Annotated in this window: 55 protein-coding genes (2 of these 55 running past the window's edge); 7 read left to right on the forward strand and 48 right to left on the reverse strand. The window is 36.0% G+C overall.

Annotated elements, in window-relative coordinates; all coding sequences use genetic code 11:
- The 9 genes from CKK03_RS16660 to CKK03_RS16700 all read right to left on the reverse strand — a co-directional run.
- Positions 1 to 229 carry the 5' portion of a DMT family transporter gene (locus tag CKK03_RS16660; protein ID WP_099363658.1) on the reverse strand. 665 nt of this gene lie to the left of the window's left edge, so 229 of the gene's 894 nt are visible here — the first part of the coding sequence; it begins with the start codon at positions 227 to 229; its stop codon lies off the left edge, out of view.
- A gap of 68 nt (positions 230 to 297) precedes the next feature.
- Positions 298 to 2,037, reverse strand: a complete 1,740-nt coding sequence (locus CKK03_RS16665; protein WP_099363659.1) for a hydantoinase B/oxoprolinase family protein — start codon at positions 2,035 to 2,037, stop codon at positions 298 to 300.
- A gap of 10 nt (positions 2,038 to 2,047) precedes the next feature.
- Positions 2,048 to 4,207 (reverse strand): hydantoinase/oxoprolinase family protein, encoded by a 2,160-nt coding sequence (locus CKK03_RS16670; RefSeq protein WP_099363660.1) that lies wholly within the window; start codon positions 4,205 to 4,207, stop codon positions 2,048 to 2,050.
- Between the two features lie 52 nt (positions 4,208 to 4,259).
- Positions 4,260 to 5,543: a TRAP transporter large permease gene (locus tag CKK03_RS16675; protein ID WP_099363661.1), complete on the reverse strand. Its 1,284-nt coding sequence runs from the start codon at positions 5,541 to 5,543 to the stop codon at positions 4,260 to 4,262.
- 17 nt (positions 5,544 to 5,560) lie between these two features.
- The gene (locus CKK03_RS16680; RefSeq protein ID WP_099363662.1) at positions 5,561 to 6,049 is read right to left on the reverse strand and encodes a TRAP transporter small permease; all 489 of its coding nucleotides are present in this window, start codon (positions 6,047 to 6,049) and stop codon (positions 5,561 to 5,563) included.
- A gap of 26 nt (positions 6,050 to 6,075) precedes the next feature.
- Positions 6,076 to 7,128 carry a TRAP transporter substrate-binding protein gene (locus CKK03_RS16685; RefSeq protein WP_099363663.1) on the reverse strand — a complete coding sequence of 351 codons (1,053 nt, stop codon included), beginning with the start codon at positions 7,126 to 7,128 and terminating at the stop codon, positions 6,076 to 6,078.
- Positions 7,129 to 7,832: 704 nt separating this feature from the next.
- Complete coding sequence (locus CKK03_RS16690; RefSeq protein ID WP_180271284.1) at positions 7,833 to 8,681, reverse strand: gamma-glutamylcyclotransferase family protein; 849 nt, start codon at positions 8,679 to 8,681, stop codon at positions 7,833 to 7,835.
- Between the two features lie 80 nt (positions 8,682 to 8,761).
- Positions 8,762 to 9,676, reverse strand: coding sequence for a helix-turn-helix domain-containing protein (locus tag CKK03_RS16695; protein WP_099363665.1), 915 nt, complete (start codon positions 9,674 to 9,676; stop codon positions 8,762 to 8,764).
- 49 nt (positions 9,677 to 9,725) lie between these two features.
- Complete coding sequence (locus tag CKK03_RS16700) at positions 9,726 to 10,742, reverse strand: HNH endonuclease (protein ID WP_099363666.1); 1,017 nt, start codon at positions 10,740 to 10,742, stop codon at positions 9,726 to 9,728.
- Positions 10,743 to 11,073: 331 nt separating this feature from the next.
- Between CKK03_RS16700 and CKK03_RS16705 the strand changes: the two genes are divergently transcribed.
- Positions 11,074 to 11,733 (forward strand): hypothetical protein, encoded by a 660-nt coding sequence (locus CKK03_RS16705; RefSeq protein ID WP_099363667.1) that lies wholly within the window; start codon positions 11,074 to 11,076, stop codon positions 11,731 to 11,733.
- A 106-nt stretch (positions 11,734 to 11,839) separates the two neighbouring features.
- On the opposite strand, the gene CKK03_RS16710 is transcribed toward CKK03_RS16705, so the two are convergent.
- From CKK03_RS16710 to CKK03_RS24260, 12 genes are all read right to left on the reverse strand, one after another.
- The gene (locus CKK03_RS16710) at positions 11,840 to 13,141 is read right to left on the reverse strand and encodes a uracil/xanthine transporter (protein WP_099363668.1); all 1,302 of its coding nucleotides are present in this window, start codon (positions 13,139 to 13,141) and stop codon (positions 11,840 to 11,842) included.
- A 366-nt stretch (positions 13,142 to 13,507) separates the two neighbouring features.
- Positions 13,508 to 13,855, reverse strand: coding sequence for a DUF2178 domain-containing protein (locus tag CKK03_RS16715; protein ID WP_425432875.1), 348 nt, complete (start codon positions 13,853 to 13,855; stop codon positions 13,508 to 13,510).
- Entirely contained in the window at positions 13,848 to 14,084 is a 237-nt protein-coding gene (locus CKK03_RS16720) for a helix-turn-helix transcriptional regulator (protein WP_099363755.1), read from the reverse strand. Before CKK03_RS16720 ends, CKK03_RS16715 begins: the two co-directional genes overlap by 8 nt.
- A 252-nt stretch (positions 14,085 to 14,336) precedes the next feature.
- Positions 14,337 to 14,714 carry an iron chaperone gene (locus CKK03_RS16725; protein WP_099363670.1) on the reverse strand — a complete coding sequence of 126 codons (378 nt, stop codon included), beginning with the start codon at positions 14,712 to 14,714 and terminating at the stop codon, positions 14,337 to 14,339.
- Positions 14,715 to 14,903: 189 nt separating this feature from the next.
- A complete protein-coding gene (locus CKK03_RS16730) occupies positions 14,904 to 18,236 on the reverse strand; it encodes a glycosyl hydrolase family 28 protein (protein WP_099363671.1) in 3,333 nt (1,110 codons plus the stop codon).
- A 506-nt stretch (positions 18,237 to 18,742) separates the two neighbouring features.
- On the reverse strand, positions 18,743 to 20,005 hold the full coding sequence (locus CKK03_RS16735; protein ID WP_099363672.1) for a hypothetical protein: 1,263 nt from the start codon (positions 20,003 to 20,005) through the stop codon (positions 18,743 to 18,745).
- Positions 20,006 to 21,124 (reverse strand): hypothetical protein, encoded by a 1,119-nt coding sequence (locus CKK03_RS16740; RefSeq protein ID WP_099363673.1) that lies wholly within the window; start codon positions 21,122 to 21,124, stop codon positions 20,006 to 20,008. It lies immediately after the preceding gene.
- A gap of 137 nt (positions 21,125 to 21,261) precedes the next feature.
- The gene (locus CKK03_RS16745) at positions 21,262 to 21,708 is read right to left on the reverse strand and encodes a hypothetical protein (RefSeq protein ID WP_099363674.1); all 447 of its coding nucleotides are present in this window, start codon (positions 21,706 to 21,708) and stop codon (positions 21,262 to 21,264) included.
- A gap of 462 nt (positions 21,709 to 22,170) precedes the next feature.
- Positions 22,171 to 23,151, reverse strand: coding sequence for a PDDEXK family nuclease (locus tag CKK03_RS16750; RefSeq protein ID WP_099363675.1), 981 nt, complete (start codon positions 23,149 to 23,151; stop codon positions 22,171 to 22,173).
- Between the two features lie 115 nt (positions 23,152 to 23,266).
- Positions 23,267 to 24,115 carry a gamma-glutamylcyclotransferase family protein gene (locus CKK03_RS16755; protein ID WP_099363676.1) on the reverse strand — a complete coding sequence of 283 codons (849 nt, stop codon included), beginning with the start codon at positions 24,113 to 24,115 and terminating at the stop codon, positions 23,267 to 23,269.
- Positions 24,116 to 24,194: 79 nt separating this feature from the next.
- Positions 24,195 to 25,109: a winged helix-turn-helix domain-containing protein gene (locus CKK03_RS16760; RefSeq protein WP_099363677.1), complete on the reverse strand. Its 915-nt coding sequence runs from the start codon at positions 25,107 to 25,109 to the stop codon at positions 24,195 to 24,197.
- A gap of 113 nt (positions 25,110 to 25,222) precedes the next feature.
- Positions 25,223 to 25,405 (reverse strand): GNAT family N-acetyltransferase, encoded by a 183-nt coding sequence (locus CKK03_RS24260; RefSeq protein WP_099363678.1) that lies wholly within the window; start codon positions 25,403 to 25,405, stop codon positions 25,223 to 25,225.
- A gap of 103 nt (positions 25,406 to 25,508) precedes the next feature.
- Here CKK03_RS24260 and CKK03_RS16770 point away from each other — a divergent pair, with 103 nt between their 5' ends.
- On the forward strand, positions 25,509 to 25,910 hold the full coding sequence (locus tag CKK03_RS16770) for a cobalt transporter (protein WP_180271285.1): 402 nt from the start codon (positions 25,509 to 25,511) through the stop codon (positions 25,908 to 25,910).
- Positions 25,911 to 26,023: 113 nt separating this feature from the next.
- Here the strand turns inward: CKK03_RS16770 and CKK03_RS16775 are convergent, their stop codons facing one another.
- Both CKK03_RS16775 and CKK03_RS16780 read right to left on the reverse strand, forming a co-directional pair.
- Positions 26,024 to 27,508, reverse strand: coding sequence for an amidase family protein (locus CKK03_RS16775; RefSeq protein ID WP_099363679.1), 1,485 nt, complete (start codon positions 27,506 to 27,508; stop codon positions 26,024 to 26,026).
- Between the two features lie 253 nt (positions 27,509 to 27,761).
- Positions 27,762 to 28,562, reverse strand: coding sequence for a cupin domain-containing protein (locus CKK03_RS16780; RefSeq protein ID WP_099363680.1), 801 nt, complete (start codon positions 28,560 to 28,562; stop codon positions 27,762 to 27,764).
- 165 nt (positions 28,563 to 28,727) lie between these two features.
- On the opposite strand from CKK03_RS16780, the gene CKK03_RS24000 reads away from it, so the two are divergent.
- Positions 28,728 to 29,123, forward strand: a complete 396-nt coding sequence (locus CKK03_RS24000; RefSeq protein WP_245864169.1) for a hypothetical protein — start codon at positions 28,728 to 28,730, stop codon at positions 29,121 to 29,123.
- A 69-nt stretch (positions 29,124 to 29,192) separates the two neighbouring features.
- Here CKK03_RS24000 and nadR read toward each other — a convergent pair whose 3' ends face one another.
- From nadR to CKK03_RS16815, 6 genes are all read right to left on the reverse strand, one after another.
- Entirely contained in the window at positions 29,193 to 30,224 is a 1,032-nt protein-coding gene (gene nadR, locus CKK03_RS16790) for a multifunctional transcriptional regulator/nicotinamide-nucleotide adenylyltransferase/ribosylnicotinamide kinase NadR (RefSeq protein WP_099363681.1), read from the reverse strand.
- Positions 30,221 to 30,919: a nicotinamide riboside transporter PnuC gene (gene pnuC, locus CKK03_RS16795; RefSeq protein WP_099363682.1), complete on the reverse strand. Its 699-nt coding sequence runs from the start codon at positions 30,917 to 30,919 to the stop codon at positions 30,221 to 30,223. The genes nadR and pnuC overlap by 4 nt, the downstream gene beginning before the upstream one ends.
- A gap of 61 nt (positions 30,920 to 30,980) precedes the next feature.
- A complete protein-coding gene (locus CKK03_RS16800) occupies positions 30,981 to 31,763 on the reverse strand; it encodes an NUDIX domain-containing protein (RefSeq protein WP_099363683.1) in 783 nt (260 codons plus the stop codon).
- Between the two features lie 269 nt (positions 31,764 to 32,032).
- Positions 32,033 to 32,848 (reverse strand): nucleotidyltransferase domain-containing protein, encoded by an 816-nt coding sequence (locus tag CKK03_RS16805; RefSeq protein WP_099363684.1) that lies wholly within the window; start codon positions 32,846 to 32,848, stop codon positions 32,033 to 32,035.
- A 431-nt stretch (positions 32,849 to 33,279) separates the two neighbouring features.
- Positions 33,280 to 34,050, reverse strand: a complete 771-nt coding sequence (locus CKK03_RS16810) for a PH domain-containing protein (protein ID WP_099363685.1) — start codon at positions 34,048 to 34,050, stop codon at positions 33,280 to 33,282.
- 360 nt (positions 34,051 to 34,410) lie between these two features.
- Positions 34,411 to 34,593 (reverse strand): hypothetical protein, encoded by a 183-nt coding sequence (locus CKK03_RS16815; RefSeq protein WP_099363686.1) that lies wholly within the window; start codon positions 34,591 to 34,593, stop codon positions 34,411 to 34,413.
- Positions 34,594 to 34,899: 306 nt separating this feature from the next.
- Here CKK03_RS16815 and CKK03_RS16820 point away from each other — a divergent pair, with 306 nt between their 5' ends.
- Positions 34,900 to 35,901, forward strand: a complete 1,002-nt coding sequence (locus CKK03_RS16820) for a DUF3231 family protein (protein ID WP_099363687.1) — start codon at positions 34,900 to 34,902, stop codon at positions 35,899 to 35,901.
- Here CKK03_RS16820 and CKK03_RS16825 read toward each other — a convergent pair whose 3' ends face one another.
- From CKK03_RS16825 to CKK03_RS16905, 18 genes are all read right to left on the reverse strand, one after another.
- Positions 35,902 to 36,108, reverse strand: a complete 207-nt coding sequence (locus CKK03_RS16825) for a hypothetical protein (protein ID WP_099363688.1) — start codon at positions 36,106 to 36,108, stop codon at positions 35,902 to 35,904. It abuts the gene before it with no gap.
- Positions 36,109 to 36,265: 157 nt separating this feature from the next.
- Positions 36,266 to 36,763: a GNAT family N-acetyltransferase gene (locus tag CKK03_RS16830; RefSeq protein ID WP_099363689.1), complete on the reverse strand. Its 498-nt coding sequence runs from the start codon at positions 36,761 to 36,763 to the stop codon at positions 36,266 to 36,268.
- A 60-nt stretch (positions 36,764 to 36,823) separates the two neighbouring features.
- Positions 36,824 to 37,513: a hypothetical protein gene (locus CKK03_RS16835; protein ID WP_099363690.1), complete on the reverse strand. Its 690-nt coding sequence runs from the start codon at positions 37,511 to 37,513 to the stop codon at positions 36,824 to 36,826.
- A gap of 299 nt (positions 37,514 to 37,812) precedes the next feature.
- Positions 37,813 to 38,007 carry a DUF4083 family protein gene (locus CKK03_RS16840; RefSeq protein ID WP_099363691.1) on the reverse strand — a complete coding sequence of 65 codons (195 nt, stop codon included), beginning with the start codon at positions 38,005 to 38,007 and terminating at the stop codon, positions 37,813 to 37,815.
- A gap of 114 nt (positions 38,008 to 38,121) precedes the next feature.
- A complete protein-coding gene (locus CKK03_RS16845; protein ID WP_099363692.1) occupies positions 38,122 to 38,838 on the reverse strand; it encodes a ferredoxin reductase domain-containing protein in 717 nt (238 codons plus the stop codon).
- Between the two features lie 174 nt (positions 38,839 to 39,012).
- The gene (locus CKK03_RS16850) at positions 39,013 to 39,681 is read right to left on the reverse strand and encodes a DNA alkylation repair protein (protein WP_099363693.1); all 669 of its coding nucleotides are present in this window, start codon (positions 39,679 to 39,681) and stop codon (positions 39,013 to 39,015) included.
- Between the two features lie 103 nt (positions 39,682 to 39,784).
- On the reverse strand, positions 39,785 to 40,159 hold the full coding sequence (locus tag CKK03_RS16855) for a hypothetical protein (RefSeq protein WP_099363694.1): 375 nt from the start codon (positions 40,157 to 40,159) through the stop codon (positions 39,785 to 39,787).
- Positions 40,160 to 40,247: 88 nt separating this feature from the next.
- Positions 40,248 to 41,171 (reverse strand): aminoglycoside phosphotransferase family protein, encoded by a 924-nt coding sequence (locus tag CKK03_RS16860; protein ID WP_099363695.1) that lies wholly within the window; start codon positions 41,169 to 41,171, stop codon positions 40,248 to 40,250.
- A 342-nt stretch (positions 41,172 to 41,513) separates the two neighbouring features.
- A complete protein-coding gene (locus tag CKK03_RS16865) occupies positions 41,514 to 42,425 on the reverse strand; it encodes an MBL fold metallo-hydrolase (RefSeq protein WP_099363696.1) in 912 nt (303 codons plus the stop codon).
- A gap of 248 nt (positions 42,426 to 42,673) precedes the next feature.
- Positions 42,674 to 42,907, reverse strand: coding sequence for a hypothetical protein (locus tag CKK03_RS24005; protein ID WP_099363697.1), 234 nt, complete (start codon positions 42,905 to 42,907; stop codon positions 42,674 to 42,676).
- Between the two features lie 620 nt (positions 42,908 to 43,527).
- Positions 43,528 to 44,277 carry an SDR family NAD(P)-dependent oxidoreductase gene (locus CKK03_RS16875; protein ID WP_099363698.1) on the reverse strand — a complete coding sequence of 250 codons (750 nt, stop codon included), beginning with the start codon at positions 44,275 to 44,277 and terminating at the stop codon, positions 43,528 to 43,530.
- 78 nt (positions 44,278 to 44,355) lie between these two features.
- Complete coding sequence (locus CKK03_RS16880) at positions 44,356 to 45,894, reverse strand: sodium:solute symporter family protein (protein ID WP_099363699.1); 1,539 nt, start codon at positions 45,892 to 45,894, stop codon at positions 44,356 to 44,358.
- Positions 45,895 to 46,033: 139 nt separating this feature from the next.
- The gene (locus tag CKK03_RS24175; RefSeq protein WP_281254523.1) at positions 46,034 to 46,165 is read right to left on the reverse strand and encodes a hypothetical protein; all 132 of its coding nucleotides are present in this window, start codon (positions 46,163 to 46,165) and stop codon (positions 46,034 to 46,036) included.
- Positions 46,166 to 46,260: 95 nt separating this feature from the next.
- Positions 46,261 to 47,430 (reverse strand): M20/M25/M40 family metallo-hydrolase, encoded by a 1,170-nt coding sequence (locus tag CKK03_RS16885; protein WP_099363700.1) that lies wholly within the window; start codon positions 47,428 to 47,430, stop codon positions 46,261 to 46,263.
- 79 nt (positions 47,431 to 47,509) lie between these two features.
- Positions 47,510 to 48,700: a M24 family metallopeptidase gene (locus tag CKK03_RS16890; RefSeq protein WP_180271286.1), complete on the reverse strand. Its 1,191-nt coding sequence runs from the start codon at positions 48,698 to 48,700 to the stop codon at positions 47,510 to 47,512.
- A 79-nt stretch (positions 48,701 to 48,779) separates the two neighbouring features.
- Positions 48,780 to 49,565 (reverse strand): SDR family NAD(P)-dependent oxidoreductase, encoded by a 786-nt coding sequence (locus CKK03_RS16895; RefSeq protein ID WP_180271287.1) that lies wholly within the window; start codon positions 49,563 to 49,565, stop codon positions 48,780 to 48,782.
- Between the two features lie 45 nt (positions 49,566 to 49,610).
- Positions 49,611 to 50,699 (reverse strand): tartrate dehydrogenase, encoded by a 1,089-nt coding sequence (locus CKK03_RS16900; protein ID WP_099363703.1) that lies wholly within the window; start codon positions 50,697 to 50,699, stop codon positions 49,611 to 49,613.
- 170 nt (positions 50,700 to 50,869) lie between these two features.
- Complete coding sequence (locus CKK03_RS16905; protein ID WP_245864170.1) at positions 50,870 to 52,711, reverse strand: sigma-54 interaction domain-containing protein; 1,842 nt, start codon at positions 52,709 to 52,711, stop codon at positions 50,870 to 50,872.
- A 287-nt stretch (positions 52,712 to 52,998) separates the two neighbouring features.
- On the opposite strand from CKK03_RS16905, the gene CKK03_RS16910 reads away from it, so the two are divergent.
- The 3 genes from CKK03_RS16910 (at position 52,999) to arr (ending at position 55,730) form a co-directional block, all read left to right on the forward strand.
- Entirely contained in the window at positions 52,999 to 54,153 is a 1,155-nt protein-coding gene (locus CKK03_RS16910) for a hypothetical protein (RefSeq protein WP_099363704.1), read from the forward strand.
- 178 nt (positions 54,154 to 54,331) lie between these two features.
- On the forward strand, positions 54,332 to 54,619 hold the full coding sequence (locus CKK03_RS16915) for a TIGR04104 family putative zinc finger protein (RefSeq protein ID WP_099363705.1): 288 nt from the start codon (positions 54,332 to 54,334) through the stop codon (positions 54,617 to 54,619).
- A 694-nt stretch (positions 54,620 to 55,313) separates the two neighbouring features.
- On the forward strand, positions 55,314 to 55,730 hold the full coding sequence (arr, locus tag CKK03_RS16920) for an NAD(+)--rifampin ADP-ribosyltransferase (RefSeq protein WP_099363706.1): 417 nt from the start codon (positions 55,314 to 55,316) through the stop codon (positions 55,728 to 55,730).
- A gap of 54 nt (positions 55,731 to 55,784) precedes the next feature.
- Here the strand turns inward: arr and CKK03_RS16925 are convergent, their stop codons facing one another.
- Positions 55,785 to 57,671 carry the 3' portion of an FUSC family protein gene (locus tag CKK03_RS16925; protein ID WP_099363707.1) on the reverse strand. 39 nt of this gene lie beyond the right edge of the window, so the window shows 1,887 of its 1,926 coding nt (coding positions 40–1,926); its start codon lies beyond the right edge, outside the window — the gene reads right to left on this strand; the stop codon is at positions 55,785 to 55,787.

Genomic DNA, 57,671 nt, shown 5'->3' on the forward strand with positions numbered 1-57,671 from the left:
ATAACACTAGGAACCCACCTATGACAAAGTTAAAAAACGCACTAAGACTTATTTCCTCTATTGTCGGATTAACTATCTGAGATATTCCAAATATGATTGTAAAAAAAATAAAATTTTGAATCATGGTAATAAAGGTGCCATTATCTTTTTGATTGGCCATTCCTTTTCTAATAAATATATAATTTAACGCAAAACAAAATCCCGCACTAATAGCTAGAAAATATCCCATTTATTCACCTGTTTTTTTATAAGATCCCTCTGCTAATGATCGAGCAGAGAGAACAAAAAATGGAAGTTTTAGTTAGATAATTGTGATCTTAATAATTCTGTTTTTTCATGATCGACCTCTAAAGTATTGGGATTTATTACAACACAATGTTCATTTAAAGCATACTCACAACTTATTTTTTCATCTTTTATATCTTCAATGATGAGTTCAATTTCTCTTTCATACGGATTTCCAAAACCTCCTCCACCAGCCTGCTCGTGAAGAAACACGTCGCTTTCTTTCATATCCATACTAAATTTACCTGGCATTATCTTTTTTTCTGTATCTGGATTAAGTACGTTTTTGGATTTACCTCCAGGTTTTCCACCCATTAATCCATATGGGGGCATATTAACTCGGTCAGCACGAACTTGGATTACTGCATCATGATTTAATAATCTGTATTGTCTCAATATCCCCAAGCCACCGCGGTATTTTCCGGCCCCACATGAATCCCGAATAAACTCATATTTTTCAATTCTAATTGGTTTTTTTGCTTCTAGAGTTTCGACTGGCGTATTCGATAGGTTTTGAGATGGATTTGTAATAGCTTCAACACCATCTGCATATGGTCTTCCGCCCCAAGCTCCACATATCATATCAACTATAATGAATGGTTTTCTAGACTCATCATAACCGCCGATTGATACTACTGTATTTCCACCTTCTCCTGCAGCAGGAACACGACTAGGAACAATCTGAGAAAGAGCACCGAACATGGTGTCTACTACACGATAACCCGTTAATGCCCTAGCAGCACATGCACCAGGTGATTCTGGATTTAACACTGAAGCTTTTGGGACTTTAACTTCAATTGCTCTGAACACTCCTAAATTATTAGGAACATCTTTATCTAAAATGCATCTGACACTTAGATAAGTACATGATTTCGTATATGATAGAGTTGAATTAATCGCTCCTTTTACTTGAGGCGAGCTACCTTCATAGTCCACTGTAATAGAATCTTCATGAACTGTGATTTTTACTTTAATTGGGATCGGTTCTTTTTGAAAACCATCATTATCAATATAATCCGTAAATTCAAATGACCCTTTTGGCCATTTACGGATTTCCTGCCGAGTCAAACGCTCTGCATAGTTTAATAACTCTTCCATGTAGATAACCATATTTTCTGATCCGTACCGTTCCACTAGCTTTAAAAATTCACGTTCCCCAACAACACAAGCAGCATGTTGTGCACGTAAATCTCCAATTACTAATTCTGGAACCCTGACATTTCTTTCAATAATACTAAATAACGTTTTATTTTCTTTACCTTTATCATAAAGTTTTGTTGGCGGGATTCTTAATCCTTCTTGAAAAATTTCCGATGAATCACTTGCATTTGATCCAGGCACACGTCCACCTACATCGGTATGATGAGTAATTGAGACTGCAAAACCTTGTAATTCATTATTATAAAATACAGGTTTAAACATAAAAATATCAGGTAGATGCATTCCACCCATATACGGGTCATTTAATATGATAACATCTCCTTGGTGTAAGTCATCCCCGTACATGTCTAAAATAACCTCAATGGCATCAGGGATTGCACCAAGGTGTAATGCAATTGTCTTCCCTTGAGCCATCATCTGCCCCTTTCGATCACAAAATGCAGTTGAAAAGTCCATAACATCTTTCACTATTTCTGAACGTGCAGTTCGAATAACTGTATATGCCATTTCATCAACCAATTGATCAAGTGCATTTTTTATTAAAGCAAATGAAATTGGATCAATCTTATTTTCTATTTGATTAATACCCATTTTATCCTCCCTATTGTTTGACTATTTTATCCATTTCTTCAGTTTGACTTACTAAATGATTAGTATGAATGACAACATTTCCCCATTTATCTAAAGAAACAAAAGAACTAGGAGGTACAACAATTGTAGAATCATATGATTCTATGATAATTGGTCCTTCCTTCATTTCAGTTGTTAGGTCTAAACGATCAATAATTCTAGTAGACAAGTAACCTAATTCTTTGCCAAAATATGCGTTTCGTTTGTAAGATTTTGTTACAATCCTTTCCTTATTAACTTGCATATTTGCAAGATTAAGTGCGTTCTCACGTACTCCTCTTGCAGTCAGTCTTATATTTACTAATTCGACTACTTCACCAGTGTCATAGCCAAACGTGTACTTATATTCATTCCGAAAATCATTTTCTAGTTTTTTCAAATCGTTAAATTCTAAATTATCAACAATAAAAGGGATGCTTAATTCAGATGATTGCCCTATATACCTCAAATCAGCTGAGAATTTTAATTCAACATTCTTCCCTTCATAACCTTCCTTGCTCAGTAATTCTATTCCTTCAATCGATAATTTTTGAATTACTTCTCGAATACTTTCGAGCATGTCGAATAAGTTTCCAGAAATTGAAGATACAAGTTCATGTTGAACGTCACAAGAAAGTAATCCAACAGCACTAAACACACCAGGTAACTGTGGTACAATAACATTTGATATACTAAGTGATTCGGCAATGTCCGCACCATGTACTCCACCATTTCCACCAAATGTTACCATTGAGAAATCCCTTGGGTCTCTTCCTCTCTCAATAGTTACTGCTCGTACTGCTCTGATCATATTATCATTCGCTACCTGCCTAATCCCGTATGCAGCTTCTTCTACCGATAATCCTAATGGATCCGCAATTTTTTCTCTGATAGCGTTTACAGACTTCTTGAAATTAAATAATAAATTTCCTCCTCCCAGATGATTAGGATTTAAATAACCCAGTACTAAGTTTGCATCAGTTACTGTCGGTTCTTTACCCCCAATGTCATAACAAACAGGACCTGGATTAGCACCGGCGCTTATAGGACCTACTTGCAGGGCTCCTCCTTTATCGATCCATGCTATTGAACCACCACCATTTCCAACCTCACCAATATCTATGGCTGGTATTTTTAATAAATATCCTCCAGCTTTAATAAAACGACTTGGTGTAGAAATTCCTTCACGAACTTCGTATTCATTAGCGAGAAGCGGTTCTTCATTTTCAATAATTGAAGCCTTCGCAGTCGTACCACCCATATCAAAAGTTATAGCATTCTTTAAATTCATACTTTCTAGTAATTTTGCTGTCCCTGTGACTCCTGCTGCAGGTCCAGAAGCAACAATTTTTGCGGGGTAGTCAGCAGCAATATCAGCACTTACTACACCACCATTTGAGGCTACAATTAACAAAGGCGATTTTATCTGACGTAATTTCAAACCAGCTTGAAGCCTTTTTATATAATTTTGAACCTTAGGGAGAATATAAGCATTCACTGCCGTTGTACTGGTTCTTTCATACTCTTTGATTTCAGGTAGCACTTGATATGAGCATGTAATGGGTAATTCTGGATATCTATTTCTTATGATTTCTTCAGTTATCTTTTCATGTATTGGATTTATATAAGAATTGATTAAACAGATTCCTACTGATTCAACACCATTATTAACCAATTTATCAATTGCCTCGAAAACACTTTCTTTATCAATTTCTTTAACAATCTCACCTGTAGCGTCAATTCTCTCGTCTATTTCTACACGGAATTGTCTTCTTACAAGTGGAGTTGGTTTTGACCATGTTAAATCAAATAACGCTGGCATACGGATTCTTGCAATTTCTAATACATCTCTAAAACCACTCGTACAAATTAGGCCTGTGCGAGCCCCTTTATGTTCTAAGATTGTATTTGTTGCTACGGTTGTGCCATGGATAAATTCTATTATAGATTCAGGATTAATGCCTTCCGTAGCACATACTTCAGAAATACCATTTAATATCGCAAGCCCAGGATCATCCGGAGTTGAGGAAACCTTTCGAACCACGACGGTTCCATCATTTTTACGTACGACTATGTCTGTGAATGTCCCCCCTATATCAACACCGACAAAAGATACACTTTTTTGATCATTATTCACGCTATTATAATCCATTTTTCAATCCACCATCCAATCTTTCAATTTCAATCAAATTAAATAAAGGGAATTACTTTGATCCATATAATTGTTCCGGTATAAACATAGTAATTTCCGGAATATAAGAAATGATTAACAGTGCCAAAATGCTAATAATGATAAATTTTGTTAATCCAGGCATTAATTCACCTAATCTAAGTTTTGTGATACCCATAGCGACATATAGATTTAACCCAAACGGTGGGGTAAACATGCCAATTGTTAAATTAGCAATCATTATGATTCCTAGATGTACTAAATTAATATCTAAAGCGACCGCGGTAGAAAGAATTAAAGGGGCAATAATAATTACCGCCGTTGTTGGATCAATAAACATACCAACAATTAACAAGATAACATTCAAGATTAATAAAAATATCCAAGCAGAATGTATATTGTTTAACAACGAATCCGCTAAAATTTGTGGTACTTGTAAAACTGTTAATAACCAACCTAAAAGAGAAGCAGAGGATATCAATACTAAGACTTGAGCAGAGGAAATAACTGCTCTAATAGAAGCTTGATATAAACCTTTTAAATCGAGCTCCTTATAAATAAACATTGCAACTAAAATAGAATAAATAACTGATACACCAGCTGCTTCTGTAGGAGTAAAAATGCCGGAGTATATGCCACCTAAAATTATGACTGGCATTAATAATGCCCAAAAAGACTTAATTGTCTGTTTAATGAGCGTAGAAAATGAAACTCTTTTTTCAGCAACTAGTTTATTCTTCTTTGAGTGGTAGTAAATATACAGAATGTATGCTAGACCATATAAAATGCCTGACCCAACACCTGCCATGAACATTTCTCCGACAGATACATTCGCCACACTTGCATATACAATCATCGTTAAACTTGGCGGTATCAATAATGCAACTGAACCAGAACTTGTAATTAATCCTGCAGCAAAATTTCTTGAATAACCCTCTTTAATCATTTCTGGATACATAATCTTTCCAATTGCAACCACTGTTGCCGGACTAGATCCACATAATGAACCGAAAAACATACTTGAAACTTGGGTTGTCATCCCTAGTCCTCCAGTGATATGACCAACAAGACATTTCGACCAATTTAAAATCCTTTTCGATAACCCTCCTGTCACCATTATTTCAGCTGCATAAATGAATAATGGTAAAGCCATTAATACAAATCGATCCAACCCTCCCAAAAATCTCTGTATTGATAAAGTGAGATTTATATCTGTCCCAAAGTACAGAACGATAAAAGAAGATAGTCCAATAGAAATGAAGATTGGAACACGTAGTAATAAAAACACAAACATTAGTGTGACTAACAATATTATCATGGATAACCTCCTTCCAATTACACAGCTGAATGATCGCTTTTTACAATCTCAGTCTTATTACGAGCTAAATTAATTAAAAGAATAATATAATGGAATGCCATCATGAAGAATCCTATTGGAAAAGCTAAATATACAAAATAAATAGGTATTTTAAGTCCTGGTGTTGTTTGACCGCTGTTTAAAGTAAAGATTACTTGTTCAACACCTACTACAAACATCGCAGCAAGGAAGACTAAGGCTATTACTGAAGATAGAACAAAGATGATTTTTTTCCCTTTTTCTTTTAAAAAATTATCTATTAAATCAACAGAGACATGGGCACCGATCCTAACACAGATTGCCCCACCTAGAAAAGTGATCCAGACAAAACTGTATCTAATAAATTCATCTGACCAAGATGTACCCATACCAAGATTTCGTAGTATGACATTTATGAATAATACAAGGGTTGCACCAATTATGAGAGTGAAACAAATAAATTCTTCTGTTCTATATATCCATTTCATCTTATATATCCTTCCTACTATAGAATTTATTTATTATCTTCTACAGCTTTTTGAAGCTTTTCTATGATTTCTTTGGATTTCGGATCCTGTGAATATTTTTCATATACTGACTTGGATTCATTTTTAAATACTTCAATTTCTTCAGGTGTTAACTCATTAATCTTCATTTCCACTTTAAGTTTTTCCATCGCTTCTTTTTCCGTATTACGTATATACTCAATACCAAATTCCCCTGCTTCCAGTGCTGCAGTCCGAACCGCTTCTTGCATTTCTGTAGGAAGGCTATTAAACCAATCCTTATTTCCTACAAATGCAAATGGTAGAAAGTTATGATTAGAAATTGTTAAATACTCCTGTACCTCATAGATTGACATCTTAGTTATTGTTTCTATACTATTATCCTCGGCATCTACAACTCCCTGTTGTAATGCATTATAAAGTTCACCTAAGTCAATAACTGTTGCATTAGCTCCCCAGTTATTCCAAGTTTCTAATAATAAATCCGATGGCATTGTTCTGACTTTTTGTCCTTTTACATCCTCTGGGGAATGGATTGGTCCTTGATTATTTGTCATTTGTCTAAATCCCTGGGTAAAATAACTTAATCCCACCATATTTGCCTCTTCTAATTCACTAAAAACCTCCTGTCCTACTTCTCCTGATAATACTTTCCACATTACTTCATCATTAGGAAATAAAAATGGTAATTCTAAGAATTCCAGTGCCTTTGCAAAATTCGATAGAGTTGATGTTCCCTGAAGAGTCATTTGAATTGCACCGCTTTGAACCTGTTCTATTTGTTCTCTCATATCTCCTAACTGTTGATTCGGGTATATTTCAACTGTTAATTTTCCCTCAGTAAGTTCTTCCACTCTTTTTTTAAATAACTGGGAAGCTTCCCCTTGACTACTATCTAAACCTAAATTAAAACTTAATTTAATGTTGGAAACATTTTCATTTCCGTCTCCGCTTGAGCCTTGGGTTCCTGTTGAATTCCCACCTCTACCACAAGCTGTGAAAATTAACATAGATGAAAAAATCAAAATTATTACTGAGACCCTTAAAAATTTTGTTTTCATTACACTACACCCCTTTTTATAATTTTTGTTTCCTTAAAAGGATAAAAATAGATATCAATAATAAAGTTTATTGAATCTATTTTTGTTGACATAACAAACAATACTTTTACTATTAACAATATTCTATATATTAAAAATTATTAACACTTTCTCCTATATATACTAGACACTATGTAAAATGTTTTGAAGGAATCCATTAACTGATTTAACAATTTCTATTAATTTACATATTAATTTACAAATTTACCCAACGTAAATAATAGTTATTTTTTTACAATAGAAATATTAGATAGTAGAAAATTGTAAGTTCAATAAAGATAACATTACTTAACTCATTCGTCTTTAACTACCTTTTAATTAGCAAGTTAAACTTATTTTTAAAGCGTTTTAGAGCATAATCTACCAGCCTAGTAGAACAAAATAAAAAACACCTACAAACATTGATTCTCAACATCTGTAAGTGTTTCGTCATTATAAATTCCAATATTAACATAAAATTCCTGAGGTAGGCTTTATTGAAAAACTTACTTCTTTTTTCCATCTCCAAAAGTTACTTTACTAAGCATTGTCGCTTTTACCTAGAGAGCACATCCTTCTGTAAAATTATTATTTAGGTTTAAAGGACTTCCTTCACTGAGATAAGCTCGATTTATCCTTAAATAATTTCACCAGCTACTCTTAGAAAATTCCTCTACTACTAAAGGTTAATCAGTAAAACCATCCATATGAGCTTTCAACTTCAAGATATAATCCTCTGACAAATACCCTCTTGCTCCACGAAGAATTTCCTCTTCATAATCTGCTGGTGGGGCGGTTTCTTCATTTTTATTTTTAACAGTAAAAGTAATGGCTTGTGTGTCCTTACCGTTTAGTTTTATCGTGACAAAGGTAGCACGGTAGGAATTTGGTGCACCCTCACGTTGGTATAGATAATTTTTCAAAGCTTCAAATGGGACTTCGTAGACCTTACCTTCTACTCGGCCGACCTCTTCTACGATATCCGCACGCCCCATTCCATCCATTTTTGATTTACGTGTAAATCGTAGGGAATAGTTATCAAGAATCCCTACCCCAACCATATTTTGAAAATAGTGGTCTACACCATGCCGAATAAACCGTTTGTGATCCATGCAGCTTCCGTAAGCAAAATATAGTACCGTACTACGTTGCTTATTTAGTAATCTGTACTCCTTCCAATCACTATCGGGGATTCGATTGTTTAGCAAATTAGCTTGACCCGCAATATACACATACGCTGTGACTGGACCTTTGTCGGTGTAAACCATTTGTTCCACTCTTTCATATAAATTGTTTGTTCTTCCTTCACGAAATCCCTCTAACTGATTAATTTGCTTCAACTCAAGATCAGTTACTTCGTAAAGTTCCCCATACATACGTGATGAACGGGAATGTTTCATCGTTGGATAGCCATATCCTGTATCATATAATTCTCTATTTATCCAACACTGTTCCGTTAATCTTGTTGTCTCTTTTAGGTAGTGAGCATTACCTTCTCCTTTGCGCAATGTTCCATATACAAACATGTTCTTCATCATTACCACTCCTCGTTATTTGTTTGGTTTAGTATAAAAAGAAAAGGTTGGCAGTAAGCCAACCTTCAGAAATGGTACGTTTATAGAACCGTTATGATTTTCGTTTCAATGGAACTCCACTTATAACCGAGCCCACGTTTGTTCACAATTGGATTCTGTGAATTCTCTGGCAGGCACTTCTTTACCTTTCGATTAATCTTGGAGATAATCGGTTTAATGGAGGAGAGCGCAGGTACCTCGTCCTCTTGCCACACATATTGAACCAGTTCCTCTTTTGAAACAAATCGAACTTTTTCGATTAGATATTTCAATACCTCTGCTTCTTTTCGTTGTAAAATTGCGACGTCTACTGGACCTGAAAAATTAGGACGTAAGTGCGACATATCTAATGTAGCATCATTCGTTTCATTCTCCATTTGTACTTTTTCTACGTCATCAATAGTAGCAAGTATGTATGCACCATCCGGATACCGAATGGCCCTCGTTTGCTGACCTTTTTGTGTAATTAATGCTCTCACTTCATTTATTTCACTACTGAAATTATGTTCTTCATCTGTTTCTATTGCTTTGTCCAAATAACGAATGGCTTCCAGATCTTCTCCTAGTATATAAAATGCCTTTGCCATCGTAGCATATGCTCGGAACAGTCTGATTTTGGACAATGATAAATGAATCGCTTTTGTAAAATATTCAACGCTTTTCTCATATTCCTGTGTTTCATAATGGATATGTCCCATCCTGTATAAGGCATTCGTATCGTCAGGAAAAAGAGCTAACACCTCATCGAACAGGTCTTTCGCGTTCATTAGATTCACATATACTAGTTTTTCGTCCTCCCCGCTCCGGACTAGCAACTTAGCAAGCTCAACTTTATAGTCTGTGTTGTCTTCTTCTGTTTGTAACAAATCACGGTACATTTTGATTCCTTCTTTTAGCCAAGCAGACTCATTCAGGGATCCTTGTTTTCTTTTCCATAACCTTATTTGTTCAAGCAAGGGGCACACCTCACTTTTGTTAGTAATCTACTATTTTGTGTTTCTCTTTTTAATTACTACATATCCGTTTCCTTAACTGCTCTACAGTTAAATAGACACCATTTTCTTTACGGTGTATCATTGCATGGCAGTTTGGACAGACTGGGATTAAATCTTTTATTGGGTCTACAACATAATCCTGTCGTATTTCATGTAGAGGGATAATATGATGAACGTGTATAAAATCTTTACCAATTTCTCCATATGTATCTTCAAAATTCAAATCACATATTTGACATTGAACACCATAATGTTCCATACACCTTTTTCGGGCAATTGGATTCCGCTCATACACATTAACACTAACGGTTTTACGCTTTCCCTCTTCTAATGATTCTGGAACTTCCTCTGGAAAATATCCTTCCGTCAAGTCGTGTTCAAAAAACGACTTGATATAATCTAGCAGGCCTTCATTCAGTTTCATAGCTCCTTGAATATTCCCTTTTAGCCCATGATCACGTAAACGAGCAAGAGAAAGCTCGGGAGTATCAACTTTATCCAGTAATCGAATGCGTGAACGTTCGTATTCTAGCGACTGCTCATATTTCTTTTCATCTAACCAGAAAGTATCATCATAAACAATACTACTATCTCTTACAATTCCTTCGATTACTTCTACTTTATAACGGATTTGCTTAATACTACCGGATAGATAAATAAATATAATATCCCCATTTTCGTATTTGAAGGAGCGTTTCCAGTCTATCGTATCATAATAACTAAATGCTCCCTCAACATCATAATCATTTGGGTTAGCAGGTATCAACCAAAATCGACGAGCATTTTTATGCCCACTCTCCTCAAGCTCTCTACGACGATTAACTGCAATATTTTTAGGTGCAATAAATCTATATTTATTTTCTTTAATATAGAACGGAATATTATAAACATATCCTCTCTCAATGTGATCATAAAATTTATATTTTGTAGAATTAAGTTGCTCCGCTAAAAATCTTGCTGCTTCTTGTATATTGTTTGCTTCAAATAACATCTCATTATTTTTTAAAATAGTAATTGGACTAGCCATATTATTATCCCCCTTATATGCCAAACCTCTTGCACCCATATGTTACTTTTTCGTTTAACTCCATATTTTTGTATTAAGGTGAGTGTTCTCCAGATTTCATCAATTTCATTTTGATTTAAAAGAAGTTGCATGGAAATCACCCTGAATTAATTAGTATATAGGAAAATTATACCATATATGCTATATAGGTAAATATACTGAATGTTTTTATAGGTACAACTCTAATTATTTTTCTAAGCATCGGGGAGTCAGGCACCAGAATCTAAATTTACTATCCAAAAGAGTAACTATGAAAAATTAGGTGAAAATAGAAAAAAAGGATGTGGTCACTATGGTATCCTTTCTTTACTTTCTCCTTGCAAACAGTTATGTTTGTCTATTTGTTTGGGGGATTTTTTTAGCTAAAAAAGGAAGATTACATCTCACCACTTTACTTTTATTCGTAATTATTGGACTTATCTATGATAACTTGATCATTGCGATAGGAAGATTTATCGGTGAAGGAAATGTGCTGGAGAGTTTCAGCTATGTGCGATTTTTGTTACACGCCTTGTTTACCCCCACCCTGATTTTATTTGCATTTGGTATCTGTATGGGAATAAGGTTACCATGGGCCAAAAGAACCTTCTGGAAGGTTATAGCAGGTCTGATGACTCTAGGGTTAATTCTTTATGAACTATTTACTTCCGTCATTAATCTTGAAATTGAACCCAATTGGAGAAATGGCGTATTGACCTATACAAGTACGGGGCATTCGAATAGTCCGATCATGGTTATTACAGTAACGATTGTTCTCGGGATTGTCGGCTTTATTTTGGCTAAGAAATTCCACTTTTATTGGCTCTTGATTGGCACAATTGTCATGATTTCAGGTGGTCTGTTAACCATCTGGATGAAACAGGAATCGATAATGAATATATTGGAACTTTTATTAATTGTTACTTTACTTATGACATGGCAATTTCAAGTCCGGAATGTACGGTCACAGTGACTCCCCGAATTTTGTCGATAAACCAATAGACAGGGCCTGACCCCCAACACAGTAAAGCATTACCGCGCTGGGGGTCAGGCACTCTAATCATTCCAGTATATGTCCACTACCTATTCAATTCGACTGTCTCAAATACATTCCAATTCACTATTTTCTCTAACGCAACTGATAATAAAACACCTATAATTAAACCATTGCTAATAAACGGTTGTATATATAGTGGGATGTCAGAGAAAACGGTTGGTGAAATATTCATGATACTAATCCCAACGAGAACTGGTGCTGCCAAGCGAAAAATTGTATTAGAATTAAACGTTTTCCCATTAAGGCTGCTAAAGGCTGTACCGAATAATTGTAAATAGGCAACAAATAAAACCGCATTTCCTACTGAAATTGGCATGGTTGCAAGGAATGATCCGAATATAGGAACCAGTCCGATTGTTGTTAATAACCCACCACCGATAAGGAACGGTTTCGAATGAAATATTCTTGTACTTTGTAGAAATCCGATTGAAGATGTAAATGGTGTGTAAGGAACTAGCCCAAATCCCGTACCAATCACCGTAAAAACACTTGTCACATAGATAGAATTACGAAATCTATGTTGTGGGGTTTCTTTGTTTATCAGTTTTCCGGCTGCTTCAATCGAAGCAAATGTATTGCTCAAATTAATTACCACTGCGAAGAATGTCACGCCAATAATCCCAAACTCTAGATTTGGTTCTCCGATAGGAAATAAAGTGAAAGACATCGAGGATGCTTCTAAAGCCCCTTGGCTAACATCCATAAACAATAGATCATGCAATATCCATCCAATCATTAATCCTATTAAAATCGAGAAATTACTAATAGATTTAGAGCCTTTAAGTTTTATAATCACAACTAGAATTACAATTCCCATTGATAATAAACTCAACGGTATATCTAATACCCCATCCTTTGTTAAAGGAAACATTCCTTTAAAGAAGATAAAAATCAATTGGAAGGTTAACAGAAAAAGATAGACTGACATGACCATTGGACTGAAGATTGATTGAAAAAGTGACAAACCATTACATGCTGCTAAAACGATTGTAAATACGCAAGCGAGTAGAATCCCAGTCGTAATCCCTCCACCAATCGTAGATAGGCTCATTCCCATCGAAGAAGCAGTGAGCCCTAGGTTTAATATAACGCCCCATAACAACCCAGAATGTCCTTCCATAATGGGCATTCGATGTCCAATCCATCCTTGAAACATACAAGCTACCCCTGTAAGGATTAAAGAGCATCTTAGCATCATTCCAATCGTATCTTGAGGCACCTCAAACACGGTTCCTATTGAAATCGGGACAACCACTGTATTAGCAAAAATAAATATAAGCCATTGAACAGAAGAAAAAACTGTTACAACATACCCTTTACTCATCATTCACACCACTTTCTTGAAACATGTGGACCGTTCTACCGTTCCCCTATTTTTTCCATCGCCAAAAGGAGTCTGCGGATTTGATGTCAGACCCCATCTAGTAAACTTATACAGAACTGAAGGACAAGCCCACATTTCAGAATATAAAAAAGAGTCTTACTTAAACCAAAAGACTCCCTGAAGAATACCATTACTATTCTCCAAAATCAATATACTCTGTTCAGACAACTAAATTTTTTCTTTTTTTAAGTGCAACAAGTCCGGTCACAGTGACTCCCCGAATTTTGTCGATACAGGGCCTAGTCCCCGAGACAGTAAAGCATTACCACACTGAGGGTCAGGCCCTGAATAACCGTGTTTAGTTCTTTAACCAATAAAATCTTTTTTATATCGAATAGCTAAATAGACTGCAGAGGCAAGGAATGCAAGCGAATATTTAAATAAGAAGAAAATTTGCCACATATATTCTTTTGGGAAAATTACGTCGCACAAAACTATTCCACTTAACATTATGAAGGCACTTTTTAATTTTATTTGATCTGTTCTTTCGTCAGCTTCGCCCATTTTTTTCTGTAATACGTTTGTTAGAATCCCTCCGACAAAAACCAATAAAAAACCACTAACAATAAGAATATTCCAATTTCCTTGCGATTGTTCAGCCCAAGACTTTAACGGGCCAAAAATAGCATTAGAAATATCTGAAAAATCAATCACCATTCTCACTCCCTTTCACATAATTATAAATCTCGTTTACATCAACATTAAAAAATTCGGCAATTCGAAAAGCTAATAGTAAAGTCGGAACATAATTTCCTTTTTCCATCACGAAGATGGTTTGTTTGGAAACCCCGACTTTCTCTGCTAATTCTTGCTGAGACAATCTGGCGAGTACACGATATTCATACACCTTATTTGAGATCGAATCACCAAAATCTTTCTTCATGACCATCACCTCTTGAATCAAATTATAAACTCACCTTTTATAAAAGTAAAGTATACTTATACAAAAATATAAATTATCTTTATTTTTACACATGTTACTTTGACTTAACAAGGGACAGAATGCAAAAAAACCTGACGAAATTCGTGATTCCGTCAGGTTAACAGGTCGTTCAATTTAATGGTTTTAGGTGGTCCAGTGGATGAAAATATTCAGAATTCCTTATTTTCATTTCCAGCCGGGAAAACAAAATTCTTAACAATCCGTATCTTCTCCGGCACGCCACATATCAAGTGTTTTATGGATAAATTGTTCCAATCCCGTTTCTTCAATCTTTATAAATTTTTTGATGCGTATGCAGCCTTTTCCATAATTATAGCCTGCTAATAGGGATTCTGCCTTTTCTACCTTATCTATTGTTCCTACATAGAGGCTGACATAATGTTTTTGCGCGTTTAACGCAAAGACGTAGTTGTCATCTTTCCCATAATTCAACATCTTATAGCGAATCACCTCTTCCAACTCCGGTGCATAAGCAAAAATCATCTCTCGAATCGCGAACAGTTTCTCTTTTCGCCAATCGTCTTCAAGTAATTCTAAATATTCATCAGAATTCTTTACATCATATTGCATGTTAAAGTCTCACTCCTGCATGTTTCAATTTACTGATAGTTTACAGGAAATTTGCTATCTATGCATCTTGATATAGGTTTCAAAATAAATAAGAAAGAGACACCTTATAACTAAAAATTAGTTATAAGATGCCTCAATGTTTATAGTTGTATAATTTGCAATTTATCATCACATGGTTGAAACTACAGGCTATTTATGTTGCTCCAAAGTAACGATTTTACTTAGTTCAAATACCCCGTCGTTATTGTACTCAATGTAAGCAAAATATGTTTTTCCATTTGCAAGATTTCTAACATGGGCACCCTTTGAGTTAAAATTAAAATCAGCAATCTTAAATGTGTCTTTTTCACCACTGTCAGATATATAAACCGTATAACCTTGGCCATTAGCGGAACGGATATCAAAATTGATATTCGCCTGCATGTTACCATTTGAAACGTTATCAACCTTAATGATATAGTCCCAAACTGCATATAAAGTGAAGTCTCCATCTACATTTATATTCGTGCCAGGAACCAAGACTTCACCTTTATTGTTAACTCTCCAGCCAACGAATTTCATACCAATTGGAGCTATGAAACTACTTTCAGGAACAGCATATTTGTTGCTAATTATTTTGGCAGAATCCATATTTCCAGTTCCACCATTACCATCAAAACTAACTATGGAAGTTCCTTCTTCCCTCTCGAATTCTACCATTACATCTGCGTTGGACAAGCTTGTGAAGGTGTATGTATCATTCGTGTCGTTAACTGACACACCATTTAGCGACCATCCTTTCACCTTGAATCCAAGATCTGGAGTTGCTGTAAATTCTACAAACTGGCCAACATTGACATTAGTACCGCTGTTAATAGAAGTACCATCTGCTGTCGCTAACATGTTTCCATTGCCCACCACTTTATACGTGATCAAAGAACTGTAAGAAGGCATTATCGTTTTTAGTCTTGAGGAATCTGGGACGCTCACTACTCTTCGGAAGTGATGCTCTTTGGAAACATAACCTGGATGGGTAATATTGATAACAATATGATTTCTCACAATAGCATTGTCACGTATACCAGACAACATTATAGTATTTCCATCCACCTCAACGCCAAAGTTACTTTGATTATTGACGTTGATTGTAGCACCTTCGACAGGTTCTCCAGTTTTTGCATCTGTAATTACTGCTATGATCTTAGCACTTTCGCCGTACATAAAGACCGGAACGTTATGGTACGGTGTCAGTGAAGGAGCATACTCAAATCGAACATCCATTGTACGTAATGTTCCCTCAACGTCAATTTCAAATGTCTTGACATCGTGATATACCATGTCTGCCGATTTTCTGTTGTCCAAATTGTTGTCAACAACATAGTGAGGAAGTTTGTTATTTTTAGCCACTACTGCTAAATCATGTATACCTGCTCCTACGTTTGTAAGGGTTGCTTTGAAACGAACTTCATCTCCAACCTTGCTTAACTCTGCAATCGCAAAATTTTTGTCAATGTCATAGGATACACGCACCGAACCAATATTTTCATAGTTGGCTATATCCGTTACGACACGACCAGTTACTTCCACGGTGCCATTGTCACCATGAGATGTCACTTCTGTCGTTGAAAGTTCATTAAGAGCAACACCATTTACTTCAACATCTTCTATACTGATGGAATGCTCCGTATTATACAAGGTGTCATTAATTCTCACATTATCCATTTCCAAATTAGTTACGTTATTTACTGTTAAATTCTTACCGTTAGTAAGGCGCGATGAGGTAATATCAATATCTTTAAAGTATAGGCTATCTATAGCACGTAAGTCAGAGATCTCAGTTTCAATAAATCCTGAAAAGGTACTATCTACATTTCCGGTTGCTCGGTTTGCAACTGAAAATACATTGGACATCGCTATATTGCGGATTTGGGCAACGTTCTTTTTCGTTCCGTAATTGCTAATCTCGGCGGTCTGGAACCACATATCTTGATCAGCCACCCGCTCTATATGGAAGAGGTATTCACGCATACCGCCAACTGCTATATTACGGAAGAAAATATCTTCAAATACAGCATCAAGACTGTTTGCTGTCTTTATTCTGAAAACGTTTCTAGACAAGTTACCCATCGGGTTTGTACTATCGTTTTCATGCACTCCGTTATGGAAGTTATTCTCAATAAAAATGTTGTTAATACCACCTGCTGCTTCGCTACCAACACTTATTCCTGAACCTTGCCAGAATATGTTACTACGGATAATAATGTTTTCCGTTGGTTTCTCTCTTAACTTACCATTATTTGTACGTCCTGATTTGAGGGCAATATTATCATCTTTGTTTGCGAATACATTATTTTCGATGATTACATTACGGCTTGATTCCGGATTAAAACCGTCACTGTTGCTACTTATACTCGTAATAGTAACGCCACGTAGTAAGATGTTTTCACTTTGTACAGGGTTTATTGACCAAAATGGTGAATTTCCAAATGTTACACCTTCTATAAGGATGTTTTTGGAACTATAAAACTGTACAAGACTCACTGTAATCTTTTGATTCAGGCTGAATGCGTCGCGCTTCTCAACAGGTGTGTTCGCATAGTTCCAGTTCCTGATTGTGTTATCTACATCGCCAGACCATTGGCTGGTATTCGTAAATTCTATTTTACCACCGCCTGTAATAGCGATGTTTTCCTTGTTGTGGGCGTAAATCGCTGGGGAGAACCCATAGTAGTCAATACCTTCAAAGGTTGTCAATGAGCGAGGATAATACTCACCAGTAACAATATTGAGAAAGTCTATTGTAGCCCCTTTTTCAATGTGAAGATTTACGTTATTATCCAATTGAATTGCTCCCGTCCGATATGGCTCAGTTCTTTTAGGCACGAGAACAGTACCGCCACCGGCTTTTGTTACATCGGCAATCGCTTTCCGGAATACTAAGGTGTAGTCATCTACTATGGTGTCCCCTTCCGTTACTTGCCGCACAAGTCCAGCATATTCCGATGAAGTGATATCAAAGATGTTATCAGGGAAAACAGGCAAATTGCTCTTTACGGAATCTAGGATACTATTATACCTGTCAGTATTCCAATATGGAGCCTCCCCTGGAACCAAGATTTCGTATTCTGCTGTTTCATCTGTTCCAGCACTTACAACCAACTTATCGCTCGTTGTAAGCATGTCCAGTCTTTTAGTAAGCAAATCGTCCTGATCGGGACGGTTTTCCCAAGCTATCTTTTCTTCACCGAGCCAATCCACAACCTTGAATGAATATGTACTTCCTACAATAGACGGCTCAATTTGAGAGATTAATTGCCCAACTGTAGTTCCCGATTGCACTGTTAGCGTTTTCTCAACGTCATTCAGTGTCTCAATATTTGGTGCTTCAGCCGCTTTTTGAATACTTACCTTTGCGGAATCTGTTACTTTATCCTGCGCTTCAACATCTTCGGCGTAAACACTAAAATTGACAAATAAGGAAAACAAAAGAGCCATAACGAGTGTCAATGAAAGTGCCCTTGTACTATGTCTTTTTCGTTTCATATAAGAATACCCCGTTCTTTAAGTGGATTGTTGATTTGTCATAGCATATACTTTGCTATGTTCTGCCCTTCTTTATCCTCTAAGAGACGACAGCCCTCCCATGCCATCGATTCTATATTTAGTAGTTTCAGAAAAAACGCACAACTTCTCAGATTTCTCAACGGAGATATAATATAATGCATTGTGAACTATGTCAATCCGACTTTTGTAATATTCCATTAAATCTAATTATTAATAATTATCAAAAAATATTATCAACAGAGTCTACTATTCAATTTTTATTATCATATTTGAATCGCTACGTTTTGTGTTTTTGTGCTAACGGGTGTTAGTTGAAGAACAGTCATTAAATAATAGAAAACGCAGAGGTTACTAAAACCTCTACGTTTTCAGTGTGTTTTTGTTGATTAAAAGTATGAGATTTACCTTAATATTGACCTTGTGATTTCGGTCACAACGTATGAGATACATAACTTATCAAACCCAAAGCAACAGATAGAACTATATTAAAATTGCTTTAAAGCTAATTGATATACATGATTTTGACGGAGATTATTGCATAATAGATAAGCTTGTTGTTCTTGTTTAGAAACGTGGAATTTCTTACCCATTTTTAGCGCACTGTATCCAAATCTTAATGCAATTAAAATGCCGGTTGGATCTGGAATAAGAGCGTCTAGAACTAGACCACCTAGTACATCCAATCCAATATCGATTCCTATTCCAATAACACTAAAAGCAACTAATTCAGCGGTTGCTGTAACAATAGCGTCCTTATACTGTTTCCTTGCTTCCTCAATCGCGAGTCCATTTTTCCGACTCTTAATGAACTGGATAGTCGCCATCGCAATACTCATGATAAAAAATGTGCCGTTTAATATGCTCATTTCAATTAATAAATCTGATATACCCATAAGAGATAAATTGGTTAAACTAAAAGTCAACAATTCTTTAGAACTATAGCTAATGGCACCAAGTCCTAATCCAATCATACCGTTTACTTTAGCAGATAGAATTGCATCATATTTTTTGGTTGACCATGGGCGTGGATCTTTTTTCAATCGATATAAATCAATGATTTCGTTAATTGCCAAATATACAATTGCAGATGATGCCATTGATGTAGCTCCAGCTTCCCAAAAATTTAGAGTAATCAGCTTCTCGTTATACTCAAGAGTCATTTGTAATTTCTCATCGTTCGTATGTGCGTATTGTAAATATTCTTGTTGTGTAGGATTTTTTGTATCACCGCCATGCAGAAATTCCCTATGTCCTTCTGTTGTGGCGAGAAGAATATTATCAGGATCACTTGCTAGTATTGTATCAGTAGGATTTTCACGTATTGTTTCTACATGATGCCCGTGTATGTTCTCAATCGGCTTAGCAGTTCCTGGTTCCCATTGACGTATTGAATCAATTTGTTTTACAGTAAAAAACGCTTCTTTACCTTTGTCATCGATATAATTAAATACTTGTTTCGGGGCATTTAACTCTTCATTTGCAAAAAAACGATAGCTTTCCCATTCATTGGTGACCCCGTAATTTCTTGCTGTCGCCATTGAGATGTCGGGATTAATGGTTAGTGATTCGTTGAAGTCATCATATCGTTTAATAGCTTTTTCTTGATAAGCTAAATATTCTTCTTCCCGCGGCTCGATAATCAGTTCATCAGCCATCCAAGTCCCAGAGATCGATCCTACTAGTGCTCCGTTATATTTGGTAGGATCAGTCCGAAAATACCGATTTTGATGATGACGTAACTTTTTCAATTATGATCCCACCTTTTTAAGAGGCGTATTTAACATAAGCTCTGTGAGCATTGGTTTTGCAGCTGGTGATAATTTAGCAAATATATCAGAATATACATTTTGAAAATAAATCTGTGTGGGCATAGAGAAATAGTTTTGCTCCCAGCCACCAAGTTCTCTTGTTAATTCTTCCAACATTTCACCCTTTTTGTATCTCGTTTCTAATTGGTTAAATTTAGACTGAGCTCTTTTAAAAGCTTGTATCGCTCTACTGTTGTATGCTTTTACTTGTTCTTGTGAAGGTTCCGTATTAATCTGTTTCATTAATTGGGCTGTTAGATTTTGATAATGAGAAAATAATTCAGGATAGTGTTTCAGGATATTTTTATCTATTGACTCATCCAGTTTTTCAATTTTCTTCAATTCATGTTCTGTTATATCGAGCGATACCAGTTGCTGTAGTTCTTGTAGTGTCTTGTTTGTTTTTTCAATAAAAATACGTTCTTGGTTACTCATATACTCATTACCAAGACGCAGTGTTTCATCCTTAAAGGTCTTCGCCGAGAACCAATCATTTGGTTTACAATTATCGAGATGAATACGTGCTGCATGATTTAATTTCTCAATGATTCGTTTTCTAGTACGATCATCCACATTTGGTAACAGGGTTTGTAATGTTTCTTTATATGCCATAACCAACACAGGTATCATCGGATATTTATTTATAGCGGTTTCTAATATTTGTACTTTTTCATTTGGAGATTTTGCTAGCGATGCTTTTTCAATCCATTGTTGGATTTCTTTCTCTTCCTCAAATAAATATACATTTAATTTCTCAAGAAGAAGATTTTCAGAGTGTTTAACAGCATGTTCTATACCAACCTTTGTTTCTTCTTTTAATTGAGTTACTTCAACCTTTAGGTTTTCTTTTAAATCCTCAAAGTATTGTGAAATAACTTGTCTTGCCTCTTTCTCAAATTTTTGAAAGTTCTCCTGTTGCTTTTCGTCTATATTTGTTAATTCTGTTTTAAAATAGTCTGCCATCTCACTCATTTGAACTTGTTGGGTACGTATCGTTTTACTATTCATGATTACCACTATCAGAGTAACAATTGATAAAGTTATTAAAACATATGTCATATTTTAACCTCCAAGATTAACGAGGGATTGAGAATCAGGTCATTTACACATTTTTCGAAAACTGTAGAGTGAGAGCCTGTCCGCTTGTCCCATTAGTAATATTTTCTTCTACATGTTAGAGTAGGATATTAATATTGTTATATACCTATCGATACAATCATTTTTCCATCTGTTAATTTGTATTTCTTAATGTTTCCGATAGGTACTCGCTTTACTTTTTCAAGATTGTTAAGATTAATTGTGATTAATTTTCCGTCATAGGATAAATATGGTGGGTTATTAAAGATTTTTTTATTCAAGAAGTTGAGATTGAGAGGTTTGAAGTTTTTAATTTTAAGATGTATCTCTCTATTTTCCATTTTGACAGGTAAAAGTACGATTTTAAAAGAAACTTCTTTGTTAAAAAGTTTTTCTACTTCGATTTTTCCTGTTAGTGTAATTCCGTCATTTGCTATAAGAAGATTAGTATCTTTCACTTTATCCGTTTTTTTTATAAGTTCATGAATCATATTTTCAGTAATTGGGATAGGTACACCTTTATCAATTTTATTTACATGTTGTTTAACTTTTTCAAGTATGCTCACTATGAATCCCCTTTTAATCTATATTTTTCTCTAAGGTACTTTACTATCAAATCTACACACTACTTCTGTTCTGTAAAATAACTCTTTGTCCTATCTAAAAATCAACAAAATGAACCAACGATTATTTACCATCCTTCAATAAAAATCCCCCTATTTAGCGTTTGATAATAATAACATCAGAGTTATTCTAAGAGAATTTTTCTAATTATGCATTGGTAATTTATTGTCAATTTTTCAAGATTAACTGAAATAGCTTATACCTTTAATGGGATAGAAATAATTACCTTTTTATCACAGGCTATAAAATCTTATCCTTTTAGATGTGGAATTTTGTAACAGGATGTCTGCGCTTATAAATCTCTTAAGAGGAACTATAAAAAATAGCCCTAATAATTAGGACTACTTTCGGAATTCATTTCTAATTTTATATTAGGAACTTTTGCCTAACATTATTGAGTTAGGTTAGTTATCTAAACCGCTAATTCCATCCATATATTCCTTCCGTATTTCAGATAATGTCTTTCCTGTGTCGTTGAGTATAGTATTCGAATAGGTTTCAACCGCTTGCCAGCCCTTTACTTCTTTTAACCATTTTTGTATAGACTTTTCTTCTCCATTCACTTGGACATTTCCATTTTTCAGTAACACAGCTGTTGCATTTTCGTTCTTAATTCTAAGTAGGTCTCCTTCTTTAACAACACCCCACTCTATCATCGAATCAATTCTTGGTAATTGTCTGCGTTTACTTTGTCTTTTTCGATTAATTTTTGAGGTGGTCGTTCTATCCGTTAATCCAACATAATAATCATCGTATTGGTCTAGTGGTAAGATTTTTTGACTCTCAATATAGATTTCTTCGTTTATTTTATATGGGATCAATTTATAGCAATACATTTCAACACCATTCTTATTAAGCCAAGCCACAGCTGATTTTGTTTGCTCATCGAAATCAGATGCAACCAAGATAATTTGTTGTCGTTGATTGAAATCCTCCAGAGCAATATCGTTATCTTCAAAGAATGATACTATATTCCGATTTGCATGTTCCGTAATCGTTAACGAACTACTGTTATTCTCTCTACTTTTCTCCAAAAAAGGTGCATAGATTTTGCTTAGCAAATCATCGATATCTTTAATCGTTGCAAACCCTGCAGCATAACGAATCGCTTGAAATTCAAACGCTTCCCTTCTATTTTCAATATCCTTTCGATCCCGCTTAATTTCTATAAGCACAAGATCACCATTCTGATTAAGCCCAACTAAATCACATATTCCATTACTCGAATTTCTTACCTGTTGGCCGACTATTAACATCGATTCATCTTCCGCTATTAAATTTGTATTGTTCTTAATTAATTCCTCTACATGATGTTCATTCATCCCTAATTCAGTAAAACTTGTAGGTTCAATCGGTACCGCCTCTTTGTTTTTTATGTGAAACATTTGTTTCTCTCCTCATTACTATTCTTGATTCATTCGTTGGAAGGTTACTTCGCTTACTTTGTCTACCATATAATCTCACCATTCACATATTGACCTATCCATACTTCCTATAAGTTTAACCTTTCAAACCATCCATATGAGCTTTCAACTTCATGATATAATCCTCTGACAAATACCCTTTTGCTCCACTAAGAATTTCATCTTCATAATCTGCTGGTGGGGCCGTTTCTTCATTTTTATTTTTAACAGTAAAAGTAATGGCTTGTGTGTCCTTACCGTTTAGTTTTATCGTGACAAAGGTAGCACGGTAGGCATTTGGTGCACCCTCACGTTGGTATAGATAATTTTTCAAAGCTTCAACTGGGATTTCGAAGACCTTACCTTCTACTTGGCCACTTTCTTCCACAATATCCGCACGCCCCATTCCATCCACTTTGGATTTACGTGTAAATCGGAGGGAATAGTTATCAAGAACTCCTACCCCAACCATATTTTGAAAATAGTGGTCTACTCCTTTTTCAATAAACCGCTTGTGATCCATGCAGCTTCCATAGGCAAAATATAGTACCGTACCACGTTGTTTATTTAGTAATCTGTACTCCTTCCAATCACCGTCGGGAATTCGATTGTTTAGCAAATTAGATTGACCCGCAATATACACATACGCTGTGACTGGACCTTTGTCTGTGTAAACCATCTGTTCAACTCTCTCATATAAATTGTTTTCTCTTCCTTCACGAAAGCCCTCTAATTGGTCGATTTGCCTCAACTCAAGATCAGTTACTGTGTAAAGTTCTCCATACACACGTGATGAACGGGACTGTTTCACTGCTGGATAGCCATACCCTGTATCATATAATTCTCCATTGGTCCAACACTGTTCTGCCAATCTGGTTGCCTCTTTCAGGTAGTGAGCATTACCTTCTCCTTTACGCAATGTTCCATATACAAACATGTTCTTCATCTTTACCACTCCTCATTATTTGTTAGGCTTAGTATAAAAAGAAAAGGTTGGCAGTCAGCCAACCTTCAAAAATGGTAGGTTAAAGAATCGTTATAATTTTCGTATCAATGGAACTCCACGTATACCCGTACCCACGTTTGTTCACAATTGGATTCTGTGTATTTTCTGGGAGGCACTTTTTTACCTTTCGATTAATCTTGGAGATAATCGGTTTAATGGAGGAGAGCGTAGGTGCCTCGTCCTCTTGCCACACATATTGAATCAGTTCCTCTTTTGAAACAATTCGACCTTTTTCGATTAAATATTTCAACACCTCAGCTTCTTTTCGTTGTAATTCAGTGACATCTTTCGGTCCGGAAAAGGTAGGGCGCAAGTGAGCCATATCTAATGTGGCCTCATTATCTTCATTTTCCATTTGTACATTTTCTACGTCATCAATAGTAGCAAGCATGTATGTGCCATCTGGATACCTGATTGCTCTCGTTTGCTGACCTTTTTGTGTAATTAATGCTCTCACTTCATTTATTTCACTGCTAAAATTATGTTCTTCATCTGATTCTATTGCCTTGTCCAAATAACGAATGGCTTCCAGATGGTCTCCTAGTTTATAAAATGCTTTAGCCATCGTCGCATATGCACGGAAGAGTCTGATTTTGGACAATGAAGTATGAATCGCTTTTGTAAAATATTCAATGCTTTTCTCATAATCCTGCGTATCAAAATGGATATGTCCCATCCTGTATAAGGCATTCGTATCATCAGGAAAAAGAGCTAACACCTCATCGAACAAGTCTTTTGCATTCACTAGATTCACGTATACTAGTTTTTCGTCCTCCCCGCTCCGGACTAGCAACTTAGCAAGCTCAACTTTATAGTCTGTGTTGTCTGGTTCTGTTTGTAATAAACCACGGAACAATTTGATTCCTTCTTTTAGCCAAGCTGCCTCATTCAGGGAACCTTGTTTTCTTCTCCAAATCATTATTTGATCTTGCATGGGGACACCTCATTTGTTGCATTTATAATTTTTTCATTGTTCCCTGATACAGCAATACTTTACCGCACTAGGGTTCAGGAAGTTCGATTATTTAATTTGCGCTGAGCAAGCAATCAACCCTGTACAAAATAATCCATTACCCTTTCGTCCTCCAGCATCTCATCGGTTACAACAAATCCTAGACGCTTATAGAATTGGATGGCAGCTTCATTTTCAGGCACAACTGATAAACGGATTCTCTCACAATCTACTCTTTTTGAAATCAGGCTGTCATTCCGAACTTCCGCTTTATCCAACTGTTTTTAGGTAAATATCCCTTTTCATGGATACTTGCCCATAACTTTTATGGGTAGTTGCATATGCTGTAGGGACAAAGAATTCATGAAAAGAGGAATAGTTATGAAATATGAATGGTATCAAACGAATCCAATGCCTTTTCCGTACCAATATGATTATGGACAAACGGGAATGATGCGTGAGTTTAAGCATGGACACGGTGGTGGGCATCATGGTCATCATGGTAAACCAGGACATGGCGGTGGCCATCATGGGCATCATGGTAAACCAGGACATGGTGGCGGCCATGGTAAACCGGGACATGGAGGTTTTCAAGGTGGACTTCCATTTTTGGGTGGATTAGCAGGCGGGTTACTAGCAGGAACATTGCTCAATTCCCCTAACAACTACCCGTATTACCAATACCCTAACTATGGATCCTACCCAGGATACTCGCCAACGCCATACCCACCTTATCAAAATTACCCAGGTTACCAGTACCCTCCTTATGGTGGATACTACTAATATATCCTTAAACACCAACTGCTACAGAAGCCATTACAAGAAGAAAATTGTAATGGCTTTTTCTCGTTTGTCAGACGGAGTAGTATACAGAGGGCAGGCTCCAGTATCCATTCCTAAAAACTAGGATTTTCTTTCACTTGAATCCAAAAATCTGTCTTTTCAAGTTGACCTGCAAGCTGTAACAGAAGGTCTTCACGACCGCGCCTTGCCATCACTTGAACACCACATGGGAGACCATCTTTTGTGAGATGCATGGGCAGCGTCATTGCAGGTTGGCCGGTTAAATTCGCAAGCTGGGTGAATGGAGTTCTCACAAGGCTTTTGTTTGCCAATTGCTCAACAAAGCCTGATTTTTTCAACATTCCTCCTAATTTTAAAGCTCCCACTACTTGGATCAGTCCTTTTTCAAATGGTGTTTGATCGAGCTCCCCTATCTTTGATGGAGGGTGGGCAGTAGTCGGTGTGACGTAAAGGTCATAGTCATCGTGAAAGTTTTCCATTTGAATCGCAGCCTTGTCCCAAAACTTTAGGCTTGCTAAAAATTCTTCGGCTGATACAGCTTTTCCAAGTAAATTCAGCATCCAAGTTGCCGGTTCTACGTCGGTAAAGGTGATCTTTCGTCCGATTATATCCTCAAGCTCAGTCAAGGTTGTGGCAACTTCTACAAAATACAACATAAAATAGCTATTCGCTACTCTATTTCCGTCAATCGGTGCCGCTTTCTCGATAACGGTATGTCCCATCTCTTCTAAGAGCTTTATCGTTTTATGTACGGCCTCCTTACACTCCTGATCAACAGAAGTGCCTATTGGAGAGTCTGTGGTAAATGCAATTTTAAGCGGACTTGTCAGTGCAGTCATCGATGCTTCTAAATAAGACCTATTAAAAGGAGGCGCAATAAATGCATTCGAGCGGTCCATTTGATAGTGGTCAAGTATGGTTGCACTATCCCTAACAGAGCGGCTTAAAATATGATCGACTGATGCCCCTTGCCATACCCGCCCTCTCCCTGGACCGATTGGTGTGCGACCACGAGTTGGTTTTAATCCAAACAATCCACAAAAAGCAGCAGGAATGCGAATCGATCCACCACCGTCATTTGCTCCTGCAATTGGAACCATCCCCGATGCGACAGCTGCAGCTGAACCGCCACTTGAACCACCTGGTGTAAAATCCGTGTTCCAAGGATTTCGTGATGGCCCATAATGAGCAGGCTCGGTTATTCCCATTAATGCAAACTCTGGAACATTCGTCTGTCCCAAAAGGGTAACACCCGTATTCCGGATTTGGCGAACAAATTCACTATCTTGGTCTGCTTTAATGTTTTCCAGCAACTTTGAACCACTTCTGATTGGACGACCTTTTACTTCCTGATTTATACTTTTTGTTAAGAAAGGCACACCCGCAAAAGAGCCGGTTGATTGAACGTGAGCAACTTCCTCAGAATCTTTGTGAAATTTATCAACAACCGCATTTAGCGCACCATTTTTCTTTTCAATTTCACGAATGGCTGCCTCACGGACTTCTTCTGCCTTCACTTCTTTCTTTTGAATTAATTCAGCTAATCCAACCCCGTCATATTTCTTATATTCGGACATTAACCATTGCCCCCCTTTTTGGTTTGCACAACAATAACAAACGTCCTAAAAATCCAATTCTACTTAGATACCACTATTTACCTATTATCTTATCATTTTATCATCTACTTTTTTATGAAAACTTTTAAATAAAATGGGCCTGACCCCCCACACAAGTTTGTTTGTTCATAAACATTTGCATAGTATCGTGGTTATGTAAAAAAGGCAATTAAAAAAGGGATTGTCAACAGACAGCCCCTTACCAACTTTCTAATTACATGTTTTTACTTTGCTGAAGAAGTTTGGATTCACCTGTACGCTCCCATGCTTCAACAGTTTCATATGCTTTTTGCGGAGAGTACCCTTTACCAACTAGAACTCCCATTAGAATAAATTCTTGAAGAATATGTGTTGCATTTACTCCCCTTTTCACGTCCTCTAGTCCTTCTTTCACCAAAAATTCCGTGTATTGGATCCATTCATCCGGTGTCTTACCAAAAACAACTGTCTTTCCTTTACCTTGTTTTTTTTTCGCTGCCACGGCATCTGCATGAGTAACATGAACCGTACCGAATGGATGATTAGGAGGAGCGTAAATTGAGTAAAGTTTTAAAGGCGTATTCCCTGTATTGATTACATTATGCCACGTTCCAGAAGGTACCATGATGGCGGAATCATCATAGACATTTCTTTCAAAGGTTAAATTATTTTTATCTTTACCCATTTGAACAATTCCTTGACCTTGTTCAATTCGTAAAAATTGATCCACTACAGGGTGGATCTCCAATCCAATGTCATCCCCAACATCGATACTCATTAAAGTTACTTGTAAATGCTCTCCAGTCCACAAAGCAGTACGATATGTACTGTTTTGCTTAGATGCTTCATGAATATTTATGACAAATGGATTGGGTCCGTAATCCTTTAATGAAAGCTGAGCATTACCATCAGTCTTTCGAAACCCATTATATCCGTTAAGATAGGGCGAGTAATAAGGTTGTCTTACATACTGATTCGTTGGTATGTTTACATTAAAAGGATTTTGTGATGGATAACTATAAGGAACATAGTACATTTAGATCAATCCCTTCCCGATTTTTATATCTTCATCGTATGCATGTAAAAAGATATGGGTACTTCCGAACTTCATAATGTATAGTGATCCACTATTATTGTATAATCAAAAGTGGAATGCCAACATTTGGTACCATTATCTTCAAAGAGAATTAGGGAGAGACCAATGTCTATTATAATAAGAAGAAAAATTTTAACTGCGATCATTAGTAGTTTGATAGTTGCATTCATTTTTATGGTTCCAGGTGGATTTAGTATGAATGGATTTGCTGGCTTATATTATTTAAATTTAATGATTGTGATTTCCTATGGGGTTATCATATCCATATTGAGTGATTGGATGAGTAAAAAGATGTTTACATCAACATACTCTCGTGAAATTTGTTCTTTTCTATTCCATTGTTTTTTCGGATTAGTGTTCCTAGTTCTTAGTCTTGTTTCTGCCATTTTCTTTTTTATAGTGGACCGTTTATTAACAAAAGTAAAAATCAAATGGTGGACCGTTATTTTGGCTTTATTCATTGTAATTCTGCTCTTTTTTATAGGTATTACTATTATATAAAAAGGGCCTGACCCCCAACACAGTAAAGCATTACCGCGCTGAGGGTCAGGCGCCAGAATGTAGATAAATTCAATTCGTGACCCCTACCCTTTCCCGAATCAACTCAATCGCCTTATCTAGCCGCTCTTGATAGCTCCCGTTTACGCTTACGAACGGAATTCCGTATTCATTCAATAATTGCTTCAAGCGCTGATTATTTTCTTCGCGAACCTGTTGTTCCCCATGCACCCTTAACCCATCGTCCACCCATTTGACGTCTGGCTCTAAAAAGAGGCATAGATCATAATTTTGAAGCTTGGCGATCTCTTCTAGTACCTGTTGTGTTTTACGATTATAAAGCTCTGAATAGAATTGAGTGACAGCTGCTTCGGTGTCAATAAAGACTATTTTATTTGCTTGTTTACTAGCTTCATATTCTTTTAATTTATGACCGTATGCGATGAGTGGGTAATCCTCGTCTAGCATAATTCCATCACACCCTCCCAACTCTTCACAGATTTCCCTGCCATATTCGCTTACATACGTCGTGTTATACATGATGGCTAGATTTCTCGTCAGCGTTGATTTTCCACAGCTTTCCGTTCCCAATATGACGACCTTTTTGACGAAATACGGTTTCGCTACCTCGGGAATGTAGTGCCAGTATTGAAATACACCCTTTTTACGAATCTCAGTTGCCGAAATCGGTACCTGTTTCCTTTTTCCATCAATTAAAACATGCGTTGCTTCAGGATATAGTTCTTGAAATATCGGGTCATATCCTATTTCAGAGCTGAACACCACATCAATGTTCTTCCCAATTGCCTCTTTTATTTTTATGGACCCTTCCTTCCAATTGTAATCCTCATCCCCATCATGATCCTCCACTTCTATGACCTTGACGTTCTTCATATCCTTCGTTAGTTGGGAAAGCCAGCGTAGCCGGATTCGACTTGGTATATAGGGAAACTTGCTCTCTTTACAAAGTTCTCGGTCCCTTTTTTCACTGTGAGACAACACGACATACAATTCATCGACCATCGTGGAAGCTTTGATAATCGCGTACACATGACCTTGATGCAAAGGTAAAAACTTTCCGCCGTAAAATCCAACCTTATTCATGCTATTTCCTCCCCTTTCTGCTTTTTATACACTTTCGACCAGTTGTAATAGCCGTAAATACTATTGATCAGAAAGGCCGACCACATGACAAGCATGGATACATCATTCCCACCTTGTAACATCAAAGCCTTCAGCCAAAGTGCGATGGATAGGACATTCACCGCAATCCAGAATAGCCACTGTTCAGTGAATCGTTTGAGCATTAATAGTTGCGCAATCACCGATAATGTCGTCGTTGCTGAATCAATCCAGACGACATTTCCACCAATTTTTTCTAGAAGGTATGCGTATAGAACAAAGATGACGACGAATGAAGATAACGTAAGGGTCCAGCCTTTTTTCGTTAATACACTGACTTGAATCTCTTCCCCTTGTACAGTTTGTTTTGTTTTATGTTTCGTCCATAAATAAAGTCCTACAAACTGCAGTGGAAAATAAAACAAGGCATTTAACATGACCTCACCATATAGGCCATAACCGTAAGCGATATATGCATAGGTTCCGGTTTGGATAATTCCAAAATAGTAATTACTGATCTTTCCTTTCGCAACAAACACCACACAAAGCATTCCTGAAATCGAAGTAATAAATCCAAGAAGCGTATCATCCCAGACAAAAAACAAATACACATTCACAAGCGTAAACGTCACAAGCCATCCCTTTTCAAACAAGGTCCAGTCTTTTAAAAGCTTCATTTTGCTTCACTCCTTAATGATTATTAATTAACAAATTGTTAATTGTGATAAAGAAAAAAATTTAATATTTGGCATTATAGATCGATACATATGGATCAAAATCATTAAAGCGATAAAGCTGTGCTTTATTTTTCGACCAACGATTCGTTTTTTGAGGCTCTCCATCCTTCACGACTTTTTCAATGAACGGTAGCGTTGGAGCCTTCCTGAAAAATTGAGAATCTAGTTTTAGCCAAGGTTCATCCATGACCGTTAGCAATACCCCTTGCAGCTCAGATAAGACAAATTCCTTTGGTAAAAAGTTTTTCGCGAGCGTTGTTAAAGACATATCTTTTTTGATGAACCATAACGCATCATCAATAATTTCCTTGTGATCAAAAGCAAGGTCCAGTTTAAACACTTCATCCATCGCAAATAATGCCACCTCGGCTGCATCGTCTGCTGCTCTCCTTTTCACTAGCTCATTTTCTGGAACGATTGCATAATGCGCATTCGAAATAATCCAGCCCCGCTTATCACGACCCAATTTATCATAAACGCCAAAGTGCTTAATTTTTAATCCATCTATACCCGTTTCCTCTCGTAATTCGCGAACAGCTGCATCATAGGCCTTTTCCTCAGGCTTAATAAACCCACCAGGCAAAGCCCATTTTCCTCTTTCAATATTAGGCTCACCTTCATTTGTTTTCTCCGCTCGCTTAATTAGCATAAGTTTTAATGTCTTTTCTGGTGGCTTATAAGGTCCCACCTCTGTTGATATAATCGTAAAAACTGCAATATCACTTGTATATCCATCAGGAGTTCGATATTTACTCACATCGTAACTCAACAAATCCTCACTCATCTATTAGACACCTCATTCTGTTTCTTATTGATTAACATTTTGTTAATTGTTAGTAGTATTATATCAAACACTTGCAAAATATGTTACATAAAATATTCGACAAAAAGTAATCTTTTCCGAAAACCCCTATTACTTTGGTTTTACTTAGATTTTCCACAACACTTAATGCGATGAAGGTATAGATTGGTTTAATACTCTAGCACAAAATGAAAAAAGACAATAAAAATAGTATTCTTTCTAATTAAACTGCTAATCTTTTTAAACATAAGCTACACATTATTTGAATTAGAAATACTGACTTCGTGTGCAAAATGTGCACAAGCCCATTCACCCTCTCTTATAAACAACTCATATACAGCCTCACGGTCCGTTGGTGGCTCCTCTATCCATTTTAGCAAGGTGAGAATTATAGATTTTTTATCTGGGAAGTGGTGGATAAAGACTTCTGATTGCTCGTGAAGTCGTGTCGACCAAATCTGAGATCGCACCATCACCATTGAGTAGAATGTTCGAATGAGTTTACGAGCAAAGCCTTGCAAAATTATTATAATCTCCTCGTTTGAAGCTGTTTTTAACTTATTTAACGTCCGAGTAAGTACCTCACAAATATCTCCATTGAAGCGAATTGCTATTTCTGATGTAAGTTTGTAAGGACCAAATCGTTTCCCTAGATCCTCCCCGTACACACAAACACAGAGTTCCTTAAGAAATGCACTATCATAATAATTTGAGGGATCAACTGTGTAGTCGTAATATGCAACTGCAATACCAACATCACGAACAAGAGAACAATATTTTTGTGACAGTTCCCTAGCCAGGTTCTTTAATTCAGCCATTTTAAAAGCACTCAGTTTATTATCAAAAAGGGCGATTAGGTCTAAATCTGATTTTAAAGCTATTGCTTCTCCTCTGGCTACGCTTCCGTACACATAAACACTGTGCAATTGTCTAGGAAACAATTTTTTAAGACTGTCAACAGATTGCTGAATGCAAGGCACAAAGACATTATCAATTTTTTCTTTACTAACATCACTTACTATAAATCCATTAGGGTCTAGACCATATCCTGCTTTTAAAATCACCATTCATCACCTCTCTTTTTTACTCCAGCATTTTCCTAATTATACCACCGAGAAAATGTTGATAAACATCCTCTCATTGAATTAACCTGCTTCATTAGTTAATAACTTTAACAAAAAAGGTGCATTAATCCTTCTTGGATTACCGCACCCATTCGTTTAAAGCAATTTTTCACAAATTTTGTTAATCTTCTACCATGTTTTGCTATTGAAATGATGAAAAGTTGAATTCTTTGGCATCATATTTTTAATCATTTAAATTTCGTTTTTATCAGGATCCTCTATGTTTATTTTAGAACTCAATGAGTTCATTCAGATATACAATTAAATTATAAAGAGAAATTCATTTTGTCCCCTCGATAAATGGGCAATCTTTAGATTAGAGAAACATCGGTATTTTTATGAGTATAGTCCGTAAATTACGGAGGATGAAACACTTATAGTCCAAGAAGTTGCTTTTTTTTCGCTTCAAATTCTTCTTCGGTAATGACTCCAGAATCTAGAAGTCCTTTAAATTTTAAAATCTCATCAGCAGTAGAAGTATTAGCAGATGGCTGTGAAATACTTTCTTGAGTATTAGAAGCCTTTAAATTATCCAAAACTTCATGAATCGCGTTGTTTATGGACGACGCGGAAGCTGAATCTAAGGCAATATTAAACTTCTCTTGAGGAGTATCGATCGTGAGAACACCAAATACCATTCCTTTTTCGAAAGAGATATCGTTGATTTTTTCATGATTAACAGCTTTAAACTTTTCGCCAGTTAAAGACTTTTGACCAAACAATATTCGTTTGTTAGTAATTGCATAAGCATAGTTACTATCGTGTTTAGTAGGGGATTGATAATTGTGCAATCCAATGAAAGTCATTAATACCTTTTCGCCGCGAATTAGATTATCTTGTAAGACTTTGAAGTGTTTAACTCCCCACTTTTCGTTAAATCCAGAACCGAATTTATTCTCTTTACAATAGTGGTACATATTTTCGGCACGTGACATTGGGTCATCACCAAGTTTGTCTTCCTTCTCTTGAATAATCGCTTTGATTTCATCAACAGTAATTTTATTCACATTAATCGCGGTAGCTCCTCCAGCTTGTTTTAAACAACTGGGACACAACCATGCGTCTGATTTTTTTACTTTAAAACGATTAAGTCCAACTTCATTATTACACACACCGCAAATAGCTTTACGATCAAAGAAACCCACTAAAACATCTCCTTAAATTAAATAAAATTGCTTCTATCAAATTTAATCATAAGAAAATATACTCAAAAAAGGTAAACTAAAAAAGGTATGGTTATTGATAAAAATCCGTGTTTCCCCAATTGACAATCCATCGCTATTTTTCTGGTTCCTAAAATATGTATTTTATGACCAAGAAAAAACATAAGCAATAGAATCCATTCACTTATAAAAACAAGAGGCTATATAAGCTTTTTCACTACTATTCTCCTACTATTTCGTTTTTTTATACTGCACAATAATCGTTGAAGAAATCTGCTGTTTTAATAATTAGGAATTCAACAAAAGGTGCGTAATCCTTCTTGGATCTACGCACCAGTTCGTTTAATATTTACTATTTTTAGCTTTTCTATGTTCACGATTTTTCTTTTCGTTGTATAGTGAAACTACTGCCGCCGTTATACCCCATAGTATATATTTCAATGCTCCATCGATATAATAATCAATTATGGCAAAAACAAGAACTAAAGCCATCACACTTAAAAGAACTCTTAATAGAATATTCATTTAGAACTTCCTTCAATACAAAACAAAATCTTATTTTTATACTCTTGTAAAACATTTAGTTTGTTGAAGTTTCCTGAGTTTTCTATATACCCCATATTATCCTCCCTGAAAAGACACTACTTTTTCTACTAAAACATATTTAGACAGCCGTAAAGTATTTCCTTTTATTTTACTAAACTGCTCCGTTAATTAATACGTAAAAAATACTACATAGTTTATCTCCCTTGGGAAATACTGAAATTATTACAAATAATAAGGAAAATACGATTATGAATGATAAGTTAGAAGCAATTGGAGGATTATATGATGACGGAAAAACTGCCTTTAAGTTCAACTGAATTAGGAACATTGTGGATGACCTATCAAGAAAAAACAATGATACAAAGAATGCTTGAATATTTTATAGAACAAGCAGATGACGATCAAGCTAAAGAAATTATGCAAAAAACTCATATGAAAAATGTTAACTATATTGAAGATATAAAAACTATCTTTAATAATGAAGGTGCTGTTATTCCTGTCGGATTCACAGAGCAAGATGTTAATACAGGCGTACCCAAGCTATATGACAACATGTTTGATATTATGTTTCTTCGTCTTCTTCAAGAAATAAGCATGGGTTTACATACACTTCATCTTAATATGTCATATCGCAAAGATATCGTTCTTCTTTACAAGGAATTAACTGAGTTTACTCAAAGTGGTTATGATGAATGTGTAGATTATTTGCAAAAGAAAGATGTTTTACCACGACCTCCCGCTGTAACTATGCCAAAGTCTGTGGAGTTTGTAGAGGGAACAAATTATATGAGTGGGTTTAACTTATTTTCTGAAAAACGTGCATTGAACACAGTTGAAGTAGCACATTTATATCACGCAATTGAATCTAATATTATTGGCATGCAGTTGATAACGGGGTTCGCACAAGTGGCAAATGAACCCGAAGTAAAAAAATATTTCATAAAGGGAAAAGAATTAGCTAAAAAAATAGTGACTGACAATACGCAATTATTTCTTCAAAGTGATATTCAACCACCTTCAACATGGGGGGCAAATGCAACTGATTCAAAAATAGCTCCTTTTTCAGATAAACTAATGATGTACTGTACCAGCCTGTTTTGTAGCTTTGGTTTAGGAAGCAATGCATTAGGAACAGCATTTAGTTTACGAAGTGACCTCCCACTAAAATTGATAAATGAAGCAAAAGACATTTTAACATATGGTCAAGAGGGTGGAAAACTCATGGCGAAAAACGGTTGGCTTGAAGAACCACCACAAATGCAGGATAGGAACGATTTAACTAAATAATCAAAATGCAATTACTAAATAATAAGCTCTCCTTACTCTTTTATCGGAGAGCTTTATTATTGCTTGAAGGACCTCTTCAGCCATTTGATACGGAGATGCATGGCCTGTTTGTACAGCTTCAGTATCTAGACCTTTTTTTCTTTCCCAGCGATAATTGCCCTCGTCCATTTGATACTCTGTCCCATTAATGATAACTATGCCTGACATAGTTGGAGGAAATTCACTATCTGTGTCTTCATTTCCTTTTTCAACAAGATTTGAACAACCGGATATCAAAAAAAATCGGATGCTAAAATTACTATTAAAAAATGGTTTATGTTCAAATTATGCCCCCAGATTTTACATAGTTTTCATTTAAAAAGGACTACATTCGTTTTTTACCCATTATCACATATGGCTGTTTAGAATTGCCTGGATAAAAAGGTTCTTTTAGTACCTTCCATTGCAATGACTCATATAGTGAACGTGCAGATTTATTATCGATTTGCGTTGTTAAAATCGTGGTCCTGTTGTCAACGCCTTCTACTAGTCTTGTAATTAGCATTTTACCAAGACCCTGTTTTCTATATGATGGATGTACCGCTAACTCAACAAATTCAAAACAATCTTGTAACCATTCATGATATTCTTCTGAAGTAAATTCCTTTGCAAGTAATTCATGATAAAACTGTCCAGGTAATGAAGTATAACCATAAGCAAAACCTATTACTCTATCTTCTTTAGACAGGATTACAAACCCTCTAAACCCCTTATATGAGCTATGTTTTAAAATTGAATGATCTTCACTATTCCATACTTCTTTATAGAGTTCTGATACTTTTTGTATTACTTCGTTACTTGCTAATTCTATTATTTTTACCATCTTTTCTTCTCCTATATTTAACGAATAAACTTTGATTGGCACATAGCTGTAAATATCAATCTATCGAATTGTCCCCGAGAATTCAACCTGCTTATTATGTAAATTCTTTACCCATTCACTTTTATTCCATATAGCAGGGTTGTCAATCGTTAGATTTTCTCCACGCACCAAGAAATCATAACCGTCTTTTGTACCAGAATACCAATCAACAATCACTAACTTACCGTTTATGTTACGTACAAGAAATTCAGTGATTTCACCATAACTACCTACAGCCTTATTAACTTCCACAGGTACTTTTAAATAGAGGAAACCTCCATCCGCATCGTCAGTATACTCCCCTTCCCAATTACCTATCTCAATATTTTGGACAATATCATTTAAATTGCCTTTAACATCATGTTGGGATTGAATTTTCATTTGCGTATACTGTTTAAGGTTATCGTTATCGATAAATGGTTCCAGTTCAATATCCGTTCCGTTCCAGACAGCTTTGTAATAGTCAGTAAGCACTCTCGTACACATTTCATAAGCTATTTCAAAATCCAGTTCGGATAGTTCACCTTTATTTTTAGCTACATATTCAGGATCATTTTGTTCATTGCCGGATCTACTCTGACTATTTATAGCACTAACTGTGGTACTGTCTCCTGACTCTACATCATGGTTATTCCTTTCGTACTCAATCGTAGTATAATTAGCACAGGAACTCAGAGTAAATAACACGATTAACAAAAAAGAAAATCTCATTATAACCCTCCAACTCTAATTTAAATTAAACGCCTACTCCTATAACGTTTGACGATGTTAATGTTCATTTTGTTACAAGAGATGTTTCTTCATATATCTCCATACAAAAAACACCGAAATTAGATCGGTGTTTTATATATATGTATTCTTGTTTAACTAGCGAACCCGTTTCTTTACGTATAAATGCTTCAACTTGGAAGAATTTAACATTTTTAAAAAAACAGGTTGAACATATTCTTATTCATACTTGCCAAAAATAACCGCAAAACGGTGATATGTTAAGGTCTTCCTCATTTTCTTTAGTAGTTTTTATCCTTTTCAAGTAAATCTATGATTTTATCAAGTTTCTTTTCAATCTCTACTGATTGATTACTTTTTATAGAAGACTTGATAAGTATTCTCCGGATAAAAAGCGTGAAAGAAACTACGAATAAGACTACAAGAATAATAACTATACCCAAAAAGAATATCGAAGCTATATTATAACCTTCCATATCTCAATGCCTTCTTTCCATTTTTTTATAATTTTAACATATTCTTGTTAGTCCTAAAACCTTCATATCCCAAAACAATAAACTTTACGAAAACAACCTTACTATAAAGCCCTCTTAACTTGATAAATTAGATGAAAAAAATTTAGGCAATTCTTTTTCGCGCTTATCAAGGATAATTTGTTCTGGCTTGATGTCCTGCTCACGTAGTATTTCAATGTTCTGGACAACGAACTCATCGCTACCAACTACATAGAAAAGTCCATTCTTATCTGCTGCAAGATTTTGCAGTGCTTCATAATAGTCTTTACGGTTATCGACGAACTGGGCCGTGAACTTCTTGTCAGGTGCGGATTTAAAAATATTTGTGAATAGGAAATCTTTTGATGAATCAATGTTCAAGGAATGGATTTGATTGACGTTGGCAGCACGTTCGAAATATTTAAGAACAAGCGGTCTAAAAGTTGCCAGGCCGACACCTGATGAAAGCAGGTAAATATTTTTGTCTTCCCTTTTCAACGGTACATTCGAATGTGTTTTAAATAGTGCAACTTCATTGCCAACTTCCAAATTTCTTAAAATCGATTTAAACTCAGAGCACTGCTCTCTGATCCGTGTTGTGATACCGATTGCATTTTCGTACGGTAAAGTAGAGATAGACATATGACGAACCAGACTCTTATTTGGTTTTTCTCCAGCATTGAAACCTTTCATGGCAAAGTGAGTGTGGGAACCTTCCTCCCAAGTAAAGTCTTCCGGACGGTCCAGTAGGTACGTTTTAACCTCAGGAGTTTCCTCAATAATCTTATTTATTTTAGTCCAGTATATTTGCATTATATAATCTCCTTCTCGATGAATATGTATCGTTCCTACCTACTATACGACAAGTGATAATAATTCTCAATTAAAAAGTTTGATAATTTTAATGAAATATACTGTTTCTATTTATATTATAAGGCTTTGTATTCCTTTATTCTTGCATCACCCTATTGAAGCTTTCAGAGGTAACTACTTATTATGTCGTTTGTTAACTTCTATCTTAATGAACTCCGGCAAATAGTTGGGAGTACATCCTTTTGCTACTTTTTCATCTTTGTAAAGACCCGTTTTCTCACCAAGTTTAATACAACGTACACGATTCTTTTCATCATAAACGCCTATCCAGCCTGCTGTGAAATTCATAGCCCATTGAACTTCCGGTTCTTCCTCCGTAATATTAGCTTCTAATGCAGATAGCAAGTATGCGGTATTATCAGGCGGTGTTTGTCCAGTCCATCTCAATCGCCCTTGATAATACCAGAAAGCTCGCCTTTGAAGCGCAGAAGGACTATTTTCCCATGACTCCATCATTGCAATTTTCTTTTTGTCCTTGGTGAGCTGATTAGCCATTAACCAATCCATTAAGTTATTTCGCTCTTTAAAAGTGTGAATCTGCATATCCTTATCAAGATTATTTAGCACATCTAGCGAAAGAAGTTTTTTGTCCATAATTAAGATTGCTAATAGTCTGGGCAAGAACTCTTCAGTTGACCATAGTTCCATAGCTAGTTCATGATCCTTTTTAATGTCCTTCGCGATTTTTCGTAAGTCGCCAAGCATAGTTTTACTATTGATCTGAGATAGAATGTTTTCTGCTTTTGAAGAGCGTTTTATTTCTGTACCTTTATTTTCATTCATTTTATACAACTCCTTTATTAAAGCACTGGTTCATAATATAACTTGAAGAATTCAATTTCGTTATATGTAATTGTTCACAAACTTATTAATTAAATAGTTACAGCTATTTTTTTTCAATCGCCATACGCAAGTTCGAGATAACTCCAAGAAGCAATACTAACGAACAAACCATTTTTTCAAAAGGTGTTCCAAACAATTGTTGTATAAATCCAAAAGACCAAAGTACAACAAAAAACCAACATATAACGGTTATTCCTCTTTTGTATTTATATAGTTTAATTCTACCAACAATCAAAGTAAAAACTAATCCAATAATAGAAATAACGATATTTATAACAGATATTGGTAGCTGTTCAGCGAATGATTCAGACCTACCACCATTAACCCATGTGAATGGAATACTTTTGCTTATAATAAGAAAGTGGATTAAGATAGTCAAAGAGTAAAAAACAATTCCCATAAATACAGCAGTTTTCATATTAATTTTCTTGAGTTTTTCTAAAATAAAAACACCTCATTTTTCTTCCTGTTTCGGGCCCGATTGAGGATCTACCTTTTGCTTGCTTCTAGTCTTCAGTCTCGTAATTTTCCAATTCATACTCAATGAGTGTAATTGCCTCTTCTTTCAACTCGTCATTGTTACTTTTTAGACCTTCTAGGAATAGCTGAACATTATTGGCTGTCAAAAAAAACGATATCTTATCCAGTTTCTCTTGAATGTTTTCCTCGTTTCTTCTTTCCATTACATATCTTGTAATTTCTTCTCCGCACTCTTCTAGCAAATATACATATTCATAATCTGGATCACCTATCCTCATATCTCCAAAATCGATGATTCCAGTGAGTTCCTCCTTCTTACTATCAAACATTAGATGGTCTAGAGATAAATCTGAATGAAGCAGCTTAGGTGTATATACGAAGTTATTTTTATTTTCTAGGTAAGATGTAAATCTAGAGGAAATATAATCTTGCAATTCTTTATTAATTAGTGGAAAGCACTTTTCCTGAACTTCTCGAAAGGTTTCTAGAAATTCTTGATAGAAGTTTATTTCATGTACAGTAAGCTCCCTTGCCCTCTTAACATTGAAGGAACTAATTTGGTCGATAAATTCAGCAATCTGATCACAGATTCTAGTCTTTATTTCCATTGATAACGAATGGAACTGCCGCTCATTCATTGGCTCTCCTTGCACTAGTAGGTAGCCGACAAAAGGATATCCATTATTTTGTTTTCCACAATAAATAAATTCAGGTATGTTAAGAGTAATCTGTTTGTTTAAGAATGGCAGCATCTTTATTTCCTTCTCTGTATCAATGGCTCCAGCTTCTTCCTTTGGAAAACGAAAAACCATCTTATCATTTATCAAAAATGCCTTGCTCCGAAATCCTTCCCCAAGTTCCAAAATGTGATTGATTTGTACATTCCCAAAATTTCTGGAAATGGTATCTTTAACCCATTCAAACTCCACATTTTTACTTTTACTATCCATCATTTACCCCCTTTTAGAATGGTTCATCTAGTAAAAAACCAAAAACGAAAGAAAAGAGCATAACTAAGTGATTGAAATGATCCACCAATAGTTGATAAGCTTCCTCTACATTGGGCATAGGGTTCTTTAAATGTAATCATTGGTTTTTCACAACGACCCGCTCCGATTGTTCTACATGGAATAAATTTACACGTTTTTAGATTAGTACACATATTCACGCTAAAAGCTTCTTTAAGTATACGGGTATATAAGTAAAAAGACTAAGTGTGTTATAGTGTTCCTAGTCTTTCAGGTATATAAAGTTATGGTTCGACTACTATAATCATATCGGCTTCACTTTGATTACAACACGGTTTCCCCTATTGCTAAAACCTTCAATTGCTCCTTCGGCAGTTGGCGTTTTTCCCATTCTCGTAGTAATCGCTCTAAGGCTTCAGGCCCTGTATCATCTGCCAATCGATAAGCACCATAATGCATGGGAACAAAATGCTTCGCTTCTAATTCGATAAATGCCTTCACACTATATTCAGGAGAAATATGCGAATCTGCCATAAACCATTCTGGTTCATAGGCTCCAATTGGCATAAATACGATATCAATCATAAAACGTGCAGCTATTTCCTTAAAACCAGAGAAATAGCCTGTATCCCCGACAAAATAAAACGTTTCACTGGTTGTTTGAAATATCCACCCACCCCAATGGGAGGTATTCATATCGTTAAGCGACCTTCTTGTCCAGTGCTGAGCTGGGACAAAATGGATATTAATCCCTTTGTATTCTGTTGATTCCCACCAACTCATTTCTCTTACATGTTGATACCCTTTTTTTATAAAAAGAGATTTCAAGCCAATGGGAACAAAATAGGTGGGATTTCCTTTTAGTTGTTTCAAAGTTGGAAAGTCTAGATGGTCATAATGACCATGCGAAATAACCACAACATCGATTTCCGGCAAATCTTCCAACGGAATTCCAGGATCAGTTAACCGCTTCTGAAAACCCATTCGTTTCGCCCATACCGGATCAGTAAGTATATTAAGACCACCAAGTTGAAGCAAAAAGGTAGAATGCCCAATCCAGGTATAAGAAGTTCGGCTTCTATTTTCCTTCACTTCTTGGATCCTTTTTTCTGTACATTGCGGTATATTTTTAGTTAAATCCTTCACTTTCCTTCGTCTTTCCTTCTGCCACTTTCGCATATCCCGAAACGATTTCTTATTCGACACATCATTCAAATTATTATACCTTGCCTTCATACTCTCACCTGCGGGACAGAGGGACAGGTCCCTTGTCCCAGTCCTTTCTACGTTGGGATCAGGAGATACCATAAACTATGACCAATTTTTCCTCACCTATAGTTACATAAACCATTCATTCTCACTTTATGATAACGGTTATACTTACTAAATACTTAGCTTATAATTAACAAGTTTTGATTATAAACAACATTAATATTACTTTCTTATTAACAGAAAGTTATGGTATCTAGAATCAATGCAATTAATTATTGTTCTTCCGTTTTTCGTTCATTACCCCTTTTGAAATTTCCAGTGATTTTCGCCATTATTAATTGTGCTTCCTTCGTATTTTCTGCAACACTAATTCTTTTTAGAAATTTCTCTGCTTCAGTTCCTCTTAAAATTTTTACCTGTCTACCATGATAATGCAAAAAGACTGTATTATCTTTTGTCACTCGAAAATTAAAAGGTTCGTCACCTAAACGATTTCTTTTATCGATAAGCCATCACCCCTGCTCAGTAATTAATTGGTAACACTATGTTAATTTCTACATTTTAATTCTTTTCCAGATAAATCTTTAAAGACTCATTTAAAATAACTGCTTGTTAGATAATAAACTTCAACAAAAAGGTGCGTAATCCTTCTTGGATCATCGAACCGTTATTTTTAAGATCGAAATAGAGTAACTTATTTAGTTATTATGATGAGCATTGAATAGATTATACTTGGGGCTGGCCCTTGTGCGAAAAGCAAATCATAATTTTGTAGTTTTCACAAAATGTGCAACAAGGAATAACAATGACCGGGACCATAGGATAAATTTCAACTACCCATCCCCTTTGTAGATACTAAGGGGTTCAATAAAATGTGGCACCTTTGATGTGAAATATCTTGTGACAGATTGATAGGACATATTAATAACAAGAGGAACGACAAAAAAGTAGTCCTAAATGAAAGGACTACTTTCAAACTCTCATTATATATTTGAATCCGTATTACCACTCATTGAACCATTCTTTCCAGATAAATATTTCTCTTTCACTAATGTCCCCAAAGGTATTATAAGGAAAAAACACCATGACCTACGTTGATAAATCGGCCAGAATTAAATTCAGACCCTTAGGAGGACAACGAGGCCAAAACACTCATTCCCCCGCATACATATAAAACCTGTCCTGTAGTAAACCAATTTTCCTCTCCCGCAAAATATTCCACTATATTGGTAACCTGCCTTGGAGTACCTACTTTCCCCATTGGCTGACTCTTCATGCGAAATGCCACTTCCTCCTCAGTGCTCTGACTGTGAAGTGGGGTGTCAATCATACCAGGGGCAACACAATTTACTGTTATTCCCATTCTTGCAGTTTCCAATGCTAATGACCTTGTAAGACTTACAATTCCCCCCTTTGAAGCTGCATAATTAGCCTGGGCTGTTCCACCTAGCCAACCTCTTGAAGAGATATTAATGATTCTTCCGTGTCCTTTTTCCTTCATTATTTTTATAGCTTCACGGCAACATAGAAAGTAGGATTTAAGGTTTACCTTAATAACTTCATCCCAGTCCCCTTCTTCCATATTAGTAATAGGCATATTGCGCATTATACCCGCATTATTAACAAGTATATCAACTGTTCCGTATTCTTTTAGAACCGATGTAAATAGATTTTCACACTCACTGTTTTGAGAAACATCAGCCTTAATAAATATCGCCTCACCACCATCGATTTTAATCGTATCGACGACTTGGTTTCCTCTCTCTTCATTGCGGCCAACAACAACTACTTTGCAGCCATTTTTTGCAAATTTAACTGCAATATCCTCACCTATTCCCGATGTACTGCCGGTTATAACTACAACTTTCTCTTTCATGGGGTGTCCCCTCCAATCATAAAACCCATTTCTTTACTAGTACAATTCATTTATTAATCTTTAAGTCTATAAAAGGTATTAACTATTAACTACCATATCTGAGTCTACCTTTTTCGTGCGTTTTCTTGGATCCTTCATCTTTTCACCAAAGAACATCTCAATAATGGCTGCATCGGGTCGTTTTGTGCATAATGCTACAATGATAAATACCGATACAGAGAGTAGTAGTCCTGGAAGTATAGGGTGAACAGCCCATGACGGCTTTAATGTCGGAATGACATACATTGCAGCTGTTGACAGAAAGCCTACTACCATACTTGAAAGGCAAGCCTGTGAATTGGCTCTCTTCCAGTAGAAGACGCCTATAAGTGATGGAAGAACTCCTGCACCCATCATTGCGAATGCTGATGACCATAGGAAGAAAATTCCTTGGACCGTTTGAGCAAGATAAGCAATGGTGATTGAAAGAATCGTACAGATAATCATTGTAACCTTTGAAATTTTAACAACTGTTTTTTCCGAAGCATTCGGATTAATGAGTTTTTTATAAATATCATAGCCTGCGGCTTGAGCTGAAATAATAAGCATTGTTGAAGCTGTTGACATGACCGCAGCAATAATACCAACTAGTACAATCGCTGCGACAACAGGTGGTAGAATACCCATTACAACCGTTGGGAATGCATAATCAATCCTATCAAGATTTGGATAATTCACCCTAGCATATGCTCCGATTATAAGCCCACCTATAAGAATAATACAGTTCGGGATAAGAATAAGAGCAACTCCGCTTATAGCAGCCTTTTCATTCTTGGCAAGATAGACTCTTGTCATCTGATGGGGTTGTGAAAGATTACCCATAGACCAAACAAAAAAGAATGAGATTACCATTGCTAAAGTAAAAAAGTCGTTTGTTGGGGATAAAAGGTCTGATCCTCCTGCCCATGTCTTTCCTTCTGGAACAGAAGACTGACCAAAAGCAGTAATCAGGTTTTCAAAACCTCCACCTTTTACTAATGCAACACTTACCGATGCAACAACTGCAAAAATCATTAATATAAGACAGAGCGTATCTGTCCAGGCAACTGCTTTTGCCCCTCCACTATAAGAATAAAGTAAAACTACAACTGCACCTATGATAATACATGCCATATAGGGAAGATCAGTTACAAGGCTTAAAACAGTAAATATTCCCAAATACATAGCTGCCATACCAACCGTATAAATCAATAGAATAAGAAGGGAGTAAAATCCTCTAGTAAACTTAGAAGGATACCTTAAAGCAATTAGGTCCGGCATTGAACTTGCTCCATAATAATAACCGATTCTCCAGAATTTTTTCGCAAAAAATACCGCTAAGATAAACATTGGGAGTATTGTGGCATTAAAATTCCAAATCTGTACCCAACCGTATGAATAGTTTGCACCAATCTGTCCAATAAACGTTCCTGCACTCATAAAACTAGCACCATATGTACCAGCAACAACCCATTTGTTCATACTTCTTCCTGCTACATAATATTCTTCAGTAGTTTCCTTCTGACCTCTAGATGCTAATAGGCCTATTACAACGAGAAATAGTAAATAAATAATAAAAACTATTATATAAACATTCATACGTTTTCCCCTTTCAATTTAAAGTAAAAAACACGGATAAACAGAGTAATTACAATTGTTTCTTCGAGTTCTGTTTTAACGTTCATATTTTTCAGAATAGAATCTATAATTTCATACCTAAAAATCTATCTTTTTTCTTTTAACCTATCTTTTTTGAATTCTTAGATTCCTCCACAACACTTTCAGTTTTTATAGTTAGCGCCGCACAAATTCCTACTGATACAATTGTCTGAATGATGAGAATAGCAGTCATCCAATATACATCTCCCATAAAGGTTCACCTCTTTTCTAAAATAATATAGGAATTACAGCTCAACTAAATTATGCAATTCCACTCTATGGGCCTTTGGTGATTCCTGTCCCAGTCTAATCTCGGAAAACCTTAAGAACCATCTGTGCCACGAATGCACTCCTTATGCCAATATGATCTATATTTATATATTCTTTTCCAGGCTGATGAACAAAATCTCCACTCATTCCCAGACCGTCAAGTGTTGGGCAACCTACAGATGCAGTAAAGTTTCCGTCGCTGCCTCCTCTTGTTACATAACCTTGCATATCAATACCAAATTCACTTCCAACCTCTTTAGCTAGTTCATAGAGGCCTCTATGTTTAGGATCATTTTCATCAAAAGGTGGTTTTTCAATTCCACCGGTTGTCATAATTTTGACTTCAGGGTTAAATGGCTTCAGATTTTTAAACAGTCTATCATATTCCATTGCCATATCTGACGAAGAAAATCTTGCATCTATTGTTAGTTCACCGTCTCCAGGAACTGTAGGCCAGCCAGCATTCCCACTCTTTAAACAAGTACAAGCAACCGTCAATCCTTTACTTATGTCTGTAAGACCTTCTAAATATACAGCCTGTTTAGCAAGCTCAACTAAACCGCTATTGGCATTTTCAGGCTCCTGACCTGAATGAGCAGGTTTTCCCTTAGCAACAAACGTATAGTTCCCTCTTCCAAATCGTCCTATTTTCAAACCACCTACATAGTCACCTCGCGTACTTTCCATAACAAAGGCGGCCTTACTCTTTTTAGCTAACTCTTTATAATGCATATTTGATGAATAGCTCCCAGCCTCTTCATCAGAGCTTAAGAAAAATACTATCTTTTTATTTTCAGGAAGCAGATTAAGTTCTCTCAAGGCTTTTGCAACCATATATACCTGAACGTTTCCGCCCTTCATATCAAGGACACCTGGTCCCCAGACCTTTGTTCCTTCTTTTTTCCATAAATCACCAAATGAATCTTTTGGATAAACCGTATCATAGTGACCAACAAATAGAATTTGCTCTTCACCATCCCCTAATTCAAGAAGCAAATGATCGCCATAGCGACTGTCGTTGCTAGGTACAACAGTGCTCTTAAAGCCGATCTCAGAAAAGATCATTTCGAAATAATCTCTACATTTCTTCAGGTCTTCTTTATCTCCTTCTGTAGGACTTTCCAAAAGCACAGCTTCTTTTAAAACCCTAAGAAACTCTTCTGTATGTCCTTCCATATAATCCAAAAGTATTTTTGACTCTGCCATTCTTCTTCTCTCCTTTCTTTAACCTATTTTCATAGTTTAAAAAGCAGTAATAATTTATCTATGGAAAATGAGCTTTACTTTACATATTTAGTAAAAGTCTTTCTTCGTACTCGGTATGCGTAAGAAGTTCAAATCCATCCTCCGTAATAACCACCATATCCTCAATACGTACTCCACCAACACCTGGGAGATGGACGGATGGCTCAATACATAATACCATTCCCGGTTCAATCACCCATGGTTTTTCACCTTTTGCCGAAGCTTCTCCAATAATAGGTGCCTCCTGAAGATTAACCCCTGTTGCATGTCCTGTAACCCCAAAATACCAATATTTTTCATAGCCGGCTCTACGGAGAACATCTCTTGACGCTTTGTCGATATCTGATGTTAGAGCCCCTGGCTTACATGCCTCAATCGCCGACATTGTCGCGTCATAAACTGCCGTGTATACCTTTTTCTGTTCGTTATTTAAAGGATTTCCAGCCATAATCGTACGACAATAATCACTATGATAACCATTGTAACAACATCCGACATCCATAAGAACAAAGTCACCATTTCTAATAATCCTCTCAGTTGGAAAACGTACTAGAGTTATAGCGTTTTCTCCTGAATTGACTTGTGTAGGGTGAGTATGACCACCTTCCGATCCACGTAGTAGCATTTCATTGTGAATCATTGCTGAAACCTCTATTTCTGAAAGGCCCGGACGCATGTTTTCGATGGCGACTTGTGTACCTGCCTCTGCAATTGCACATGCCTTTTTAATTAGGTAAATTTCTTCTGTACTTTTTATAGCTTTAGCTCTGGAAAAAGTATCACGACCGTCTACTAACACATAATCTGAGAATGTTTCTTTAAATGCTTCAAAAAGCTGGAATCCCATTTCATCGATACCTATCTTAGTACCCTTTTTAAGTTCAAGTTCGTTAAACACCTCTCTAAATTTTTCAATGCTAAGCATAGGATCCATCGGGAGAGGTTTTACTTTTTTCTTAAGCCACGGCATATAGGTCATTGCTCTGTCATAATCACCACTTGCTACTAAAATCCAAGGGTCCTCTCCAACAACTTTTACCGCTGCATATCTAAAATAATAAAAGACATTTGGACTATTCGGTCGGAAGCTTGTCAAATAGCGTACATTATCGACACGCATTGTGATCATACAATCAAGCCCGTCTTTTTTCATTTGCTCATCTATTCTATTAAGGCGATAATTTCGCATTCTCTCCATACTTATAGGCTGTTCAAAATCAAATTCGGCCATAACTATTACTCTCCTTTTATGTATAAACATAAATTTCCTAGTTTTCTCGAAAGTACAAATTTCAAGCTTGAAACATACTTTATGCCATAATTGCTCCCCCGTTAACATCTAATATCTCGCCTGTTATATAAGAACCTTCATCACTAGCAAGAAATACAATTGCATTCGCCACTTCCATGGCCTTCCCAGGTCTTTTTATTGAAAGTCGTTCAAATACCTCTCCCATGTTCTGAGTTTTTGCCCAAAGCTCTGTGATCCTTTGACTCGCTTCAATATATCCAGGTGAAACAGAATTTACCCTGATATTGAATTCTCCAACTTCCCGTGCCAAATACCTCGAAAACTGATCGATTCCTGCTTTAAGGCTGGAATACGCTATATTTGTATTGTCTCCTGCAGCCCTTCCTATTAGGGAAGATACATTGACAATCCTTCCATAATTTCTCTCCTTCATTCCCAGTAGCACTTCATTACTACAGAGAAAAACATTTTTTAAATTCAGTTTATAAACTTCATCGAAGTCGTCTCCTGTCATATCTAAAGTCGATTTTCTTCCAGTGCTACCTCCTGCAACATTGCAAAGTATATCGACCCGTCCAAAAATACTAAGACACTTTACAAAAGATTCTTTAATTGATTTTGGGTTGGTTACATCAGTTGCTTCATATAAACATTTCACTCCGTAGCCTTCACAAATCTCCTGTGTTTCCTGTAAGTTCTCCACTCCTCGGCTCATTAGAAAAAGTGATGCTCCGTTTTTTGCCAGTAAAATAGCTGTTGCCCTGCCAATTCCGCTTCCAGCTCCAGTTACAACTGCCACTTTTCCCTTAATGCTTGGTAAGATCACCATATTTTCTTTTTCCATTCCACTAACCATCCTCCTGGAAAATTCCTACTTCTATCTCGTTCGTTATACTTTGGGACTTAGACTTAATTGAAGCATTTTTGAAATAATTGCATCTCCCATTTCAACTGTTGTATTTGTACCCTTCAAATCTGGTGTTCTTACATTTCCTTCAAGTAAGACTTCTTCAATAGCTTTAAGAATTAATTTACCAACATCAGGAATTTCAAGATGGTCCATCATGAGGCTTACACTCCAGATTGTAGCGATTGGATTCGCAATTCCTTTGCCTGCAATATCGGGGGCCGAACCATGAATCGGTTCAAACATAGAAGGATAGGTTCGTTCCGGATTGATGTTCCCAGATGGAGCCATTCCTAATCCTCCAACAATAGCCGCTCCCAAATCTGTAAGAATATCACCAAATAGATTACTTCCGACGACCACATCTAACATCTCTGGTCTAGAAATAAATTGTGCTGCCAGTGCATCAACATGATAAAATTCTGTTTTCACTTCAGGATAACTGCAACCTATTTCTTTCACAACCTCATCCCAAAAAGGCATGGTGTAGTTCATCGCATTAGATTTTGTTGCAACTGAAAGATTTTTCCTTACTCTTTTATCCGCCAACGAATAAGCATAGTTTAATATTCTTTCAGTACCATATCTTGTAAATATATTATTTTGCATAGCCATTTCAAAAGGAGTTCCCTCATGGAGACGTCCACCAATATTTGAATATTCTCCTTCCGAATTTTCTCTAACTACGATGAAGTCGAGATCGTCATGATTTTTATATCGTAACGGGCTTTCCAATCCTTTTAAGAGTTTTATTGGTCGCAAGTTAACATACTGATGAAAGTTTCGCCGGATAGGCAGAATTAATTCCCATACGGAAATGTGATCAGGTACAGATTTTGCGCCAACAGCACCAAAAAGAATTACATCAAAATCCTTTAAGATATCTAATCCGTTTTCTGGCATCATTCTTCCATGTTGGAGATAATAATCACATCCCCAATCAAATGATTTAAAAGAAAAATTGATTCCGCCATGAATTTCCTCTACTTTTTTTAAGACTTTAACTGCTTCATTAACGACTTCTGGTCCAATTCCGTCACCAGGAATCAATGCAATAGAATAGTGTTGCAAATTCTACACTCCCTTCCAAATATCTTTCAATGTATTTTATATGCAATTTCCATGCCAAGGAACGAAAATTCAAAAAAGTCTAATAATTACGCACAAAAAAACAAGGCACGACCACCTTGTTTATCAAAAGTTTGTTTTAATTTGCAACCCGTTGTTGTTTTTTAAAACACTTATACCTTTAAATCATACTCTTTTAATTTCCTCCAAAGGGTAGAACGATCAATTCCAAGAGACTTAGCAGCTAACGTTTTATTAAACTCATTTTTTTCTAATGCAGTAAAAATAAGCTCTTTTTCCTTATTTTTTAGGCTTTTCTCATTGGGCAAATCCCCCAACATGTTCCTTCTTTTTATTTTTCCCAATAAAAATCTAGCACCATGAAGTCCTAAACTATTACCTTCCTCAAGAACCACCATTCTTTCAATTGCATTACGCAATTCACGGATATTCCCTGGCCAATCATATTGCTGAAACAAATCAATTAATTCTTTTTCAACAATTTCTATTTTATGTTTTCGTTTTTCATTAAACTCATTTAGAAAAGCATTAACCAATATCGGAATATCTGCTAAACGATCCTTTAGAGGAGGCAGCTCCATCGAAAGAATATTTATTCGGTAATATAAATCTGATCGAAATCGTTTCTTTTCAACCTCTTCTTCTAAGTTCCGATTAGTAGCCGTAATTATCCTCACATCAACTGGGATAATTCGATCCCCGCCTACTCGTCTTATCGTTTTTTCCTGAAGTACTCTTAATAAAAGCGCTTGTATTCGTAGTGTTACCTCTCCAACTTCATCCAAAAATAAAGTGCCACCGTGAGCAAGCTCAAATAATCCTGGTTTACCCTCCTTTAAAGCACCTGTAAATGTACCTCCCTCGTAGCCAAAAATTTCACTTTCTAATAGGTTTTCTGGAAATGCTGCACAATTAACAGCAACAAAAGGGCCAAGTGAACGATCACTAGCAGCATGAATTCCCTGAGCAAATAACTCCTTACCTGTACCAGACTCCCCTGTAATAAGAACAGTAGATTCCGTTTTAGCAAATTTCCTTGCAAGTTCTTTTACTTCAGATATTTCTGGTGTTACTCCCACAATATCACTTAATCGATATTTCGCTTCTAATCCATTTTGATGAAGTTTTTTTCGTAGTTGTAATTCTACTTTTTGTATATCCGTAATTTCTTTAAAGTTAGATACCGCTCCGACAATTGTCTCCCTAACAATGACAGGTGAGCGGTTGATGACAACTTGTCTACCACCAATAGTATCAATATCATCCCTTTCTATTTTACCTGTTTTCAAAACACGCAGCATATCCGAATGAGGTATAAGTTCGGTAATATTCCGACCTTTCATATTTCCTTCGATACCGAGTATTTTTTTTGCATGTTCGTTAACCAATCTGATGTTGCCTGTTTTATCAACTGCAACCACTCCGTCATGAGTAGAATTAACGATTGCCTCTATCTGATATCTTTCTTTTATCATTTCATGAGTTAGATTTACTAAGGAACAGGCAATTTGTAATAAAGGTATAATAGTGGTGAACATCGGTTTAATATAATGTATGTTTTTTATTCTTGGTGAAGAAATAAATCCTTTCATCCATACTGGAGCGAGGATTATCTGATTGGGGTTAAGTTCAGAGGTTTGTTTATCCGTCAAAAAAGAAAGTAGGTTATCTTCATTTAAAGTATATTCACTTTTTAACCACAAGATTTCATTTGTTGATGCAATATATGTATATTTTAGATTATCTCTTTTTTCACATATCTCATTTATTGAGCTTTTAATATCTCCCATTCCTATCGAAATCGGAATAATTGGCAATCCAAAATCCTCCAATTCATTTAAGTAGATTGCTGGTGTAAGAATCACCATCGGATTCATTATTTTTTCTAATATTGAATTAATCGAATAAAAACTAGCAGTTTGGTATCCTAAGCCAGTTAAATAATTTTTTATTTGTTCTTCATGCAAATCCTTCATTTTAAATAGTACTATCATTGGATCACTCCTAAAATGTATTTATAGAATTGTTTATCGTGTTATTTATTCGGAATCTTCCGTCTTTATAATATAGGTAATTTTTATTCTTGTAAACTAGCTATTATTTTTACACGATAATTGAATGAGTTTGTATTGAGGCATTTCCAGCCTAAGAAACTAGGTTCAATAAATGTCATCATCACAAGTCAAACTTCCGAAGAATCCTACTATAGACCTAATCAATATAAGCCCTTTTCCCCACCCTCTTTCTGGTAAAATAAAGAAATGAAAGGGGCTATTGGTTGATGGAATTACAAACAAAGGACAATCGAAAGTTTACGAATCAGCTGCCTAAGTGGGCCATTGGTTGCCATATAGGGTTGATCTCTATTTTCTTTATAATTGGAATCGGTGTGTTTGTTTTAGCTGCCAAAGAAGTTTCCGAGACAGGATTCGGTTTATCCCTCCTACTTTTTGCGATTGGTGTTGTCTTTCTTGGGTTTTCGTGGTTCAGTTATAAGAATTTACGAAAATACCAAGACGTTGTAATTAACATACAGCTCGGTGAAAACGGGTATGATTCCTATGTGAAGGACAAAAAGATGGATGAAGAACACCACATATCCATTCCATATGAAAATATAAAATATGTATTAATCGGTATGGACTATCGCTTAAAAGCAAAGTCCAAGATTCATAGTGGCGAAAATTATAATATGAGGACAAAATTTGTTCCGGTACGATCCGCTAAAGTCTTTATCTATGGTGTCGATACCAATAATGAAGTGAAGGTTACCAGTTTTCCTCATGCGGACGAGAAATCCCTATATGATTGGATTGGCGTTTTTCAAAAGTATAGGGTTGACATTTACCATACGGATAAAGCTTTAACAGCTACCCCCAGTAATCCTGAGGTCATTGAATCGATTCCAAAAAAGCATTTTGATGGAACACTTTCCTTCGTTATTGGCTCAGAGGCTGAAGGATTGGATAATCTCTTTCTAACAGAAGAACAGAAAAAAGTCATGGAGAAAAGTGATAGAAAGAATCGGAAGAACGGACTCTTATTTACTACTCTTCTCTCCTTTTTACAGCTTCTATTGACTTGTTTCTGGTTTCCGACTTGGGACATCGTAGGTGAATCCTTTAGTGACAGCTCAGGAGAATTCGTTGCACTTTTTTGCACCATTCTCTTACAGTTTTTTATCTATATAAAGATGGGACATGTCAAATGGTATGAGCCAATAAGAGATATGTTCATTCTTTACCTGGGTATTTTCATTGGTTTGCAGCTCTCATCCGACGAGCGAACATCTTTCGAGCCGGCCGTTCAGGTTTATGCGATGATGACGATTGGAGCGTTTTTATTTCTATATTACGCGATGAAGGTATCTTCCTGGTTTAAAAAACTGGGTAAGAAGTTATCGAAAACTGGCCCAAAAAAAGATTCACGTTTTTAAGAGAAAAAATGATAACTACAATATAAAGATAGATTTTAATACACATAAAAGCAGTGGATTTCACAACTGAAATCACACTGCTTTTTAATGTTAATTAAGGTAACATATGTTAAAATTATTTGTATATTCTTCTTCAAATAACGTAGCAGTACACTTTTAAAAAAAGGGAGTTGTTTAAATGCCTATTTGTAATCATTGTGGTAAAGAATGGACTTGGAAACAAACGATGAAAACACTATCCAGATTGAAATGCCCACAATGCAATAACAAACAATATGAGTCAGCTTCCTCAAAGAAAAAAACGTCTATAATCGGTCTAATCCCAGTAATCGCATTACCTATTAACGTCTTTTTAAATAATCCGTGGTGGATGGTTGTCATTATTATGATACCAATGATAGCAGTTGTACTGTGTGTATATCCATTTATGATCAAAGTTTCAAATGAAGAAGAACCCCTTTGGTGAAGAATTGGCTGAATCGCTAACGAATTGCCACTCTCACCATCCCATAAGAAAGAGTACATCTGCAAATAATGGTCTTTTAAGGACTTCCCGGTGAATCCGCAGGGAAGTCCTTCATATCTCCCCCGCCATTAAAAAAATCACCCATTTTCACAATTGTTTCGTTTCTTTAAAACCTTTAATCAAAATGACGATTCCACTACAAAAATGGTCGGGAATAGTATTACCATTAAGCCTCCACCAGCAAATCCACTTGAAACAATGTTTGCGTCAATAATACCTAAAATCCAAGATAAAAGTGGTGCTATTTACAACATCGTAACTAAACCCCATGTAATTAACTTTTTCCTTTTTTGATTTGTATTCATAACGTTCTCCCCCTCCTAAAATCCGACTTTCCATATAGTTTAGTAAAATTGGTCAGAATCCCACAAAGAATGGAGAAATGTATTTCGCTGTTTGATTTTACTAAATACCATCACTAAAAAAGCATTACTGCTATTTTACAGTAATGCTCTCCTTTGTTTATAATCACTTTTTGAAACAGACCATAAACCCAGCAAACAAAAAGTGCTGTCGTTCGATATCTTGCTCCCTATCTACATTATACTACTCTTTATCAAGTATTTATAGACTACTCTTTTTGTAATTCCTATATTATAGTGGTATCCAAAGCTAATATAAGGAGTGTATCAATATGAATGACATAAAAGATGTCTTAGATAGTGGTCCTTTTTTCCACGGTACTAAAGCAGAACTAAAAATAGGTGATTTATTAGAACCCCAGCACCTATCAAATTACCAAGATAAAAAATCTAACTATATCTATTTTACTGCAACATTAGATGCTGCTAAATGGGGTGCAGAATTAGCAACAGCTAAATCAAAAGAAAGAATTTATATTGTAGAGCCATTAGGCGAATTTGAGAATGATCCGAACTTAACGGACAAAAGATTCCCTGGTAACCCTACACGTTCCTATAGATCTAAATCTCCTTTGAAAATAATAGCTGAATTAAGTTCATGGGAAAGACATTCCGATGAACAAATAAATCATATGATCTCATCTCTAAAAAAGTTACGTGAACAAGGAAAAGCTGTAATAGACGATTAATCCAGTTTTCACGGACGGCGGATGCGCCATCTGCACTGCCGTCCCCTCTTTTCATTACCCACGCGATCTCCCAAGTTCTTTTTGTAAAAAATGGATTTCCTTATGTATACTAGGATAGCTTTCTATTTCCGGAATGACTACTTGCTTTGGCGAAACATTCCGTGCTGCAGCATTTGCCATTGTTTCAAATGCATATAAAATTTGTGCGGATTTCTCATTGGAAAGGTTCGGCCGGTTGGAATCTTTTGAACAATTTTCTAATAAGAATCCTAATTGCTTTGTTGAAAATAGGACTGGCCAATAATAATCTAACGCCTTACGGTTACCCGGAATCTCACCAGAGGCGGTATTATACAAAGTTTGTAAATTACTTAAATTTGTTCTCATTTTTATTCTTTCTCTACTCTGTCTTGGATTAAACCCTTTTCCTTGATCCGAAAAAAGAACCATTAGGAACTGTGCTTGACTTCGCAATGTTTTGCTCAGTAAATGCGGAATTCGGCTAGAAGCAGATTTTCTACCCACGAGATAAACTCCTAATAATCCAATCGCACTACCGATTACAATGTCAATAAATCTCGCCTGAGCAAAATAGGAAAAACTAAACATCTCTTGACTTGTACTTTCAGCCATTAACAATGCATTTGGCGTGAAGAAAAGTGCCGCTAATCCATAGTTTTTGACAATAAACAACTCGGTAATAAATGTTAATACTAAAATAAACAACGTAATTACAAAACCGGATGGATGAAAGGATAGAATGAACCCGGCAATAATTATACCAATTACTGTACCGAAAAATCGTTGAATGGCTCGATGAAATGTTGACACAATCGTTGCGCCTGACATCACTGCTACGCAAGATAACGGTACCCAATAGGAACGAGCAAATCCAAATTGATAGGCAAAAATTGCAGCAATGGCCGTTATCACGCCAAAGCGAACAGACGAAATAAACACGATTGAATTTTTATCAAACGCTCCCATAAAAATCGTTTTTAGAGAGGGTTTATCAATTTGAATCGATTTTTTTACATTGCATATAGGTTCATTAAGAATGGCTTCTGCATTATAGATGGTGGTGAACAACTGACTAACCTGCCTATCCATTTTCTCCGGCTGTAAGATATGTGGTTTTTCTCGCTTTTCACGGTTGTTTAAAGAATGTACAAGTAGTCGTGTAGTTTGCCCTACTTCTTTTGGTAATGTAGCATTGGCGTTTGAGAAGTGTTCCACAATATAAATGAACAACTCGTTTGCGAAATTATTTAATAAGTACAATCGATTAAACATGTCAGTGGTTCGCCATGGAATGTAACTCGCTGAAAGAGTTTCTTCGGATTCATTTAAAACCTCCATCACTTTATGCTTAGCTTCGGTGAATTTAGGAGTTCCAACAGAATCCAGAAGTTCAGCTAATTGCAAATAAACTCTAGTCACAACACCTGATTCTGGTCCATGGGGATTAAAAAACCACCCGATCATGGCAATAATCCACGATAAACAACCACTAAGAAATACTAACCCTGCACGTAAAAATGCTTCATCGGGATTGAGTGGCATTCCCGTTGTCATGGCAAAAACTAATACAAAAAAGATGGCGGATGGACCGGTTATTTTTAATGCACCGAACACAAAAATGACTACTGCTGCAATGATTCCCATCAGAATTGCGACTGCTAGCGGATATGGTGCACTAATCGTTCCCAAATAAGTAACAAACGTCAAACCGAGGACGACCGAAAGGATTTTTTTTGCTCGCTGAGCATATGGGATATTAAACACATATAAATAGGTAAAGCCACCTAAGCCAGCAATTAAACCATATTGCAAATGACCAAAGACTAATCCTATCATAACAGGCAAAGCAGCAGCTAATCCTGCACTAAAGGCTTTTAACCAAGGAAATGGTTTCTTATTTACTTGTAGTGCTTGCTTAAT

This window comes from Fredinandcohnia onubensis (assembly GCF_002734215.1).
GTDB classification, from domain to species: Bacteria; Bacillota; Bacilli; order Bacillales; family Bacillaceae_L; genus Ferdinandcohnia; species Ferdinandcohnia onubensis.

Coding starts and splice junctions, on each gene's coding strand:
- CKK03_RS16705 (WP_099363667.1), top strand. CDS start 11,074: ATGGTATCCTTTCTTTACTTTCTCCTTGCAAACAGTTATGTTTGTCTA.
- CKK03_RS16780 (WP_099363680.1), bottom strand. CDS start 28,562: ATGTACTATGTTCCTTATAGTTATCCATCACAAAATCCTTTTAATGTA.
- arr (WP_099363706.1), top strand. CDS start 55,314: ATGAATGACATAAAAGATGTCTTAGATAGTGGTCCTTTTTTCCACGGT.
- CKK03_RS16895 (WP_180271287.1), bottom strand. CDS start 49,565: ATGGAAAAAGAAAATATGGTGATCTTACCAAGCATTAAGGGAAAAGTG.
- CKK03_RS16710 (WP_099363668.1), bottom strand. CDS start 13,141: ATGAGTAAAGGGTATGTTGTAACAGTTTTTTCTTCTGTTCAATGGCTT.
- CKK03_RS16845 (WP_099363692.1), bottom strand. CDS start 38,838: ATGCAAATATACTGGACTAAAATAAATAAGATTATTGAGGAAACTCCT.
- CKK03_RS16830 (WP_099363689.1), bottom strand. CDS start 36,763: ATGGTAAAAATAATAGAATTAGCAAGTAACGAAGTAATACAAAAAGTA.
- CKK03_RS16730 (WP_099363671.1), bottom strand. CDS start 18,236: ATGAAACGAAAAAGACATAGTACAAGGGCACTTTCATTGACACTCGTT.
- CKK03_RS16740 (WP_099363673.1), bottom strand. CDS start 21,124: ATGACATATGTTTTAATAACTTTATCAATTGTTACTCTGATAGTGGTA.
- CKK03_RS16690 (WP_180271284.1), bottom strand. CDS start 8,681: ATGAAGAACATGTTTGTATATGGAACATTGCGCAAAGGAGAAGGTAAT.
- CKK03_RS24175 (WP_281254523.1), bottom strand. CDS start 46,165: ATGGGAGATGTATATTGGATGACTGCTATTCTCATCATTCAGACAATT.
- CKK03_RS16840 (WP_099363691.1), bottom strand. CDS start 38,007: ATGGAAGGTTATAATATAGCTTCGATATTCTTTTTGGGTATAGTTATT.
- CKK03_RS16885 (WP_099363700.1), bottom strand. CDS start 47,430: ATGGCAGAGTCAAAAATACTTTTGGATTATATGGAAGGACATACAGAA.
- CKK03_RS16685 (WP_099363663.1), bottom strand. CDS start 7,128: ATGAAAACAAAATTTTTAAGGGTCTCAGTAATAATTTTGATTTTTTCA.
- CKK03_RS16890 (WP_180271286.1), bottom strand. CDS start 48,700: ATGGCCGAATTTGATTTTGAACAGCCTATAAGTATGGAGAGAATGCGA.
- CKK03_RS16800 (WP_099363683.1), bottom strand. CDS start 31,763: ATGAGTGAGGATTTGTTGAGTTACGATGTGAGTAAATATCGAACTCCT.
- CKK03_RS16880 (WP_099363699.1), bottom strand. CDS start 45,894: ATGAATGTTTATATAATAGTTTTTATTATTTATTTACTATTTCTCGTT.
- CKK03_RS16720 (WP_099363755.1), bottom strand. CDS start 14,084: ATGAAGAAAGATTTTGGTGATTCGATCTCAAATAAGGTGTATGAATAT.
- CKK03_RS24000 (WP_245864169.1), top strand. CDS start 28,728: ATGTCTATTATAATAAGAAGAAAAATTTTAACTGCGATCATTAGTAGT.
- CKK03_RS16750 (WP_099363675.1), bottom strand. CDS start 23,151: ATGTTTCACATAAAAAACAAAGAGGCGGTACCGATTGAACCTACAAGT.
- CKK03_RS16700 (WP_099363666.1), bottom strand. CDS start 10,742: ATGGCTAGTCCAATTACTATTTTAAAAAATAATGAGATGTTATTTGAA.
- CKK03_RS16875 (WP_099363698.1), bottom strand. CDS start 44,277: ATGAAAGAGAAAGTTGTAGTTATAACCGGCAGTACATCGGGAATAGGT.
- CKK03_RS16860 (WP_099363695.1), bottom strand. CDS start 41,171: ATGGATAGTAAAAGTAAAAATGTGGAGTTTGAATGGGTTAAAGATACC.
- CKK03_RS16775 (WP_099363679.1), bottom strand. CDS start 27,508: ATGTCCGAATATAAGAAATATGACGGGGTTGGATTAGCTGAATTAATT.
- CKK03_RS16855 (WP_099363694.1), bottom strand. CDS start 40,159: ATGAAAACTGCTGTATTTATGGGAATTGTTTTTTACTCTTTGACTATC.
- CKK03_RS16850 (WP_099363693.1), bottom strand. CDS start 39,681: ATGAATGAAAATAAAGGTACAGAAATAAAACGCTCTTCAAAAGCAGAA.
- CKK03_RS16915 (WP_099363705.1), top strand. CDS start 54,332: ATGCCTATTTGTAATCATTGTGGTAAAGAATGGACTTGGAAACAAACG.
- CKK03_RS16755 (WP_099363676.1), bottom strand. CDS start 24,115: ATGAAGAACATGTTTGTATATGGAACATTGCGTAAAGGAGAAGGTAAT.
- CKK03_RS16725 (WP_099363670.1), bottom strand. CDS start 14,714: ATGCAATATGATGTAAAGAATTCTGATGAATATTTAGAATTACTTGAA.
- CKK03_RS16865 (WP_099363696.1), bottom strand. CDS start 42,425: ATGAAGGCAAGGTATAATAATTTGAATGATGTGTCGAATAAGAAATCG.
- CKK03_RS16815 (WP_099363686.1), bottom strand. CDS start 34,593: ATGAATATTCTATTAAGAGTTCTTTTAAGTGTGATGGCTTTAGTTCTT.
- CKK03_RS16770 (WP_180271285.1), top strand. CDS start 25,509: ATGAAATATGAATGGTATCAAACGAATCCAATGCCTTTTCCGTACCAA.
- pnuC (WP_099363682.1), bottom strand. CDS start 30,919: ATGAAGCTTTTAAAAGACTGGACCTTGTTTGAAAAGGGATGGCTTGTG.
- CKK03_RS16835 (WP_099363690.1), bottom strand. CDS start 37,513: ATGAGATTTTCTTTTTTGTTAATCGTGTTATTTACTCTGAGTTCCTGT.
- CKK03_RS16670 (WP_099363660.1), bottom strand. CDS start 4,207: ATGGATTATAATAGCGTGAATAATGATCAAAAAAGTGTATCTTTTGTC.
- CKK03_RS16760 (WP_099363677.1), bottom strand. CDS start 25,109: ATGCAAGATCAAATAATGATTTGGAGAAGAAAACAAGGTTCCCTGAAT.
- CKK03_RS16825 (WP_099363688.1), bottom strand. CDS start 36,108: ATGTCAGGCATAGTTATCATTAATGGGACAGAGTATCAAATGGACGAG.
- CKK03_RS16680 (WP_099363662.1), bottom strand. CDS start 6,049: ATGAAATGGATATATAGAACAGAAGAATTTATTTGTTTCACTCTCATA.
- CKK03_RS16805 (WP_099363684.1), bottom strand. CDS start 32,848: ATGGTGATTTTAAAAGCAGGATATGGTCTAGACCCTAATGGATTTATA.
- nadR (WP_099363681.1), bottom strand. CDS start 30,224: ATGAATAAGGTTGGATTTTACGGCGGAAAGTTTTTACCTTTGCATCAA.
- CKK03_RS16905 (WP_245864170.1), bottom strand. CDS start 52,711: ATGATAGTACTATTTAAAATGAAGGATTTGCATGAAGAACAAATAAAA.
- CKK03_RS16820 (WP_099363687.1), top strand. CDS start 34,900: ATGACGGAAAAACTGCCTTTAAGTTCAACTGAATTAGGAACATTGTGG.
- CKK03_RS16675 (WP_099363661.1), bottom strand. CDS start 5,543: ATGATAATATTGTTAGTCACACTAATGTTTGTGTTTTTATTACTACGT.
- CKK03_RS16910 (WP_099363704.1), top strand. CDS start 52,999: ATGGAATTACAAACAAAGGACAATCGAAAGTTTACGAATCAGCTGCCT.
- CKK03_RS16665 (WP_099363659.1), bottom strand. CDS start 2,037: ATGGGTATTAATCAAATAGAAAATAAGATTGATCCAATTTCATTTGCT.